The sequence below is a fragment of the Lactococcus sp. SK2-659 genome, from assembly GCF_020218185.2.
Taxonomy (GTDB): domain Bacteria; phylum Bacillota; class Bacilli; order Lactobacillales; family Streptococcaceae; genus Lactococcus; species Lactococcus lactis.
In genome coordinates this window covers 514,949-572,619 of the sequence record NZ_JAIWQZ020000002.1, presented here as the reverse complement: position 1 = coordinate 572,619, position 57,671 = coordinate 514,949, and the positions used below count along the sequence as shown (strand labels likewise).

The 57,671-nt window shown below is 36.0% G+C and carries 53 protein-coding genes and 2 tRNA genes (2 of these 55 running past the window's edge); 13 read left to right on the top strand and 42 right to left on the bottom strand.

Going from position 1 to position 57,671, the window contains the following annotated elements; all coding sequences use genetic code 11:
* Positions 1–1,316 carry the 3' portion of a transglycosylase domain-containing protein gene (locus LDP15_RS09955; protein WP_042230694.1) on the top strand. The gene continues 697 nt to the left of window position 1, outside the view, so 1,316 of the gene's 2,013 nt are visible here — the last part of the coding sequence; its start codon lies off the left edge, out of view; its stop codon occupies positions 1,314–1,316.
* A complete protein-coding gene (locus LDP15_RS09950) occupies positions 1,317–1,949 on the top strand; it encodes an MBL fold metallo-hydrolase (RefSeq protein WP_015425896.1) in 633 nt (210 codons plus the stop codon).
* Positions 1,950–1,988: 39 nt separating this feature from the next.
* On the opposite strand, the gene LDP15_RS09945 is transcribed toward LDP15_RS09950, so the two are convergent.
* Positions 1,989–3,074 carry a LysM peptidoglycan-binding domain-containing protein gene (locus LDP15_RS09945; protein WP_136122396.1) on the bottom strand — a complete coding sequence of 362 codons (1,086 nt, stop codon included), beginning with the start codon at positions 3,072–3,074 and terminating at the stop codon, positions 1,989–1,991.
* A gap of 217 nt (positions 3,075–3,291) precedes the next feature.
* On the opposite strand from LDP15_RS09945, the gene cysK reads away from it, so the two are divergent.
* Both cysK and LDP15_RS09935 read left to right on the top strand, forming a co-directional pair.
* The gene (cysK, locus tag LDP15_RS09940) at positions 3,292–4,224 is read left to right on the top strand and encodes a cysteine synthase A (RefSeq protein WP_015425894.1); all 933 of its coding nucleotides are present in this window, start codon (positions 3,292–3,294) and stop codon (positions 4,222–4,224) included.
* A gap of 211 nt (positions 4,225–4,435) precedes the next feature.
* Positions 4,436–6,085, top strand: coding sequence for a peptide ABC transporter substrate-binding protein (locus LDP15_RS09935; RefSeq protein WP_015425893.1), 1,650 nt, complete (start codon positions 4,436–4,438; stop codon positions 6,083–6,085).
* 55 nt (positions 6,086–6,140) lie between these two features.
* Here LDP15_RS09935 and LDP15_RS09930 read toward each other — a convergent pair whose 3' ends face one another.
* The 8 genes from LDP15_RS09930 to LDP15_RS09895 form a co-directional block, all read right to left on the bottom strand.
* Positions 6,141–7,019: a C40 family peptidase gene (locus tag LDP15_RS09930; RefSeq protein WP_012897271.1), complete on the bottom strand. Its 879-nt coding sequence runs from the start codon at positions 7,017–7,019 to the stop codon at positions 6,141–6,143.
* A gap of 106 nt (positions 7,020–7,125) precedes the next feature.
* Entirely contained in the window at positions 7,126–8,271 is a 1,146-nt protein-coding gene (locus LDP15_RS09925) for a cysteine desulfurase family protein (RefSeq protein ID WP_015425892.1), read from the bottom strand.
* Between the two features lie 113 nt (positions 8,272–8,384).
* Complete coding sequence (locus tag LDP15_RS09920; RefSeq protein ID WP_012897270.1) at positions 8,385–8,762, bottom strand: hypothetical protein; 378 nt, start codon at positions 8,760–8,762, stop codon at positions 8,385–8,387.
* Entirely contained in the window at positions 8,759–9,217 is a 459-nt protein-coding gene (locus LDP15_RS09915; protein WP_003131756.1) for a LytTR family DNA-binding domain-containing protein, read from the bottom strand. The genes LDP15_RS09920 and LDP15_RS09915 overlap by 4 nt, the downstream gene beginning before the upstream one ends.
* A 62-nt stretch (positions 9,218–9,279) precedes the next feature.
* On the bottom strand, positions 9,280–10,005 hold the full coding sequence (locus LDP15_RS09910) for an ABC transporter permease (protein ID WP_225513538.1): 726 nt from the start codon (positions 10,003–10,005) through the stop codon (positions 9,280–9,282).
* On the bottom strand, positions 10,002–10,811 hold the full coding sequence (locus tag LDP15_RS09905; RefSeq protein WP_015425889.1) for an ABC transporter ATP-binding protein: 810 nt from the start codon (positions 10,809–10,811) through the stop codon (positions 10,002–10,004). Before LDP15_RS09905 ends, LDP15_RS09910 begins: the two co-directional genes overlap by 4 nt.
* Positions 10,812–10,904: 93 nt before the next feature.
* Positions 10,905–11,465, bottom strand: coding sequence for a bifunctional transcriptional activator/DNA repair enzyme AdaA (locus tag LDP15_RS09900; RefSeq protein ID WP_015425888.1), 561 nt, complete (start codon positions 11,463–11,465; stop codon positions 10,905–10,907).
* Between the two features lie 13 nt (positions 11,466–11,478).
* Positions 11,479–11,988 (bottom strand): methylated-DNA--[protein]-cysteine S-methyltransferase, encoded by a 510-nt coding sequence (locus LDP15_RS09895; RefSeq protein WP_015425887.1) that lies wholly within the window; start codon positions 11,986–11,988, stop codon positions 11,479–11,481.
* A gap of 145 nt (positions 11,989–12,133) precedes the next feature.
* Here LDP15_RS09895 and LDP15_RS09890 point away from each other — a divergent pair, with 145 nt between their 5' ends.
* Positions 12,134–12,631: a GNAT family N-acetyltransferase gene (locus LDP15_RS09890; RefSeq protein WP_015425886.1), complete on the top strand. Its 498-nt coding sequence runs from the start codon at positions 12,134–12,136 to the stop codon at positions 12,629–12,631.
* A 91-nt stretch (positions 12,632–12,722) separates the two neighbouring features.
* On the opposite strand, the gene LDP15_RS09885 is transcribed toward LDP15_RS09890, so the two are convergent.
* The 5 genes from LDP15_RS09885 to LDP15_RS09865 all read right to left on the bottom strand — a co-directional run bounded on the left by LDP15_RS09885 (position 12,723) and on the right by LDP15_RS09865 (position 16,666).
* On the bottom strand, positions 12,723–12,998 hold the full coding sequence (locus LDP15_RS09885; RefSeq protein WP_010905402.1) for an HU family DNA-binding protein: 276 nt from the start codon (positions 12,996–12,998) through the stop codon (positions 12,723–12,725).
* A 104-nt stretch (positions 12,999–13,102) separates the two neighbouring features.
* Entirely contained in the window at positions 13,103–13,759 is a 657-nt protein-coding gene (locus LDP15_RS09880; RefSeq protein WP_015425885.1) for a YpmS family protein, read from the bottom strand.
* Positions 13,760–13,768: 9 nt separating this feature from the next.
* Positions 13,769–14,980 (bottom strand): glycoside hydrolase family 3 N-terminal domain-containing protein, encoded by a 1,212-nt coding sequence (locus LDP15_RS09875; RefSeq protein ID WP_015425884.1) that lies wholly within the window; start codon positions 14,978–14,980, stop codon positions 13,769–13,771.
* Complete coding sequence (locus tag LDP15_RS09870) at positions 14,977–15,837, bottom strand: SGNH/GDSL hydrolase family protein (protein ID WP_015425883.1); 861 nt, start codon at positions 15,835–15,837, stop codon at positions 14,977–14,979. Before LDP15_RS09870 ends, LDP15_RS09875 begins: the two co-directional genes overlap by 4 nt.
* Complete coding sequence (locus tag LDP15_RS09865) at positions 15,830–16,666, bottom strand: DegV family protein (protein WP_014570388.1); 837 nt, start codon at positions 16,664–16,666, stop codon at positions 15,830–15,832. Before LDP15_RS09865 ends, LDP15_RS09870 begins: the two co-directional genes overlap by 8 nt.
* A 201-nt stretch (positions 16,667–16,867) precedes the next feature.
* On the opposite strand from LDP15_RS09865, the gene LDP15_RS09860 reads away from it, so the two are divergent.
* Positions 16,868–17,521 (top strand): hemolysin III family protein, encoded by a 654-nt coding sequence (locus LDP15_RS09860; protein WP_015425882.1) that lies wholly within the window; start codon positions 16,868–16,870, stop codon positions 17,519–17,521.
* A gap of 29 nt (positions 17,522–17,550) precedes the next feature.
* On the opposite strand, the gene LDP15_RS09855 is transcribed toward LDP15_RS09860, so the two are convergent.
* Positions 17,551–20,733 (bottom strand): DNA polymerase III subunit alpha, encoded by a 3,183-nt coding sequence (locus LDP15_RS09855; RefSeq protein ID WP_136122398.1) that lies wholly within the window; start codon positions 20,731–20,733, stop codon positions 17,551–17,553.
* A gap of 478 nt (positions 20,734–21,211) precedes the next feature.
* On the opposite strand from LDP15_RS09855, the gene LDP15_RS09850 reads away from it, so the two are divergent.
* The 5 genes from LDP15_RS09850 to LDP15_RS09830 all read left to right on the top strand — a co-directional run bounded on the left by LDP15_RS09850 (position 21,212) and on the right by LDP15_RS09830 (position 24,397).
* Positions 21,212–21,865: a deoxynucleoside kinase gene (locus tag LDP15_RS09850; RefSeq protein ID WP_003131506.1), complete on the top strand. Its 654-nt coding sequence runs from the start codon at positions 21,212–21,214 to the stop codon at positions 21,863–21,865.
* The gene (locus LDP15_RS09845; RefSeq protein WP_003131507.1) at positions 21,865–22,419 is read left to right on the top strand and encodes a TIGR00730 family Rossman fold protein; all 555 of its coding nucleotides are present in this window, start codon (positions 21,865–21,867) and stop codon (positions 22,417–22,419) included. Before LDP15_RS09850 ends, LDP15_RS09845 begins: the two co-directional genes overlap by 1 nt.
* Complete coding sequence (locus tag LDP15_RS09840; RefSeq protein ID WP_015425880.1) at positions 22,403–22,882, top strand: nucleoside 2-deoxyribosyltransferase; 480 nt, start codon at positions 22,403–22,405, stop codon at positions 22,880–22,882. Before LDP15_RS09845 ends, LDP15_RS09840 begins: the two co-directional genes overlap by 17 nt.
* Positions 22,883–22,979: 97 nt before the next feature.
* On the top strand, positions 22,980–23,180 hold the full coding sequence (locus LDP15_RS09835; RefSeq protein ID WP_012897261.1) for a YjzD family protein: 201 nt from the start codon (positions 22,980–22,982) through the stop codon (positions 23,178–23,180).
* Between the two features lie 347 nt (positions 23,181–23,527).
* The gene (locus LDP15_RS09830) at positions 23,528–24,397 is read left to right on the top strand and encodes a DUF1003 domain-containing protein (RefSeq protein ID WP_015425879.1); all 870 of its coding nucleotides are present in this window, start codon (positions 23,528–23,530) and stop codon (positions 24,395–24,397) included.
* A 31-nt stretch (positions 24,398–24,428) separates the two neighbouring features.
* Here LDP15_RS09830 and LDP15_RS09825 read toward each other — a convergent pair whose 3' ends face one another.
* The 12 genes from LDP15_RS09825 to LDP15_RS09770 all read right to left on the bottom strand — a co-directional run bounded on the left by LDP15_RS09825 (position 24,429) and on the right by LDP15_RS09770 (position 34,763).
* On the bottom strand, positions 24,429–25,343 hold the full coding sequence (locus tag LDP15_RS09825) for a lactate dehydrogenase (protein ID WP_015425878.1): 915 nt from the start codon (positions 25,341–25,343) through the stop codon (positions 24,429–24,431).
* A 140-nt stretch (positions 25,344–25,483) separates the two neighbouring features.
* Positions 25,484–27,091 (bottom strand): CTP synthase, encoded by a 1,608-nt coding sequence (locus LDP15_RS09820; protein ID WP_015425877.1) that lies wholly within the window; start codon positions 27,089–27,091, stop codon positions 25,484–25,486.
* A gap of 235 nt (positions 27,092–27,326) precedes the next feature.
* Positions 27,327–28,463: an alanine--glyoxylate aminotransferase family protein gene (locus LDP15_RS09815; protein WP_015425876.1), complete on the bottom strand. Its 1,137-nt coding sequence runs from the start codon at positions 28,461–28,463 to the stop codon at positions 27,327–27,329.
* On the bottom strand, positions 28,464–29,006 hold the full coding sequence (locus LDP15_RS09810) for a TIGR01440 family protein (protein WP_015425875.1): 543 nt from the start codon (positions 29,004–29,006) through the stop codon (positions 28,464–28,466).
* The gene (locus tag LDP15_RS09805) at positions 28,987–29,487 is read right to left on the bottom strand and encodes an ECF transporter S component (protein ID WP_015425874.1); all 501 of its coding nucleotides are present in this window, start codon (positions 29,485–29,487) and stop codon (positions 28,987–28,989) included. Before LDP15_RS09805 ends, LDP15_RS09810 begins: the two co-directional genes overlap by 20 nt.
* A gap of 39 nt (positions 29,488–29,526) precedes the next feature.
* Positions 29,527–30,315 carry a bifunctional hydroxymethylpyrimidine kinase/phosphomethylpyrimidine kinase gene (locus tag LDP15_RS09800; protein ID WP_015425873.1) on the bottom strand — a complete coding sequence of 263 codons (789 nt, stop codon included), beginning with the start codon at positions 30,313–30,315 and terminating at the stop codon, positions 29,527–29,529.
* Positions 30,316–30,347: 32 nt separating this feature from the next.
* Positions 30,348–31,109, bottom strand: a complete 762-nt coding sequence (truA, locus tag LDP15_RS09795; protein ID WP_015425872.1) for a tRNA pseudouridine(38-40) synthase TruA — start codon at positions 31,107–31,109, stop codon at positions 30,348–30,350.
* A gap of 147 nt (positions 31,110–31,256) precedes the next feature.
* Positions 31,257–31,330 (bottom strand) — tRNA-Arg (locus LDP15_RS09790).
* Positions 31,331–31,408: 78 nt separating this feature from the next.
* Positions 31,409–32,794: an LCP family protein gene (locus tag LDP15_RS09785; protein ID WP_015425871.1), complete on the bottom strand. Its 1,386-nt coding sequence runs from the start codon at positions 32,792–32,794 to the stop codon at positions 31,409–31,411.
* A 104-nt stretch (positions 32,795–32,898) separates the two neighbouring features.
* Complete coding sequence (locus LDP15_RS09780; protein WP_015425870.1) at positions 32,899–33,417, bottom strand: GNAT family N-acetyltransferase; 519 nt, start codon at positions 33,415–33,417, stop codon at positions 32,899–32,901.
* A complete protein-coding gene (tsaE, locus tag LDP15_RS09775; RefSeq protein ID WP_017864146.1) occupies positions 33,414–33,860 on the bottom strand; it encodes a tRNA (adenosine(37)-N6)-threonylcarbamoyltransferase complex ATPase subunit type 1 TsaE in 447 nt (148 codons plus the stop codon). Before tsaE ends, LDP15_RS09780 begins: the two co-directional genes overlap by 4 nt.
* A 207-nt stretch (positions 33,861–34,067) precedes the next feature.
* Complete coding sequence (locus tag LDP15_RS09770; RefSeq protein WP_015425868.1) at positions 34,068–34,763, bottom strand: hypothetical protein; 696 nt, start codon at positions 34,761–34,763, stop codon at positions 34,068–34,070.
* A gap of 111 nt (positions 34,764–34,874) precedes the next feature.
* Between LDP15_RS09770 and LDP15_RS09765 the strand changes: the two genes are divergently transcribed.
* Positions 34,875–35,642 (top strand): alpha/beta hydrolase, encoded by a 768-nt coding sequence (locus tag LDP15_RS09765; protein ID WP_003131528.1) that lies wholly within the window; start codon positions 34,875–34,877, stop codon positions 35,640–35,642.
* 57 nt (positions 35,643–35,699) lie between these two features.
* Here LDP15_RS09765 and pgmB read toward each other — a convergent pair whose 3' ends face one another.
* From pgmB to LDP15_RS09745, 4 genes are all read right to left on the bottom strand, one after another.
* The gene (gene pgmB, locus LDP15_RS09760) at positions 35,700–36,365 is read right to left on the bottom strand and encodes a beta-phosphoglucomutase (protein ID WP_012897250.1); all 666 of its coding nucleotides are present in this window, start codon (positions 36,363–36,365) and stop codon (positions 35,700–35,702) included.
* 145 nt (positions 36,366–36,510) lie between these two features.
* Positions 36,511–38,820 carry a glycoside hydrolase family 65 protein gene (locus LDP15_RS09755; protein ID WP_015425867.1) on the bottom strand — a complete coding sequence of 770 codons (2,310 nt, stop codon included), beginning with the start codon at positions 38,818–38,820 and terminating at the stop codon, positions 36,511–36,513.
* Positions 38,821–38,887: 67 nt separating this feature from the next.
* Entirely contained in the window at positions 38,888–40,453 is a 1,566-nt protein-coding gene (locus LDP15_RS09750) for a PTS transporter subunit EIIC (protein WP_017864142.1), read from the bottom strand.
* A 136-nt stretch (positions 40,454–40,589) separates the two neighbouring features.
* The gene (locus tag LDP15_RS09745; RefSeq protein ID WP_015425865.1) at positions 40,590–41,075 is read right to left on the bottom strand and encodes a PTS glucose transporter subunit IIA; all 486 of its coding nucleotides are present in this window, start codon (positions 41,073–41,075) and stop codon (positions 40,590–40,592) included.
* A 110-nt stretch (positions 41,076–41,185) separates the two neighbouring features.
* On the opposite strand from LDP15_RS09745, the gene treR reads away from it, so the two are divergent.
* Positions 41,186–41,902 (top strand): trehalose operon repressor, encoded by a 717-nt coding sequence (gene treR, locus LDP15_RS09740; RefSeq protein WP_015425864.1) that lies wholly within the window; start codon positions 41,186–41,188, stop codon positions 41,900–41,902.
* 74 nt (positions 41,903–41,976) lie between these two features.
* Here treR and glmM read toward each other — a convergent pair whose 3' ends face one another.
* From glmM to LDP15_RS09685, 11 genes are all read right to left on the bottom strand, one after another.
* Positions 41,977–43,335, bottom strand: a complete 1,359-nt coding sequence (gene glmM / locus LDP15_RS09735; RefSeq protein WP_003131539.1) for a phosphoglucosamine mutase — start codon at positions 43,333–43,335, stop codon at positions 41,977–41,979.
* Between the two features lie 45 nt (positions 43,336–43,380).
* On the bottom strand, positions 43,381–44,340 hold the full coding sequence (locus LDP15_RS09730; RefSeq protein ID WP_015425863.1) for a YbbR-like domain-containing protein: 960 nt from the start codon (positions 44,338–44,340) through the stop codon (positions 43,381–43,383).
* Entirely contained in the window at positions 44,330–45,208 is an 879-nt protein-coding gene (gene cdaA, locus LDP15_RS09725; protein WP_003131542.1) for a diadenylate cyclase CdaA, read from the bottom strand. The genes LDP15_RS09730 and cdaA overlap by 11 nt, the downstream gene beginning before the upstream one ends.
* 209 nt (positions 45,209–45,417) lie before the next feature.
* Entirely contained in the window at positions 45,418–49,089 is a 3,672-nt protein-coding gene (nifJ, locus tag LDP15_RS09720; protein WP_225513539.1) for a pyruvate:ferredoxin (flavodoxin) oxidoreductase, read from the bottom strand.
* A gap of 307 nt (positions 49,090–49,396) precedes the next feature.
* Positions 49,397–50,533, bottom strand: coding sequence for an ABC transporter ATP-binding protein (locus LDP15_RS09715; RefSeq protein ID WP_003131545.1), 1,137 nt, complete (start codon positions 50,531–50,533; stop codon positions 49,397–49,399).
* A 216-nt stretch (positions 50,534–50,749) separates the two neighbouring features.
* Positions 50,750–51,778 carry a diacylglycerol kinase family lipid kinase gene (locus LDP15_RS09710; RefSeq protein ID WP_012897243.1) on the bottom strand — a complete coding sequence of 343 codons (1,029 nt, stop codon included), beginning with the start codon at positions 51,776–51,778 and terminating at the stop codon, positions 50,750–50,752.
* A 153-nt stretch (positions 51,779–51,931) separates the two neighbouring features.
* Positions 51,932–53,896, bottom strand: coding sequence for an NAD-dependent DNA ligase LigA (ligA, locus tag LDP15_RS09705; RefSeq protein ID WP_015425861.1), 1,965 nt, complete (start codon positions 53,894–53,896; stop codon positions 51,932–51,934).
* A gap of 133 nt (positions 53,897–54,029) precedes the next feature.
* Positions 54,030–54,100, bottom strand: a tRNA-Cys gene (locus LDP15_RS09700).
* Positions 54,101–54,258: 158 nt separating this feature from the next.
* On the bottom strand, positions 54,259–54,540 hold the full coding sequence (locus LDP15_RS09695) for a hypothetical protein (protein WP_015425860.1): 282 nt from the start codon (positions 54,538–54,540) through the stop codon (positions 54,259–54,261).
* A 284-nt stretch (positions 54,541–54,824) separates the two neighbouring features.
* Positions 54,825–56,261: a 6-phospho-beta-glucosidase gene (locus tag LDP15_RS09690; protein WP_015425859.1), complete on the bottom strand. Its 1,437-nt coding sequence runs from the start codon at positions 56,259–56,261 to the stop codon at positions 54,825–54,827.
* Between the two features lie 81 nt (positions 56,262–56,342).
* A protein-coding gene (locus LDP15_RS09685; protein ID WP_225513393.1) for a PTS sugar transporter subunit IIC crosses the window boundary here: on the bottom strand, positions 56,343–57,671 show its 3' portion. 9 nt of this gene lie beyond the right edge of the window; the window shows 1,329 of its 1,338 coding nt (coding positions 10–1,338); the start codon falls outside the window, past its right edge — the gene reads right to left on this strand; its stop codon occupies positions 56,343–56,345.

Below are 57,671 nucleotides of genomic sequence, written 5' to 3'. Positions count from 1 at the left end.
GCTATGATAAAATTACAGCGGAAGAAGAAAAGAAAGCACTGGCTACCCCAATCGATGATGGACTTCAACCTTTAAAACAAAGTGTAACTATTCCAAGTTATGCTGATAATTTCCTCAAACAGGCAATTGCTCAAGCTAAAACTTTGGCTGGAGACGATATTTTGACTGAGGGAGCTAAAATTTATACTACTCTTGATACAACAGCTCAACAAAATCTATATAATATTGTTAACACTGGTAACTATATCACTTATCCAGATGATACAATGCAAGTTGCTTCAACTGTTACTGATGTCAAAACTGGTGCTGTAATTGCACAAATTGGTGGTCGTAATCAACCAAGCAATGTTACTTTTGGTTTTAACCAAGCCGTGCAAACAGACCGAGATTGGGGTTCTACCATGAAGCCAATTGTTGACTACGGTCCAGCTTTTGAAAATAATATTTATACTTCAACTAATAATTATGTTTCCGATTCCCCAACTACTTATCCAAATGGAACGCCTTTAAAAAACTGGGATAATACTTATTTTGGTTCAATGACTGTCAAAAGTGCTTTAGCACTTTCACGTAACATCCCTGCTGTAAAAACTTTAATCAATGTTGGACTAGATAATTCTAGTAAATTTGTTAACGGTTTAGGGATTAATTTGGATCCTATGCAATATTCTAATGCTATTTCTAGTAATACTAGCACGAAAAACGGTGGAGCAAGTTCCGAACAAATGGCTGCTGCTTATGCCGCCTTCTCAAATGGTGGGATTTACACTAAACCTTACTATGTTTCCAAAGTTGTCTTTCCCGATGGTCGTACAGTTGAATACAAACCAGTCCGCTCACGAGCAATGCAAGCTTCAACAGCCTACATCATGACCAATATTCTCCAAAGTGTTTTAACTTTACCACTTTCTCAATCTGTAGGTTCTTATGCAGCTGTTCCTGGCTTAGCGGCTGCTGGGAAAACTGGTACATCCAACTATACAGATAGTGAAATGACTCAAATTAATGAAAAATATGGTTCTGTTCCAGGTTTTGCTGGCTCAATGGTTTCTCCTGATGAAAACTTTGTTGGTTATACTCCTCAGTATTCAATGGCTGTTTGGACCGGTTATTCAAATCGAATGACTCCAATTTATGGTACAAGTACTCGGATTGCTACTAAAGTCTTCTCAGCTATGATGACCCAACTTACTCCTGATCCTTCATCTGTTGCGACATGGACAATGCCTGAGGGTGTTAGTCAAGAAGGAACTGCTCTTGTCAAAACAAATAGTTCTGGTCAAACAATAAGTCAATCCTCCGCTAATGGTAACTAAATGAAAATTGAAAAAATTGTTAATAAAATTGCTCAGGAGAATACATATCTCCTGAGCAATTCTACTTCACATCTCATTATTGATCCTGGAAGTGATTCATCAGTACTTCTTGAACATCTTAAAACTACTGACAAAACAATCTCCGCTATTTTACTGACACACGCTCATTTCGACCACATTATGGGACTGAATGAACTAAGGAAACATTTTCCTGATGTTCCTATCTACCTTCATTCAGATGAAAAAGAATGGATGAAAAATCCTAAATTAAATGCATCACTCTTTTTCCTAGGAACTGCTGTGACTGGCCCTGAAGCTGATTATTTTTATGAAATTAATCAATTTTACGATATTGATGCTTTCAAGTTTCAAGTGCTCGAAACGCCGGGACATTCTATTGGTGGAGTAAGTCTGCTTTTTACATTAGAAAATGAGTCTTTTGTATTTAGTGGAGATGCACTTTTCAAGAATGCAATAGGACGCTGGGATTTACCTACTGGAAATCAAGCGCAACTTTTAAAATCAATTCGTGCGCAGCTCTTCACACTTGATGAAAATACTCAAGTTTTTCCTGGTCATGGTCCCAAAACAAGTATTGGTACTGAAAAACAAAATAATCCTTTTTTCCAATAAAAAAAAGTTACTGATTCTTTTGTCAGTAACTTTTTTTATTTAGATTCTAATTGTTTGTCCTGGATGAATCATGTCATTAATTCCAAATCCATTGAGGGCTGCTAATTGGTCAGCTGTCATACCATTTGCTGTGGCAATTGAATAAATGCTGTCCCCATTTTGAATTGTATAACTGTTTGAAGTCGTTGTGTTTGAAGTTGTTGCACTAGTACTTACAGTTACTTGCAATACTTGTCCTACTTGAAGCATTGAATTAACATCATAAATTCCATTGGCTGACATCAGTGATGAAACAGTCATTCCATATTGTTCCGCAATCGAATATAAACTATCTCCCGATTTGACGGTATAAGTAGAACTTGACGATACATTGGAAGTTGTATTGGTACTTGTTGTAGTTGCGCTAGCACCAGCAACTTGCAAAACTTCTCCTACATGGATATCGTTCGCATTTTCTAAACTATTTGCTGACACAAGTGCATCAACAGTTGTACCATATTGGGCAGCGATTGCTGATAATGAATCACCCTCTTGTACTTTGTATGTGCCAGCTGAATTTGTTGAGGCTGATGAACTAGTTGTAACAGCAGTTCCTCCTGATATTTCTCCTCCTTGGTCATAAACACTTAAACCAAGTTCAGAAATCACGCTATTCAATTTAGAAGCATAAGTTGGATCTGTGGCATAACGTCCTTCAAGCCAAGCTGTCGCATCTAGGTAAGAACTTGTATTTTCACGCCAAGCCCCAGAATAATATGATGAAGCACGTAACATTTTAGCTTGGGCAACACATGCGTCATAAACTGAGCTATAAGCTTGGAAGGGTTCAACAACATTTGTCATTGTTCCATTCAAATACTCTTGTGTTGGTAGATAAACAGGTGTACCAGAAGTGTATTTAACTCCAAAAATATTATTATAATTGCTTGCTAAGGCACTTTGTCCACCACTTGATTCTAAAATCCCTTGGGCAATCATTACTGATGGATAAAGTCCGTAGTCATTTGCCACTGGTACCGCAGCGTTAATAATTTCTTGAACAGATGCAGCTTGTGCTTTAATCCCACCAAGACTTGCCAAAGCAACAATTGACGCACCAAGCGCTAATTTATGTTTCTGTTTCATCGAGTCTCCTCTTTAATATTAGATAATTTTTTGACTAAAATATGCCAATTGTATTTTTATTGTTACTTACTAGTATAAAAATTTTCTGGCGATTTGTAAAGTCTTTTCTTTATTATTTTTTAAATTTCACATCATAAATTTTTTTTAGAGCCATGATTATAATATTAGGAGGCAAATCTTTTTATTTGAGCTATAATAAAGTAAAAGGAGCGAAAAAATGACTAAAATTTATGATAACATTACTGAATTAATCGGACAAACTCCAATTGTTAAACTTCAACATGTTCCAGTAGAGAGTGCTGATGTTTATGTCAAACTTGAAGCTTTCAATCCTGGTGGTTCTGTGAAAGACCGGATTGCCCTTGCAATGATTCGGGCGGCTGAGGCCGACGGACGTTTAAAACCTGGTGGAACAATCGTTGAACCGACTTCTGGAAATACAGGAATTGGACTCGCCTTCGTTGGCTCTGCTTTGGGTTACAAAGTTGTCATTGTCATGCCAGAGTCATTCTCACTTGAACGTCGCAAATTGATTCAAGCTTACGGGGCTCAATTAGTTTTAACACCCGCTAGCGGTGGAATGAAAGCAGCAATTGCTAAGGCAAAAGAACTCTCAGAAACAGAAGGTTATTTTCTTGCCATGCAATTTGAAAATCCCGCAAATCCTGAAATTCATGAAAAAACAACAGGAGCTGAGATTATTGATGCTTTTGGGCCAACTGGACTTGATGCCTTTGTGGCAGGTGCAGGGACTGGTGGAACGATAACAGGAGTTTCGCATGCCCTCAAAAAAGCAAATCCAACTATCAAAACTTATGTTGTCGAAGCTGATGAATCTGCTATTCTCTCGGGTGAGGCTGCTGGCCCACATAAAATCCAAGGTATTTCTGCTGGTTTTATTCCTGGGAATCTTGACACTAAATCTTATGATGAAATCATTCGGGTCAAAGGAGATGATGCCATTTTAACGGCTCGTCATCTTGGAGGAAAAGAAGGATTTTTAGTTGGAATTTCTTCGGGCGCAGCCATTTATGCTGCCCTTGAAGTAGCTAAAAAATTAGGTAAGGGTAAAAAAGTGTTAGCGATTGCTCCTGATAATGGAGAACGCTACTTATCAACGGCTCTTTATGATTTTGAGTCTGAAAAATAAATAATTTTTACTGACAGAAAGTAAAAAAGTTACTGACAGAAATTTGGAGAAGATAAATCAGCTAAAAAGGTTGACAAAATTTTCTGATTTTCCTGTCAGTATTTTTTATCTAAAATCCAAACAACATATTTTTATATTTCACTATTTTAGGGTAAAGTTATTTTGGGAGCGCTTTGCTCTTGGAAAATTTTAATAAGGAAAAAACAATTTCATGAATAAATCAAAAATTTTTGCTTTCTCTGCAATTTCACTTTCTGCTGCCCTTTTACTGACAGCCTGTGGAAATTCTGTCAGTAAATCTGAAGATTCTGCTCAAGAAGCCAAATACAGCTTTGCAAGCAACATTTTAACCCTTGACACTAGCATGGCTGCTGACGTCAATTCCATTGATGTTCTTCTCAATGTTGATGCTGGACTTGTCCGTTGGAATCCCAAAGCACAAGTTGTCAACGATTTGGCAAAATCAATTGACATTTCAAAAGATGGCAAAACTTATAATGTAACTTTGCGTGACGGTTTAAAGTGGTCAAACGGTGCTAAATTGAGAGCTGCTGATTTTGTTTATGGTTGGCAAAGAACCGTTGACCCAAAAACTGGTTCACAATACGCATATGCCTTAACACCTGTTGCTAATGCCAGCGAAATAATGACTGGCAAAAAACCAGTTGATACTCTTGGAATTAAAGCTGAATCTGATACGAAATTAGTCATCACTTTAGCAACACCTACTCCTTACTTCAATAAATTGCTGACACTCCCAGCTTATTATCCTGTAAATGAAGCTTTCGTTAAAAAAATGGGAAATAAATATGGAACAAGTTCAGACACTAGTCTTTATAATGGTGCTTTCAAATTTGTCAAAGGAAAAAATAATTGGACTGGTTCAAATGAAACTTTTTCAATTGTAAAAAATGATCAATTCTATGACGCCAAAAATGTAAAACTTTCTGGAGCAACTTATCAAATTGTAAATAATCCTAACACCGCTGTTAATCTTTTCAAATCTGGAAAACTTGATGTCGCTAATTTGGCCACTCCAGAATTAGTTTCTGCAAATAAGAAAAATAAAGATTACAAAGCACTAACTTCACCAAGAATTGATGTTTTAGAATACAATCAATCTGGTAAAGTTCCCGAACTTTCAAACTTAAAAATTCGTCAAGCTTTAAACTTAGCGACAAATAGAAAAAACTTGTTAGAAATTGCGGCGCCAAGTTTTTCAATTACGAATACAGTGACTCCTAAAAAATTAGATCAAGCACCAAATGGAGAAGATTTCGCAACTTACGCTGCCCAACCTTATAAATATGATGCCACAAAAGCCGCTGAACTTTTCAAAGAAGGTCTAAAGGAATTAGGAAAAACATCAATTACTCTTGAACTTGAAGGAGCAAATGACAATTCCTTTGCCAAGGCAGCGGTTGACTATCTTAAAGGCAATCTCGAAAAAGATTTACCAGGTTTAACCATTAATGAGAAACTCGTTTCTTCAGCTCAACGTCAAAAAGATGCTCAAAATAATAATTTCCAAATTCTGCTGACAAGTTGGGGTGCAGATTACAATGAACCCTCTGATTTCTTGATGAATTTTGTATCAGGAAGTACAATGAATCATGGATTAGTCAAAAACCCTAACTTTGATAAAGCCTATCAAGCTGCGACTACAGCTCCTGACGTTCTGTCAGCTGATAAACGTTATGCTCATTATAAAGATGCTGAGAATGCACTGTATGAGGCCGCTAATGTCAATCCCTTAGCCACTGAATCTGTTTCTTTATTATTAAATCCAAAACTTAAAGGAATTTCAACTTATAACTCAGCCATGATTTTTGATTTACGTCATGCTGAAATCACTAAATAATAAAAAATTTACTGACAGATTTTTGTCAGTAAATTTTTTATTCTGTCAGTAAATTTTAAACTTCACGACGAACATGTCCTGGCTCAAAAAGTTGTCCCCAAGTCATTGTTCCTAAAACTTTCTTATTGATGACCTGATTTAAACGACTAATGCTCACTCCATCAGTACTTGTTGAGTCATGTAGAATAAATCCTCCGCCAAGATAGATAGCCGCATGTTGCTCATCCTCACTTGCATCGTCAGCCGTAATTAATAAATCACCACGCGCCTTATCTGACCAATCTTCAGCCTCGCCAGTTTGAGCTAGCAAAGAGGTTGAAGCCGCAAATTGATAAACCAAAGATTGACCGCCTAACCGGAACATTTGAGCAATAAAACTCGAACAATCAAATTCATTGGCAGCTACCGAATCATCGGTGCGCCCTCCACCATAAACATATGGACTTTTCCCAACCAGTTTCATTCCTGATGAAATTGTTTTTTCAATCACTGAATTATCAGATTTCAATTGGCTGGCCACCGCTTCATAAGCTTTAACCACATCATCTTTACCCGTCTTTTTTGTGAAATAGTAATAATAACCATTAATTTTTTGTAATCCATAAACCATTTTCCCCGTTTGTGGACTGAAATAAACCGTTCCACCATCCAAAGTCATCAAACCTGTCTTCATCACACCTGTTGTTGAATCAAAATAATAATTATTCCCATTAATTTTTTGAAGACCAGTTAATTTTTTTGACCCAGAGTAAGCATAAGTCTCATTTGATTTATTAACCAATTTAATCGTTGAAGCCTGAACATCTTTACTATGATATATTTTAAAGCCAACAAAGAAAATTAGAAATGCTAATAAAGCTAGAATAAGTACTTTCCCTTGTTTACTCATTTTTTTAGAGCCATTTTTTTTATAATCTCTTGTTCTTTTTTCCATATCTAGTTATACCACTTCAAGTTTAATGATAACTTAATAAGAACAATTTAAGATTTGGATAAGAAAAGTGATTTGAAATTATCTTCAAATCACTTTTCTAAAATATTTAACCACTTACTTTTTCTAATTCTTGATAAATTTGTCGAAAAACAGTCAAAAATTGTTCAACTTCAGCCATATTATTTGTTGAATCAAGAGAAATTCTGACCGCACTTGTTGCTAATTTTGAAGGGACATTCATCGCAACTAAAGTTCCAGCCGCCGCATTTTTCTTTGAAGAACAAGCTGAGGTTGTTGAAATATAGATTTCATGTTGTTCAAAAGCGTGAACAACGACCTCACCTCGAACCCCACGAATCCCAAAGGTCAAAATGTTAGGAGCAAAATTCTCCACTTTACTAAAAACATGTACTTTTCGGTGCTTTTCTAACTCTTCTAAAATCACCTGCTTCATTGCTTGTACTTTTTGCCGTTTAAAGTCATCATCATCTAAAGCTAAACGAAGAGCTTTAGAAGTCGCAGCAATTCCAGCTAAATTTTCTGTAGTCGAACGCCAATTATGCTCTTGACCTCCCCCATGTAAAAGCGGAGTCAATCTTTTCCCTTTTTTTGCAACAACAATTCCCACACCACGTGGCCCATGAAATTTATGAGCAGATAAAACCGCAAAATCTACCCGTTCTGTCAACCAAGCCTCTAATGGAATTTTACCAATGGCCTGCACTGCATCTACATGAAAAGAAATTGTTGGCTTATCAGCAAGTAGGTCAGAAATTTCACCAATCGGTTGAATGGTTCCGACCTCATTATTGACTGCCATGATTGAAACTAAAATCGTTTCATCTCTAATCAATTTTTCAAGCTCAGAAACAATAACAAAACCATCACCATCAACAGGTACAAAATCAACTTCAAAACCTTGCGTTTTTAACCATTCTGCTGTATTTTTTACAGCTGGATGCTCTACATTAGAAACAATGATGTGATTACCATAAGGACGCTTTTCAAAAGCAACCCCCTTTAAAATCCAATTATCTCCTTCAGTCCCTCCACTTGTAAAAAATATTTCTTGTGAATCGACTCCCAACAGTTCAGCAATTTGTCGTCTAGAAGCCTCTAATAATCTCGTCGCTGTTGTCCCCAAACCATGTAGACTTGACGGATTTCCCATAATTTTTGTTGCAACATCTGTATAAGTTCGTAAAACCATTGGATTAACTGCTGTCGTAGCAGAATTATCAAAATATATCATTTTTTATCCTTAATATTTAAAAATCAATCTTATTTTAACACAAAAAATACCGAAAAGTTTGACTAAAATATAAGAATGATGATTAAATTACCATAAAAAACTTTTGGCATTCGCTATTTCTGTCTATTAAATCTTTTGACAATTTTCCGATTTCTGACGATTGAATAAAGATATACCAAAATAAAAATGAGCAACCAAGTAATAGTAAAACTCCAAATATGATGTTGCCACGAGCTATCAAAAAGCCAAGTATTAACTAATAAGTAACCCCAAGCCAGCAAATAACTTGCTAAAGCTTGACTAACAAATTCAAGCAAGGCAATTGTGACATATTCATCTATCAATTTAGACATGGCCCCCTGAACAAAACCATAAACAAGAATTAGAGTCATTGATTCAAAATCAATTTCTCCACCAAAATACAAAGTAAGCAAGACTCCACATACTATAGCAATGAAGGCACCTTTGAGTCCCGAAATTACATATTTCATTTTTTAGCTCCTTCTTCTAACTTCTTGTTGATATTTGCCAAGTATCTACGACTGACAGGCAACTTTTCATCTCCGAGATAAAGCAATACTCCGTAAACAAAGTCTGTTTCCAAGCGCCTTATTTGTTCAAAATTAACCAGAGTATTTCTTGATATTTTAATAAAATTCAAAGCTAATTTTTTCTCATAAAAATAGAGAGGAGATCTTACTCTTATCACTCCATCCGTCATATGGAAATCTAGATAATTTTTTTCTGATTTTAAATATAAAATTTCTCTGATATTAACAATCTCAAAACCTTTATTTGTTGCCAAATAGAGTTTTTCGTTATCTATAGAAGACAAATCTTCTAAATGATATTCTTTTACAATAGCCGAAAATTCTTCTTGCCTTCGAGCAACAATGACAATTTCCGCTTCTTCTATATTAGGGTCAATTTGTTTTTTTAATTTCACTTTTTCATTATATAAATAAATACTCCCTTAAACAATTATTTAACTGACAAAAGCTAAAGTATTTAGGCCTTTCTTCGATAAACTAATAGGGCTAAGAGACAAATCAATCCGACACTTAAAGATATTCTAGACCAATTTGGAACGACTGTATAGTTGTAAGTTAATGTATGGTTTAAATCAGAAAGTAACTGAGTGAGGAAAAAATTGTCAGCAATCTTACGAATTCCTCCTGAAAGTTGTGCTAACGGAATCATCATTCCTGAAAAGAAGAAGGAAAGAAACATCAGAGGCATAGTAATCGCACTTGCTGTTGCCGTGTTTTTAGCAAGAAGTCCAATAATCATTGCTAATAAACAAAATGGAATTGAATATAAATAAAGTTTTAGATAAAAAAGAATTAATAAACTCAACTTAGGAAACTCATAATCATAAGCATAATGAGCAACTACTAGAATAACAAGCGTTGAGCAAAAGATAATAATCATAAAACTAACAATTTGTGCAATAATATAAAATAATTTTTTTATTCCTCTTTGGACAAATAATTGATAAATTTTTCCAGACTGATAGTCAGCAATTTGTACTGACAGTGAAGTCAAACTAGCTGATAGAACACTGTATAATAATATTGATGCAATATTATTTTCAATATAATGTGGTATGCTTTTTCCAAAACTTGATGAAAAAGCAAACATTAAAAATAAGGGAAAGATAAATACAAAGAAAATTTGTGAAGGATTCCGATAGCGTAAACGTAGTTCAAATGTAAAATATTTTAGAAATTTCATGATAATAGTTCCTCCAAGTTGATACGGTAAGTCTTTTGATATAAAACAAGTTCTTTATTGAATTTAATGATGGCTTGTTCAGCCAATTCCTTTGGTAATTTGTACTGTTTTTCTTTTAGTTTATAGGCTTCAAATTCTGGAACTTCTACTAAAAATTCAACAAAAGAAAATTCTTCTTGAATTAAATCTGATTTTTGTAAATCTGCAATAATTTTTCCATCTTTAAGAATGATAAATCGGTCGCATAATTGCAAGGCTTCTTCTAAATAATGGGTTACCAAAAGTAAAGTTGAATTTTTCACTTTCAAATTTGAAGATAAAAATTTAAAAAGCTCTCCTCTGCTCTCACTGTCAAGACCCGTTGTAATTTCATCCAAAAAGAAATATTCAGGACTATTTTGTAGTGCAGATACTAAAAAGAGTTTTTGTTTTTGACCACCAGATAAATTTGAAAATCTTTGCCTTAAATAGGATTCCATTTTAAATTCTTTGACCAGTTTTAAGCCATATTCTTTAGATTGTTCATCATTTGAAAACAAAGCTAAAACTTCACTGACTAAAGCATCAGGAGGTAAGGTCATATTTTGCATGATATAACCAGTATTATTGGAAGTCGGTTTCATTTTGCCATATTCAATTTTTCCTGAAGAAGCCTTGATATTTCCGTTAATAATATTCATCAATGTTGATTTTCCCGCACCGTTATTACCTAATAAAGCAACCTTATCGCCAGCTTTTAATTCAAAACTGATATCATTTAGCACTTGATTGTTACCATAGGATTTTTTTATATTTTTTATTTTCATATTGCTATTTTAACTCAATCTATCAAAAGTACTGACCAAAAGTCTGGGATAAATTAAGCAATTTTAGGGATAAAAAAATAAGAGTTTTTTCTCCTATTTTTTGGAATTTATATTATAAGCTTTACGGTATTGATTGGGAGCAAGTCCATAGCGCTTTTTAAAAGATTTTATAAAATAAGGAGTATTCATCATTCCAACGGCACGCGCAATTTCAGAGATTGCTTCATTTCCTTTAAGCAATCGTATTCTTGCTTGCTCAAGTCTTATTCTTGTTAGTTCTTGCTGTGGAGTTAGCCCTTTTATTTTTTTATAAATATGGCGAAGATAAGACGAAGAACCATGAAGTCTTTGTCCAAGCTCCTCAAGACTCAAATCCTCATCATAATGATTTTTTAAAAGTAAATCAATCTCTTCTACCCAAACCTGATTTGGTACAATTTTATCCATTGGTCGACATCTTTTGCAAGGACGATAACCTTCTTCTAAGGCTTGATCGGCTGCTTGAAAAATACTTACATTCTCTCTTTTTGGTAGTCTAGAGACGCAGGAAGGTCGACAAAATATTTTTGTCGTTGCTACGCCATACCATAATTTATTATCAAATTTTTTATCATTATTTTTAATGATTTCCCAAGTTTCGTCAGTAATTTCCAAATGAAAACTCCAATTATTTTTTTAAATGTGCTTGCTCAAGTGTCAAAAGAGCTTTTTTATTCTCTAGTCCACCAGCGTATCCTGTCATGGAACCATCGGTCCCCACAACTCGGTGACAAGGGATAATGATTGAAAGTGGATTATGTCCAACTGCTCCACCAACCGCCTGTGACATATTTCTTTTTTTCTCTTCATTAACCTGAAGGAGATTTGATATTTCTTTATAAGTAATTAGACTACCATAGGGGACATCACTTAATATTTTGAGTACTTTTTTTCTAAATTCCGTTACTTCTGGTTTCAATTTTATTTTTTTAAAATCAGGGGTTTCTCCTTTAAAATAAGCGTCCAACCATTCTATAGCATTAATAATTGGGAGACTCTTCTCCTCTTTTGCCTGATTTAAATCATAATTGGCCGCAAAGTATTTTTGCTCTTTAAACCACACTCCTAATAAATAAGTTTCATCACTTAAAAGCGTTATTTCTCCTAAAGGTGACTGATAGTTTTTTTTAGTTAACATTTTTCCCTCCTCTCGTTCCGACTTTTTTATATTCAATAGTATAACAAAAAAACAAGGCAGAAAACATCACTATTTGGCTTTTTCATTTTTTTGAATATCATTCTTGATAAATGATATAATATAAAAAAAGATTAAGGGTCTGACAATGAAAGTAATACTAAGAAAAGCACTCCCAGATGATTATGAGCAAATTGCTTTTGTTCACTATAAAGCCTGGTTAGAAACATACACTGGACTTCTCCCAGAAAGTTTCTTAAAAAACATAACGCTTGAATCAAGCATTAATATTTTTAAAAATAATCTTTGTTCAAATACAGTGGTTGCCATTGTTGAAGGCAAAATTATTGGTTTTTGCGGTTGGGGCCCTCTTCGGAATAATTCTTTTGAAGAAAACTTTGGTGAAATTCATGGAATATACTTACTCGACTCCTATAAAAAACATAAAATAGGTCGAAAAATGCTTGAATTCGCCTTAGAAAAACTTTCAACAAAGAATTATCCAAAAGTTGGTCTGTGGGTACTAAGTAGCAATGAAAATGCCATTCACTTTTACAAGAAACTTGGTTTTTCTGACACAGGAATTGTTAAGGAAGAAAATTTAGGGGAAATTATCACTGAATCTTTTTTTACAAAGGAAATCTAAAAAAGCATATCCCGGGATATGTTTTTTATTTTAATGACAGACAAGAAAAAAACACCGTAAAATTACGGTGTTTAATGCTTAATAGCTATAATTATTTAACTGCGTCTTTCAATGCTTTACCAGCTTTGAATGCAGGAACAACTGTAGCAGCGATTTTGATTGCTTCACCAGTTTGTGGGTTACGTCCTTCACGAGCTGCGCGTTCGCGAGTTTCGAAAGTACCAAAACCGATCAATTGAACTTTTTCACCTTTTGCAAGGAACTCAGTTACAACTTCACCAAAAGCATTAACTGCTTTTTCTGAATCTTTTTTAGTCAATCCTGTTTTTGCTGCAACTTCAGCGATAAGATCTTGTTTGTTAGCCATTTTAGAAATGTCCTCCATTTGTTTTTTACCTTAAACATAGGCAATTTTCATTTTAGCAAATCTTAGCCTAGTTTGCAAGTCAAAATGCCATTTTAATGCGTTTTTCAGGCTTTTTTCATGAAATCAAAGACAAAATTCCCTTTGGCTAAATCAATTTGATTCGCTTTAATATAAAGATTACCTGAGACATTTATTTTGGATAAATTAATGACCACTTGATTTTTCTTACTTTCAACTTGAACAAAGTCTGGCAAGTCGTATGCCTTAACGATTTGCAGAACTTCCGAAGTTGGTAAACTCAAACTTCCAGCAGAAATATTTTGGACAGATAGACTAATTGAACCATCTGAGAGTGCCAGAGGTTCAAAATAAATATAAAGTGGAATTTTGGTTCCAAAAAGTTTATAAGATGCTTCAAGAACTGCTTGTTGATTAGAAATATAAAACTTGTAAGTCATTTCTTTAGTTTGATAGGTTTCTAAATAACTATTTATCAATTCATTGAGCTGCGAAGTCGTGCTCGTAATTTGAGCAACCTTTTGGTCTGAACTATTAGTTGATTTTTGATTGAGAACCGTTTGGTCTCTTGGGCTAGTCACGCGAATGGCAATAAACACAACTCCAGCTATATTCAGAGCCAAAAGAATAATAAAGAGCCATTTCCAAATAGGACGTTTTTTAAGAGCTTCTTCTTTTTCAGTTTTTGGCTTAGTGGAATTTTTTGTTTTTGATTTTCTTGTTTGATTTTCGTTATTTTCCATTTTGCTTCTCTATTCTACAAGTTTCATTTCTTCTTTTACTTTAATCACTCTTGTGGCTGATTGACTGATTTTTTTAGCAAAGTCTGGGTCTGCTTTTGCCTTTTGCAAAACTTCTGAGATCATTTCTGGAATTTGTGTAGGCTCATTTGCTAAAACAAGGTCATTTCCTGCTGACAATGCTAAAACTGCCCTTTGACCAGGCGTCCATGACTGTACTTGGACAGCATTTGATAAATCGTCTGTAATAACCAAACCATCAAAACCTAATTGTTTCCGTAGTAAACCATCAACCATTTTGGATGAAAAAGCACCGGGAAGATTAGGGTCAATTTTATCATAAATAGCGGTTGCGGTCATAATCGAAGGTGTCCCAGAAGAGATTAAATCTTTGAAAATTTGAACAGATTCGCTATTGGAATTCGTTTGGTCATCTCTAACACCTGCACTGATATCTGTATTGCCTGTCACCGCTCCAAGCCCTGGAAAATGTTTAGCAGTTGTCAAAACCTTGGCTGCTTTCATGCCTTCCGTAAATGCTTGAGCATGGCTTATGATACTTGCTTTATCATAAGCATATTGGCGACTCCAATAGCCAATTGGAGCATTTTGTGGAGCAAAGTCGGCAGATAAAACTTGGTCAGCAACTGGTGCTAAGTCAAAATTCACTCCAGCTGCGTAAAGTTCACTTCCCCAAGTTTGTGATTCCTTTTGTAATTTATCAGCTGTCCAACTTCCTTGAGTTAATCCATCAGGAATCTGTGAAAAACCCTGACCTTGGAGAACTTGAACATTTCCTCCCTCTTGGTCACAGGATATCAAGAGTTTGCGATTAGCCGGTGCTAAGCCTTGTAGTTTGTCAGTAATATCTTTCATTTCTGGGACACTGAGATTAGAGCGACCAGTCAAAATAATACTACCTACTTGATACTTTTCAATCGCATCAAAAGTTGCCTGATTATAGTTATTTGCTGGCATTCCTGTCATAAATAACTGACCAACTTTTTGTTCCAAAGTCATCTGCTCAATATTATTATCCATATTTTTTGGGGAAGTTGAACTCCTTTTAGTTTCTGACAATTGACTTTTCTTTTTTGTTTTAGACGATTCTTGTTCGTTTAAATGCCCCGCCAAACCAAGAACTCCTGATAAAATTAATGCACAACCAAGAACAAGAGCTAGAAAAACAACTGGTTTTGCTTTTTTCTTTAAGCGCTTAGTCATTTTTGGTTGACCTCCTTATAACTTGCAAATACTGCATCAGCCATAAGTTGATAACCTACGTTATTTGGGTGGAAATGGTCTTCTGTATAAAGTAAGTTATTGGAAACTGCATCGGATGTACTGCCAGATTCAACCGCTTGTTTATCTCCTGAACCCTTATAAAGTAAGTCATTGATTGGAATAAAATAAGTGTTCTTTTCTTGACTTACAACGCCAGCAGTCGCTGTATTCCAGCTATCAATCACATTCTGCATGACTGTAAGATCAGGAAAATTAAGATAAAAAGGATTGTAAATTCCGAGAACATAAATCTGCGCTTTGGGATTGTCTTCACGAATTTTATCTAATAATTTTTTCACTCGTGCTTGATAAAGTTCCTCTGGCTTAGTAAAATCTTTTTCTGTCATTGATGAGAGTTTGCTGACATTATCACGAATGACTTTTAAGACGTCATTTCCTCCAATGGTAATCGTAATGATATCAGCCTTTTTTAAGCCGTCAGTAATTTTTTTACTTTTCATCATACGATTATAGATTTGAGTACTTGTATCTCCAGCTTTCCCAAAATTTTGACTACTGACAGAGCTATCTGTCTTATTCTCAATATCTTTGGCAAATAAAGGGACAAAACCACCTTGTCCTGTGGCATCTCCAACTCCTTCTGTCAGTGAATCTCCTAAAGCTGCATAAGTCAGATTTTTTGCTGACAGATTTGAAACTTTTTTGTCAGCTGAAAATCGGTCCCCTGCCTTTGGAAAAACAAGCAAAAAGAATCCTAAAATTAGCAAAATTGCCAGCAACAAGCCGGCAAATGTACGTATAAAATTTTTCATCATATTTTTAGATTTATCATTCATAATCAATCATAATTGCCCAAGCACCAGGACCTGTGTGTGTGGCAATTGTCGTGTTGGTATCTAAAATTGAAATAGGTTTTTCAACAAATTTTTGCAAAACTTCTTTCGCTTTTTGTGAAAACTCTAAACCTTGAGCATGAGAAATTCCAATTTCACGGATTTTACGTCCAGAACTACTAATAGAATCTGAAAGTTCTTCAAGCCATTTATAGAAAGTTTTACTTCCACGTCCACGTAAAAGAGTATTCAATTCGCGGTCTTTCAAAGTTCCAATGACGCGAACTTGTAAAAGACTTCCAAATAGTCCTGTCATTCGACTGACACGACCACCTTTAACCAAATTTTCTAATGTTGAAAATCCGATAAAAAGCTCTGTATTTTCTCGAATATATTTAATTTTTTCTAAAATTTCTTCTTTAGATGCTCCTGCTTTTGCTAGGCGCGCTGCTTCAACCACTTGGAATTTTTGTGCTTGGTCAGTAAAGTCACTATCAATGACCGTTACGTTACGACCTGAAAGCATTCCCCCTTGGCGTGCTGCTTCTACTGTTCCTGACAATGCTTCTGTTAAATGAATGGAGATAATCTCATCATCCTCAGCAGCAATTTTTTCATAAACCTCGGCAAAAACACCAACTGGTGGCTGACTTGTTTTAGGCAAGTTTTTTGATGCAGCCATCTTGACCATGAAATCTTCAAACTTCAAGTCGTCGTCTGAATACATTGTTCCATCGATCGTTACTGACAACGGAACAATAGTAATGTCAAGTTCACGAGCAATTCCTGGCTCAATCGTAATGGATGAATCTGTCACAATTTTTATTGGCATATTTACTATCTGAACTCCCATTTTTCTCATAAGAGAAAGTCGGCAGTCCAATTCCTTTTCTATACAATTTGTGCTATCATATATTATAACAAATTTTCAGTTGGAAAGAGCAAAAAAGGTTGATAATATTATTTTTTTGATTCCAAAAACAAATTAAAAATTGCTCAAAAGCTGAATAAATCAATAAATTGGAGAGACCAAATGGAAGAAACACAAGGTTCAAAAACCTATCAGATTCTCAATGAGATTTTCAATGCAGTTACTCATGGAGCAGGAACTGGTCTAGCAATTGCAGCATTAGTTCTTCTTGTCATTAAAGGTGCCGCATCTGGTTCTGCACTTGAAGTGGTTGCTTTTACAATCTATGGAGCTTCGTTAGTCATTCTTTTTCTATGTTCAACTTTAGCACACAGTTTACATTTTACTAAAGCAGTAAAAGTCTTTCGAGTTTTTGACCACAACGGAATTTTCTTTTTGATTGCTGGAACTTATACCCCTTACTGTTTAGTTGCTTTAAACAATTGGTTAGGTTGGATGGTCCTAGCAGTTATTTGGATATGTTCTATTTTAGGGATTGTTTTAACATCAATCTACTTACCGAAATGGGGTAAAACACCAAAATTATCAACCGTTTTATACGTCGTTCTCGGTTGGATGATTTTAATCGTCATTTATCCTTTATGGAACACATTAAACCCTATAGGTTTTTGGCTTTTAGTCGCTGGTGGCGTTGTTTATTCTGTTGGAGCACTCATCTATCACTTTAAATTTCCTTTTGCCCATGTGGTGTGGCACCTCTTTGTTTTACTGGCTGCAATGCTCATGTTCTTCTCTGTTTACCTTTATGTGGGATAAGATAAAAAACCGTTCGGATGAACGGTTTTTTATTTATAAATACCAGCTATAACATACCCCTCAAGCCTTTTTTGTAAAATCTCCGATTCTTCCACATAAATTTTTGTTTGGATTGTTTTTTTTAAATTTGAATAGTGAAGAATCACTTGATGAGAGCCCGGAAATTCACGCAAAATTTGTGAAATTTTTTGATTATACTTCTCATCTCTTAAATTTAGCCAAAGTTTTCTATCCGTTTCTAAAGCTGGACTTATTCGGTCAGCAACCAGCTGTAATTCATCATTACGTTCTGTTACTTTTCCACTGATGAGGCAAAATTTTTCTTGTTCAAGCTCACTTGAAAATTGACGATAAATCTCTGGAAAAAGTGTCACATCAAAATTTTCACGACTATCAGATACTGTTAAAAAGGCCATTGTTTGCCCCGTCTTAGTCCGATGCGTTCTAATGTAGTTGATTTCAACCAAGATAGTCATTCGTCTATTTTTCACAAGTTGAGCAAGAGGTGTAAAATTACCTTCAAATCTGCGAGCTAGATTTTGCAAAGGATGTGGTGTTACCCCAATTCCTAATAAATTTTTTTCAAAATCGTATTTTTCGGTTTCTGAATAATCTTCTGCCTCATGATAGGCAAAGCCCCCACCAGAACTTGCCATAAAAATATCATCACTATAATAGTTTAATAAATTAGCATGGTCAGCCAAATTATAAGCTAATTTCCCTCGATTTGAATCTGCATAATCAAAGGCTCCAATCTGAATCAATGGGAGAATGTTTTCTTTTTTATGAAAATTATTAGGTAATTTTTCGATAAAGTCTGCTAAATCTTTATAGGGTTGATTTTCAACAATCCATTTTGCTAAATCACGAGAAATTCCTTGAACGTGAGCCAATCCTAAACGAATCTTTTTATTTTTTACAAAATCGCCAATTTTCATCAGATTAATGCTTGGTTTTTCTATTTCAAACCCATTTTCTAACGCATCTAAAATCATTACTTCACGTTTGCGATCACGTAATTGAATTTCATAAAATTCATCAGGAAAGTGTGCCTTAAAATAAGCAATTTGAAAAGCAAGTGCCCCATAAGCAAAACCGTGTGAACGGTTAAAACCATAATTAGCAAAACGTTCAATTAAGTCATAGATTTCTTCTGCTTTTTCTTTAGAATGGCCATTATGGCTTGCTGAATCTAAGAAATCTTCACGCAACTTTTCTAACTCAGACCCTTTTTTCTTAGAAATTGCTCGTCTAAGAAGGTCAGCTTTCCCAAGAGAAAAGCCAGCAAAAGCTTGAGCAACCTGCATAATTTGCTCCTGGTAAATCATAATTCCGTATGTCGGCTTTAAGATTTCACTAATAGAATCATCCACGGTAGGCACAATTTCTTTCCCATGTCGTCGAGCAACAAATTGTGGAATAAACTGTGATGGACCAGGACGGAAAATTGAAGTTGCATCAACAATATCATCAAATTTACTTGGAGCAAGATTTCTTAAAAAACGTCGCATTTGTGGATTTTCAAACTGAAAAATTCCCATGGTATTTCCAGCCCGAAAAAGGGCCAATGTGTCTTCATCTTCCAAATTTATTTTTAGTGGATCAACATCAATTTTTTGACGTCTTTTCACCAAATCACGTAATCTAGAAATTATTGTTAAATTACGTAATCCCAAAAAGTCAATTTTCAAAAGTCCAATTGCTTCAACATCTGGCGCCTCATATTGCGTCAAAGCCAAATCTTCTGACGGTTTTAATGATACATAATTCACCAAAGATTCTTCAGAAAGAACGACACCTGAAGCGTGTGTTGAAGTCTGACGGGGCATTCCCTCAATTCGTCTTGCGACTTCATAAATTCTTTTCAATTTTCCATTTTTTAACACTTCAGCTTTAAAACGTTGATTATTTTCATACTCATCAGCCAAAGTTCCAAAACGACGCACAAGCATCCGAGTCAAATTGGATAATTCAGCTTCAGTCATTCCAAAAGCTTTACCAACATCTCTAAGCGCCTGTCTTTTACCCAAGGTTGAAAAAGTAACAATTTGTGCGACATGGTCTGAACCATATCTGTTTTTCATATAGGCCAATAATTCAGCACGACGGTCATCTGGCATGTCAATATCAATATCGGGCATGGCGACACGTTCTGGATTCAAAAAACGTTCGAAGAAAAGATTATGTTGAACAGGGTCAACTTGGGTAATTCCTAAAACATAGGCAACTAAAGAACCGGCCGCTGAACCACGCCCCATTCCACAATAAATTTCTTGTTCACGGGCATAACGCAACAAATCCGCGACAATCAAGAAATAGTCATCAAATCCCATTTGATGAATGACTGACAACTCTTTTTCTAAACGTTCTTGATAAACTGACAAATCTTGCAAATTTACTGACGAGACTTCTGTCAGTAAATTTTTTTCTTCAAGTCGAGCTGACAAACCTAAAGTCGCTTCTTCTCGTAAATGTTCAACTGCCTGTCTCTTCTTATCGAATCTAGGAAGCTCCAATTTTTCATCGAACTGATAAGCAATCTTTGCTGTTAATGCTGATAGATTTTTCAAAGCCTGTGGAAAATATTTCTGGAAGTAAGTCTCATAAGCTTCTGGTCTTTGAAGAAGTTCATTAGAACTGATTGTTAAACTTTCATCAAAAGAAACTCCATCACGCACCGCATGCAAAATTGCTAAAATTTCATTATCAGCAAAATTCAAATAGCGAATAGCAGGAAAAGGAAGTGTTGGTAAATTAAATTTAGCCCCTTTATCTGTCAGTTGATCAATCCCAATAAAAGCTTCATCAGCTACTGACGAAAGTTCTGTCAGCTCGCTCAAACTTCCGTAAGTTTCAGGAATAATCAAGGCGATTCCTGATAAATGATTTTGAATATCAGAAAATTGACGGCGTCCATAGTTATGAAGCGTCGAAATCCGAAGTATGTTTTTATAACCTTCAGTATCTTTAGCAATAAAAGAAAAAGCAATTGGTAAACCCCGCCATTCAAAATTTAGCTCAATACTAATAATGGGTTGCAAATTAAATTTTTGAGCTTTTCTGACAAAACGAAAAGCAGCATGAAGATTCCCAACATCGCAAATTCCAACCGTTTGATAACCTAAACGGTGCGCCGTTTCCAAATAGTCATCAACTTTAACGACACTATCTAAAAAACTATATTCAGTTTTTGTATTCAAGGGTGCAAACATATTTTCCTCCTTTCTTGCTAAAACGACTGGTATTCTTAATTAAAAGATATTAATTTTATTATACTATATTTTAGCTTGAACTTGGGATAAGTTTAGACAAACTAAGAACAAAAAAAGCGTCAAATTTTAGTTATTAAACACAAACAAAAGTAATTCATTTTAACCGAAATGATATCAAAAAACAACCTAGCAGCTGAAAACGTCCAACATTTTTGACATTTCTTGATTTTAAAAACTGCTTTCATTCTTATTTTTAATTCGTTTTTATTACAAAAAGCTAAGATGTTTCATCTTTTTATTAATCGTAATAAAAAAATTATAAAAACTAAAAGAATCCTTTAACAACAGCATTTACAGCTTATATATTAGCAATTTGACGAGAACTTTTTTTTGCACTATAATGAGCAAGCCTTGTTTATTTATTACTAATTTTTAATTAAACAATCACTAAAACTAAAAATAGAATGGGAAAGGTGTAATGACAGTGCTGGTATTAGCTGGAACAATTGGAGCAGGAAAAAGCTCTTTAACTGAGATGTTGGCGGAGGAATTGAAAACACAAGCTTTTTATGAGAGTGTTGACGATAATAAAGTTTTGCCATTATTCTATGAGAACCCTCAAAAATATGCCTTCTTATTACAAATATACTTTTTAAATAAGCGATTTGATTCAATCAAAAGAGCCTTGTCTGATAATAATAATGTATTAGACCGCTCGATTTATGAAGATAGTCTGCTTTTTCATTTGAACGCCGATTTAGGACGAGCAGATGAAACGGAAGTCGAGGTTTATGATGACTTACTTAACAATATGTTGGAAGAAATTGATAGTTTATCTTTCAAAAAAAGGCCTGATTTACTCATTCATGTTAAAGTTTCTTTTGATAAAATGCTAGAAAGAATCAAAAAAAGAGGACGTCAATTTGAACAATTGGAATACGATCCAAGTTTATATGACTACTATAAAGAATTAAATAGCAGATATGATACTTGGTTTGAAGACTTTGATATTTGTCCCAAAATCCAAATTGATGGCGATAAATATGATTTTGTGGAGGACGAACAATCAAAAATTCATGTTTTGCAACAAATCAAAGAAAAATTAAAAGAAATTGAAGGAGAAAATAATTAATGAATGTCACCGTCTTTCTTTCTTCAAGAGATGGAAAAAATCCAATCTATAAAGATACAAGCGAAAAATTAGGAATATTACTTGCTAAATCAGGCCATACCCTCGTCTATGGTGGTTCCGAAGAAGGGTGTATGGGAATGGTCTCAGATGCAGTCATTCGTCATCAAGGTAAAGTTATTGCCGTTTATCCTGATGGAATTCTCCCTTTAGAACCACCTCGTCAAAATGCCAGTCAACTTTATTTAACAAGTGGAATGGATGAGCGCAAACGTAAACTCATTGATTTAGGAGAAGCTTTTGTCATTTTAGCTGGTGGATTTGGGACAATGGAAGAAAGTTTTCAACTTTTAACTGAGATGTCTATCAACCAAACCGCTGTCCGCCCAGTCATTTTTGTTGGTCGAAAATTTTATCAACCTCTTTTTGACCTACTGCGCTTGCAACTTAAGGAAGGAATGATTTCTAAAGAAGTCATAGATGCCATTTCTCTTGTTGATACCGCCGAAGAAACCATAGAATTATTAGGAGATTTGAAACTTGAACAAGTTGTTTAATCAAGCAGTTAACGTTTACCTTGCCGCACCATTTTTTAGTGAAAGTCAAATAAAAAAAGTTGAACTTTTAGAAAATGCACTTTCAAAAAATAAAACAGTAGCAAACTTTTTTAGCCCAATGAGATGTCAACATCCTGAATCTTTACCACAAGAAGTTGAAGCTTTTACCCCTGAATGGGCCAAAGCGACAATGGAAAATGATGTAAATGAGATAAATAAAGCAGATATCATCGTTGCAATTGTTGATTTCGATCATCAAGATACTGATTCTGGAACAGCTTGGGAGCTTGGCTACGCCATTGCTTTAGAAAAACCAACCTATCTTATTCGTTTTGAAGATACTATTCCAGCAAATATAATGCTCACTGAGCGAAATAGAGCTTTCTTCACCCAGATTGAACAAGTTGAAGAATATGATTTTTTAGAGTCTAAACTAATCCCCTATAGTGGAAAATACCAATAGTAAAGAGATAAGTACCTGCTTATTTTTATCTGCTCCTTTATATATAAAATTTGAAATTTGTCATAATTTGTACTATACTATAGGCGGATAGAAAATAATGGAAAGAAGCGTAAATATGAAACTTATTGTCACACTTTTTTGGTCGCTTGCTCTTGGACAAGTTGTAGGTTATGTTGCAACTGCTCTTGCTGGCGTTCCAGACCCTGAACTTTGGACAACGATTATCTCGCTTATCTTTGGTCTTTTTGTATATCTTTTCCAAGCTGTAGCTGTGGAAAAAGAGGCTAAAGCAAACTAAATTACTGATATTTTATCAGGTTCTTTCGCTAAAAAGCGTTTGAAAATAAAAACTCTTGCTCTGCAGGAGTTTTTATTTTGGTCCTGAGGCTTGCAAATTTCTTAAAATACCTTATAATTTAATATGGACATATTTAAACTGTCCTTTAAAAACCTAAATGAAAGGAGAGCGCTCAAGCTTTGAAAGGTCGACCCAAACCCGCAATTATTATGATTACTTATTCTGTCAAATTGACCAAGAGTAGATTGGCGCTCTTCTTGTGCCAACTTTTTGATTTTAATTCAAAAAACTTGACCCATTTCACAAAATAAGAAATTAGATTTTACAAGCTTGAACCATGCTATAAAATGGCTCCAACTCCAATTAATAAAAATAAAGTCGTCTGTCTTGTTAACGGTCGTGTTCATCGCCGGTCAGGAGGAGATTTCCTTGAGAATCTCGACCCTAGCCTTCAAACCGTTATCATGCGCGATTACCCAGAAGCAACCAGTCATGATTTCATCTGTAATGAACATCAGGTTAAATTCCGTTTGGAGGTCTTAGATACCCTTTTTCATCTTGACCTGCAAAAAAACTTTACCGTCAATGATTTACTAAATGAAGAATTAACTAAGGCAAATTTTGAGATTCATGACGTGGAAGAACAACTTCAAACCCAAGAAACTATCGGTGAACGTGTGGCTGATAAAGTTACTGAATTTGTCGGTTCGTGGGCTTTCATTCTAACTTATCTTGGAATTTTAGTCGTTTGGATGTTTGTTAATGTCTCTGGTATTTTCGGAGTCGAGTGGGATAAATATCCATTCATTCTCCTCAACCTTTTTCTATCGATTACGGCCGCAATGCAAGCCCCTTTGATTATGATGAGTCAAAATCGTGCTGCACACCATGACCGCTTGTCTGCTAAAAATGACTTCCAAGTCAATGTTAAATCAGAAAAAGGGGTAGCTGCCCTCCATGAAAAACTTGACCATTTGATGATGGATGATCAAGCTTCAAATATGCAAATTCAAAAAATCCAAACCGAAATGCTTGGAGATATTCAAATTCTTCTTAATGAAGTTTATCAACAAAACCAAGATATTCGTGAGCGTTTGGATGATGTCGAAGATCAACTTGATGATTTTGAAGAAACCTTTGATAGTTTTGAAGAAACTCTTGACAGTATTGAAGAAAATACTGACGATGAGGAAGAAGGCATGGCTAATGCTGATTAAAAAAGTCTGTTCAAATGAACAGGCTCTTTTTTTAGCTAAAATAATCTATTTTTTCCTGAATTTCACAGACTGATTGTTTGAGCTTTACTTCTTCTTCAAAAGTTAAGGGAAGTTTTACAAGGGCCTCTACTCCCTCTTTACCAATCAAAGCAGGGGTAGAAATATAGGATTTAAACTTTTCATCATAATGCGAACAGATAGCAATACTCTTAGCATCAGCAAGCACCATATTCATCAGAGATACTGTTGCTGCAGCTATGGCAACATTAGTATAACCTTTCGTATTAAAGACAGCAAAGCCTCCTTGACGCGCTTTTTCTTCTAGGTCTTCTAAATCTAGATTTTTTTCTTTAGCAATCTCTAAAAAAGATTGTCCCCCAACCCTGACCGTTGACCAAGCGGTAAATTGTGAATTCCCATGTTCTCCGAGTACATATCCTTCAATAGCCCGCCCATCAATCTTTAATGCTTTACTTACTTGTGCTTTCATTCTTGCAGTATCTAAATATGTTCCCGTTCCAATAATATGACTTTGAGGGAGGTTCAGTAATTGAGAATAGAGATTGACAATCACATCATTTGGATTAGTTGTTGCAATCAGAATTCCTTTGAAATTAATCCTATTTAATTGCTCAGAAACTTCTTTAATTTCTGGAATATTTGCTTTTAATTCTGTAAAACGGTCTCCGCCAGGTTTGATTAGTTCAATATGGCCTAAGGTCGATAAAATGATATCGGCATTTACTAAATCAGCATATTCTCCAACATAAATTTTGACATAGAACGGTAAAAGAGAAAGGGCATCTAGCAGGTCTAGAACCTCTGCTTCAGCTTTTTCTCTTTTTTTGTCTATAATGACCAATTCATCTACAAGACCTCCTTGAACAATATTAAGAGCCACCGTTGCTCCAACATGACCACAACCAATTAGACCTACTTTACGCATCTTTTCACCCCTTTTTTCTTCAGATTTAAATTGAATCTATTATAATACAAAAAGTATAGGAAAACAAGATATATTTTAAATATTCTGATTATTTAAAGCAAATAAAAAACCTCCTAATCTCGGAGGTTTTTTAGCATATATTATTTACTATTTTCAACTGCCACACGAATGAATTCTGTGTAGAGTTCTTCTGGACGGTTTGGACGTGATTGCAATTCTGGGTGATATTGACATGCCACAAAGAATTTTTTATCAGAAAGTTCAACGATTTCAACCAAACGGTTATCTGGTGAAACGCCTGAGAATACGAAACCAGCTTTTTCAAAGTCTTCGCGGAATTTGTTATTGAATTCATAACGGTGACGGTGGCGACGTTGAACCACTTCAGCATCATTGTAGGCTGCTTTAGCGCGTGAGCCATTTTTCAATTTAGCTGGGTAAAGTCCAAGACGTAGTGTTCCACCCATGTCTTCAACATCAACTTGGTCACGCATAATGTCAATGACTGGATATTTTGTTTCAGGGTCTAATTCAAATGAATGAGCACCTTCAAGTCCAAGAACATTACGAGCGAATTCAACTGCTGTCAATTGCATTCCAAGACAGATTCCAAGCATTGGAACGTCATTTTCACGCGCATATTTAATGGCTGCAATCTTACCTTCTGTGCCACGATGACCAAATCCTCCAGGAACAATAATCCCTGCAGCATCACCAACAAGATCAGCAACATTTTCATCAGTTACATCATTAGCATTAACCCAGTTAATATCAACTTCGGCATCAGATGAATAACCTGCATGTTTAAGCGCTTCAGTCACTGAAATATAAGCATCTGGTAATTCTACGTATTTACCAACCAAAGCAATTTTTACTTTTTTCTTGAGGTTCATGACATGGTCAACCATTGCTGACCATTCTGTCATATCTGCTTTTGGTGCATCAAGTTTTAAATGGTCACAAACGATTTGGTCCATATTTTGTGCTTGAAGGTTCAATGGAATTTGGTATAAGTGTTCAACATCAAGCGATTGAATGACTGCTTCTGGTGCTACGTCACAGAACATCGCAATTTTATCACGCATTTCTGTCGTGATTGGAACTTCACTACGTAATACGAGCATGTTAGCTTGGATACCATATTCACGAAGTGTCTTAGTCGCATTTTGGGCGATTTTAGTTTTCAATTCTCCAGCAGCACGCAAGTGAAGAATTGGAACAGTGTGAATGTACATAACGTTATCAGCACCAACTTCGGCTTTCATTTGGCGTAAAGCTTCAATAAATGGCAAGCTTTCCATATCGCCAACTGTTCCACCAACTTCTGTGATAATGATATCTGCATCAGTTGTTGTTGCTGCACGTTTAATTTTTTCTTTCAACATGTTAGTCACATGCGGTACCATTTGGACAGTTGCTCCGAGATATTCTCCCTTACGTTCTTTACGAAGAATCTCACTGTAAACTTTACCGGAAGTAACATTTGAATATTTATTTAAATTGATGTCAATGAAACGTTCATAGTGACCAAGGTCAAGGTCAGTTTCAGCACCATCATCAGTAACAAAGACTTCACCATGTTGATAAGGGCTCATTGTCCCTGGGTCGATGTTAAGGTATGGGTCAAATTTTTGGACAGTGACTTTAAGCCCACGATTTTTAAGCAAACGACCGAGCGATGCCGCTACGATCCCTTTACCCATTGACGAAGTACCACCACCAGTGACGAAAATATACTTAGTTGACATCTAAATCTCCTCTAATCTTTTTACAAAACAGAAATAACTGGGAAAAACAAAAACAGCTCCCCAGAGGGGAGCCTACCGTTACTGATTTTTTATAATAAAAAACCAGTGCCCGAAAATAATTATATCTGATTTTTCCTTTTTTGTCAAAAGTCTGTTTTTTAATTTTTCATGAACCATTGTAATATCAGATTTTTTCTTTTTATTTGTATTAGAATCTAAAAGCTTCACTTCTTTTTCAATTAAGAGCTTCTAAAAAATCTTCTTGTAAATTATTTTTAAATGCAATACCAAAATCTTCTAATACTTTTTGAAGCGCATATAGACTGTAAGCCACTTTATTTGGTCTCGCATTCTCTCCCATGTGCCCGATTCTTAAAACTTTACCTGCCAAATGATCAAATGATCCTGTGATCATCACTCGATAGTTCTCTCGCATTTTCCTTAAGATTTCTTGATCATTCAGACCTTCTGGCACTTTAATAACAGAAACGGTGTTTGAATAGCCATTTCGCAAATAAAGTTCCAAAGGAGAATTTTCAATGGCTTGTCTTGTCGCATGACCAATCATCGCATGACGTTTCAAAATTTCTTGGTCGGCAAGAAGATTATCTATCGCTTGGTCTAATCCATAGATATCAGAAATTGGCATGGTATATGGAAACCACTTTTTTTCATAATAATCTTTAAAAGTAAGGAGATTACAATAAAAACTTGCGATAGGACTTTTTCTCTCTGTCATCGCTTGATAAGCTTCTGTTGAAATCGATGCAATTGTTAAGCCTGGTGGAGCTGAAATCACTTTTTGAGAGCCACCAAGAGCGATATCAATTTGCCACTCATCGACTTGCAACTCTTCACCACCCATCGCCGCAACCGAATCAACAACGGTTAGAATGCCATATTTTTTTAATAGCGGACAAATCCTTGAGAGGTCATTTAAGACGCCTGAGGGTGTATCACAATGAACAACTGTTGCATATTTAAAGTCATGGTCTTTTTCTAAAAATTTTTCTAGAATTCCTAGGGAAAATGCTTCCTTTTCTGCACTTTCCAGTAGAATTGCTTCACCTCCGTAAAGCTTAATGAAATCACTAAAGCCATGACCAAAAATACCATTATCAAGCACAAGTACGCGGTCACCTTTTTCGGTTAACGAAGCACAAGCCGCTTCTAATCCTAAAATTCCCTCACCAGCTAAGACTCTGACATCGTTTTTAGTTTTTAAAAATTGGGCAAGTTTACTACAAGTTTTTTTGTAAAAGTCATAAAAGTCTAAATCAATATCTGGATTCGTTGTTGCCTTTGCTCTTGCTAATCGAACATTTTCAGCCACCTCAGTCGGACCTGGGGTCATGATTAACATCTCTTTCATTTATTTGTACCTCGCACGTTCTCCACCAATGAGTTTAGGACGTGATTTAAGAGCTGTTACATGAGCGCCACCAAGTTCTCTTAAAATTGGACGGACGGGAATTTGGACGTGTTTTACGTGCATTCCAATACTTGTATCACCAATATCTAAACCGGCTTGGGCAACAATATGTTCTACCTCAACTGGAGATTTAAAGAGTTGGTAGGCGGCAACTTGACCACTTCCACCAGCGTGGAGTTGCGGAATCACAGAAACAATTTCCCAGTCTTTTTTTTCGGCTAATTCCTCTTCAATGAGTAAGGCACGATTAAGATGTTCACATGCTTGGACCGCCAGATAAATTCCTTTGTCTGACAAGGTCTTGTGTATGACAGAAACAATGACCTGACCGATTTCACTAGAACTGGCATGGCCAATTAAACCACCATTTACTTCTGATGAAGATAAACCAAGAACAAAGACTTGACCAGCTTTAATTTCTGTTTGTTTGATGACATCATCGATAATGACTTGTGTGTCTTTTTTAAGCTTTTCTAAATCCATTTAAAATACCTGTCCTTTCAATGAGCGGGCTTAAGACTTTTGCTAAAGCAAAGCCAACCACAACTTGAATAATATTTACCCAAAGTCCCGCAATGGCTGAACCCCAGCCATACATTAATCCACCAACAATAAAATATCCTCCAACCATAAAGACAAGACTGACCAAAAAGTTAAGCCATTTGTATCTTGTTAATCCTGCGAGATAGCCTTGCCCACCATGAATAATTAAGCTGAAAAACATGTAGTTACTGTAGCCTGCAGTCAAATCAAGTAGAAAGGCTGCAAAGCCCCCAATTATTGCCGCCTCTCGTTTACCAAACAGAAAGACTGCTGTATAAATTCCGACATCCAAAAGGGTTAATATATTACCGGCTGAACCTGGAATAGGGAAAGTAAATAGGCGACCTAGAACAAAAGTGACTGCTGTCCAAATCGCAAGTAAAGTTAATTTTTTGATATTTCTGTTGTCCATGAGTTTCATCTCCTACTTTTCCTAGAAGTTTGGTTTACTTTTGGAAATTTATTTTTTATTTTGAAAAACACCATATTCATTTGCATTTTGAATGGCTTGATAAACGAAGTCTTTTGCATTCTTGACTGAATCTTTAAAGGGGTGATTATAAGCCATATTGGCCGCAATTGATGAGGCAAAGGTACAACCTGCTCCGTTGTTATTATTTTCTATAATCGGGCTTGATAATTCATAAAAAGCTTTTCCATCATAAGCAAGGTCAATGGCTTGTTTTTGGTCAAAGCGATTTCCTCCTTTGATGACGACATTTTTTGCTCCAAAATCATGCAAAAGTTTGGCTGCTTCTTTCATCTCTGATTTACTTTTTACTGACAGCCCTGTCAGTATTTCTGCTTCTTTGAGATTCGGGGTGATTACAGTCGCCAAAGGAAAGAGTTGGCTGATGAAAAGGTCACGCATTTCATTGACCGAATAGTCAGCATTTTCTTTAAAAACAATGACTGGGTCTAATATAATTGGAGTATCAGATTTCACTGACAGAGCTGTCAGCCAGTTTTTGGTCAGTTCAAGTATTTCTTTATTGGGTAATAGACCTATTTTTATGGCTGAAAAGTCCACATCGCTTAAACTTTCCAACTCTTCTTGAAAGAGTTCTTTTTCTACTGGATGAACAAAAAATTTATCTTCTTTGACAGTTACAATGCTTGTTAAGGCACAAAAGCCATAAAGTCCATTGGCTGCAAAAGTCGCTAAATCAGCTTGCATCCCGCCTCCGGATAGGATATCTGAACCTGCAATTGTTAGAATTTTTTTGCTTTCATTTAAATTCTTTGGCATCTTCTCTCCATTAATTTTACTGACAGTAGCTTTTAGATGTCAGTATTTTCCGCATATTTGACTTCTTTCAAATATAAACCTTCAGGTGCTGCTGTTGGTCCTGCAAAATCTCTATTTTTAGAGGTCAATATTTTATCTATTTGGCTGACAGGCATTCGGTCATTACCAATTTTAATGACTGTTCCAACCATGTTTCGCACTTGTTTATACAAAAAGCCATTGCCACGAAAAATAAATTTGAAATTTTCTTCGTCAAGACGGATAATTTCTGCCTGATAAATCGTTCTTACTTTGTCATCAACTGATGAACCCGATGCTGTAAAACCTGTAAAATCATGTTCTCCAACCAACTTTGACATTGCTTCTTGCATCCGCTCAAAATTAAGTGGATAGCGAAAATAGGCTTTAGAATGTCTTTGAAATGGACTCCGTGTAATTGAATTTTCTAGATAATACTCATAGGTTTTTTCATGCTTTTGATATCTTGCATGCCAATCATCTGGGACAAGTTCCACTTTTTTTACTGCAATATCTGCTGGGGTTTGAGTGTCTAAACCAAATCGCAGACGTTCCAAATCACGAACTTTACCCTTTAAATCAAAATGAATGACTTGACCAAAAGCATGAACTCCAGAATCTGTTCGGCCTGATCCTTGTAAAATAACTGGCTCAAAAGAATTTAACTTCGTCAGTACTTTTTCAATTTCTTCTTGAACGGTTCTTTGATTTGTTTGGCTTTGAAAACCTGCAAAATCTGTGCCATCATAGGCTATTGTGGCTTTGTATCTTGTCATTTTTCTATTATAGCACAATTTTTATTAGGACTTTATTTTCTTTTTTTATAATGGTTTATCCTTTTTAATATGTATCTTTTAAATTGCTTTTCGTAAAAAAATATAAAAAAATGCCCCACTACGAAGGTGGGGCGAGGTTTGGCACCATGATCCGAGGGGGATTCGAACCCTCGACCGTTCGCTTAGAAGGCGAATGCTCTATCCAGCTGAGCTATCGGACCAAATTGTTTCTGTCAGTAAATTTTTAAGCTAAAATTACTGACAGAAACAAGTTTATCATATTCTCTTATTTTTTTCAATTATTGACTTGTACCGTAGCCATAGTTCCCTGTGTTTGTATCATCTGTTCCATAGCTAGATGTTGTACTGTCATTACTATTATTATAGCCATCATTGTAAGTATTATCTTGTTGATAAGTAGAATCAGAACTCGATGTTGCCGTGGAATCACTTGCTGAGCTAGAGGAGCCCGAACTTGAATCTGATTGAACTGAGCCACCACTTGTCGAAACATAATTCCCTGAATTTTTAGAATTCAAAGAAACAAGATTTCCTTGCGTATCAACACCATAAGTCACCGTTGATTTCCCTTTTTCAGTTACAGTAGCTGACGGAAGATAATAAAAAGGTGCTGTTCCTGAACCAAAAACTGATTCATAAGTAATCAAACTGCTTGGCAAAGTGGTCACTGTTGATTCATCAAGCGATTTCTTCATGATATTTTGCATCGCGAGATAAATATCTGTTGGCATAAATTGATAAGAAGCACCATCAACCATTTGACCAACGCCTTCATATTGAATAGAAACTACTTTGTTAAAGCAATCTTTATAACCTAGTAATGAAGTAATTGTTGAGGCATTAATTGGGATATTAGTTCTAAAATCTTTTGAGGCTTCATTCAAAAATTGTTCATAGCGTGTGATATTATCTAAGGCTAAAATTTTCTTCATGAGTGCTGCAATGACTTCACGTTGGTGAGCTGCCCGACCATAGTCACCATTTGGTAAATGATGTCGGTCACGGGTATAAACTAAGGCTTGGTCACCATTAATATGTTGTTTTCCAGGTGGAACTTTCGCAGTATATTGCGGCTCTGTATCTGAAATATAGAGAGTTTGGCCTGTGGTATTGTTAATATCAATCCCACCAACATTATCAACCATATTAACTAGTCCATCAAAATTGACTGTTGCAAAACTGTCAATATTAATACCAGTCTGAGCACTAATAGTTTTCATGGCATAACTTACGGCATTTTTTAAACCGTCAGAAGATGACCCTGAGTTATAACCTAAGGGATATGCTGCATTCATTTTTTGCTTAGAAACAATGTTTCCGTCAGCATCTAAAATGTTAGTCATCGTATCACGTTCAATTGAAACCATTGTTGTCGTGTGCGTTTTAGGATTAAGCGTCATCAGAATTTGTGAGTCAGAATTCCCATTCCATGAATCGGAAGTTCCACGCCCTTCGCCTCCTGTGTCAACCCCCATAAGTAGGATTGTTAGAGGTTTAGTTGCCTGAATGACTTGTTCTGTCTTTTTATTCCCAGCATTAGTGTAAGTCATTTTAAAGGCTTTTGTTGTACTGTTCAGAACGGTTAATGTATATCCGCCTGCAGCAATTGCCGTTACTAAAATAATACTTCCAAGCATGAGAAGTGTTTTTATCCAAAGCTTCATATTAGCATTATATCAAAATTCTGATTTTTCACAACAAAAAAAGAAAAATTAGATTTTAATTTTTCTTTAATTATATTTAATTTTACTGACAAAAGGGTCAACTATTAGTCAAAAAATAAAACATATTCGCAAACATCAATTAATTGACCATTTTCATCTCGAGCGCCCCATTTTTTGACATTTTCTAATTCAAAATCAAACTTTTCATAAAGATGACGTGCCTTTTTATTACGTGCTTGGACAGTTAATTCCAAACGTTTGATTGTTCCAACTTCTTCTACCCACTCAAGTGCATCTTCTAGTAGAATCGTCCCAATGCCATAGCCTTGATAATCTTCTGACACAGCGATAAAAAGTTCCGCAATATGACGTACTCGATAATGATAATCCGCCGTCAAATGCAAAATACCAGCAATTTCTTCACCAACGAATGCAAGAAAATAAGCATTATTATCTTTTTCAGCTTGTTGATTTAAAAAGTCCGTCATTTCTGCTTCAGAGATTAAAATTCCTACTTCATCAATGGTCAAAAAATTACTTTCTGTTCCAACCTTATTGAGAAATTCAATGACTCTAGAACTGTCGGCGCCATTTGCTTCTCTAACAATTAGCTCTGTAGTCATAAGTTATTAACGAGCTCCTCATATCTTTTTCCATGTGGTTTCAAAATAATTTCACGCTCTTGATCGTTGACCAAATCTTTAGAATACTTATCAAAAATGACTTCCAGATAATTTTCTGGCAAATCATCACCTAACATTTCGCCCCATTCAATGACCGAAACCCCATCTCCGAATAAATAATCATCTAAATCAAAACTATCCGGGTCATCACCAATGCGATAAACATCCATATGATGGAGCGGCAAACGTCCTTCCAGACTTCTGACAATTGTATAAGTTGGACTTTTAACCATTTGATGAATATCTAAGCCCAAAGCCAAGCCTTTGGTAAAAGTTGTTTTTCCAGCCCCAAGCTCGCCAGTTAAAACAATAACATCTTGAGCCTCTAATTTTCTTCCCAATTTTTGTGCAAATTGTAACATTTCTTCTTCGTTAAATTTCATGATTTTATTATAACACATCCCCTAAGACACTATCTAACGTTTGCAACTGATGAATCTAAAAATAGTCAAACCTTAGAAAATTCCAGTATTGCCACTTGAAAAAGTTTATCTCCTTCATTATCACAGTCTTTAAAATAAAAGCTGTCAGTAAATTTTACTGACAGTTTTTCAAAAATTCGGGCAAAATAAAAAACCTTAAATGGCTTTTTATCTTCTTCTGCGACGATATTCTTTTTGTTGTTTTTTATGATTTTTGAGCAATTCATCCGCCTGCATATTAATTTGCTGAGTTTCTGTCAGTACTTTTTCTTCATTTGGTGCTTTTTTAGAACTTACTGATGGCTCAGCTGTCATTGAATTTGAAGGAGTTTTCCCATTTTTAGAAACTTGTGCCTTACTGACAGGATTTTTCTTCTTGCCACGACCACGCAGATGACGCACAAAGGCAATAATTCCCCCAATGATTGTGACTGATGCTGACAAACTGGTCAATGTCATCAAAAGAATATTGTTCCCTTTTGCATTATTGTTGACGGTTTCATTAATAATTGTGGTTGAATTTTTAGTTTCTTTTTGACTGCCAGAATTTTTATCTGTTGAACTATCTCGATTTTCTACTACCGGAGGCGTTTGATTTTGCCCAACATTATCTGTCTGATTTTGAGCAGTTGTACTTGTTTGTGTTTGATTTTGACTTGTCGAATTCGTTCCTTCAGAGGAACTTGTATTTTGCGAACTACTGCTAGCTGAACTTGCTGAATTTGAGGTACTTGAAGTCCCTGTTGAGCTTTGAGCTGTTGCATCTCCTGAACTTGCTGAAGTCCCGGTTGCCGTTTCTCCATAAGCAATCGTTCCAAAATTAAGCAAGGATATCAGACCTATACTATAAATAATTTTCTTCATAATCAAATTCTATGATAGTTTTCTTAAACGAACTTAAAATTTATTAATGTAATAAATAAACAACGAGGTACTTTGATATTTCTTTCAAATATTTTTTGGTACAATAAGCTTATGAATAAATCAACGTTTTCTTTAAATGATACTGCATGGGTTGATTTTTATCAGCTCCAAAATCCTCGTCAAAACGAAAATTATACTTTTCCTGCTATTATTATCTGCCCTGGTGGTGGTTATCAACATATTTCACAAAGAGAATCTGACCCTCTTGCCTTAGCTTTTCTCGCCCAAGGTTATCAAGTGCTTCTCCTTAATTACACCGTGATGAACAAAGGAACAAACTATAACTTTTTATCACAAAATCTTGAAGAAGTTCAAGCTGTTTTTTCTCTGATTCATCAAAATCATAAAGAATGGCAAATCAATCCTGAGCAAGTTTTCTTACTTGGTTGCTCTGCCGGAGGTCATCTGGCCGCTTGGTATGGTAATTCTGAACAAATCCATCGACCAAAAGGAGTTATTCTCTGCTATCCAGTGACTTCCTTCACTTTTGGTTGGCCTAGTGATTTGTCACATTTTAATTTTGAAATTGAAAATATCTCAGAATATAATATTTCGGAAAAAGTCACTTCCTCAACTCCTCCAACCTTTATCTGGCATACGGCTGATGATGAAGGTGTTCCTATCTATAACAGCCTTAAATATTGTGATCGACTCTCAAAACATCAAGTTCCTTTTGAAGCTCACTTTTTTGAATCTGGACCTCATGGTGTCTCTTTGGCTAATCGGACAACCGCTCCTTCTGATGCCTATTGTCTTCCGTCAGTACATCGCTGGGTTTCTTGGGCTTCTGATTGGTTGGAAAGACAAATCAAAAATTAAAAATACCACTCAAAAGTGGTATTTTTTATTCGTTTTATGTGATTTATTAATTACGAATCATTTTTGCTTTTGAAGCCAAACTTCTTTCAAAAATTCTAAAGTATAATGTGAAGTATCAGGCACAATGACGATATCATCTCCCAAATCTTCTGGGCGCCCTACACCAATTGGTAAAGCCCCTGAATCTTTGATGGCTTGAATTCCAGCTTGAGAATCCTCTAACCCAATTGATTCAGAGGGTGCAACACCCACTGCATGTGCTGCTGCAATAAAAATATCTGGTGCTGGTTTTGATGCCGCAACCTCAGCCGGATCAGCAATTGCATCAAAATATCCAGTTAAATTCATTCTCTCTAATAAAAATGGACCATTCTTAGAAGCCGACGCTAAAGCAATTTTTATTTTATTTGAACGTAAATCTTTGAGTAATTGTAAAATTCCAGGATAGACATCGGCTGGCGACACATCCTGAATCATTTTCACATAGTTATCATTTTTTCTCTTAGCAAGTTCTTTAAATTCCTCAGCTGATACTTTTTTATCAGCTAAATCTAGAATTTTCTGAAGCGAGTCTTCTCGTGAGACCCCTTTTAATTGCTCATTAAATTGGCGGTCAACACCATTAATGCCAATTTCTTCAGCCAAAGCTTTCCAAGCTCTAAAATGATACTCTGCGGTATCTGTAATTACACCATCTAAATCAAACAATACTGCTTTAAACATCTTTTTACCTTCTTTCTTGTCATTTTAAAAATATATTTTTAAGCAATGACTTTCCAAAATTACTGACAGAAATTCTGTCAGTAATTTTTTTATTAAAAAATAATTGTAAATCCTTGTATCAAAACTTTATTAAGAGTAAAACCATTTATTTTAAATCAAATTTAGTCTGCACTCCGGCTTTTAATTGAACCTCATCATCATAAACTTTGGTCAGTAAATCCGCCGACGCTGTCAGTAATAATTGTCCATTTTCAATCAAAATTTCAACTTTAGTTCCTCTAAAAATTTGATTAAATTTCAATTTTGTCCAGCTTTTTGGTAAATGAGGAGCAATTGCAAATTGGCCATCTCGCAGACTCAGACCAGCAAATTCATTTTGAATCACCTCAAGCGTTTCGCCCATGACCCCAATATGAACCCCTTCAGCCGTTGTTCCCCCTTGAATATCATAATAATCACTGCCAATTGCTGTAATCAAGAAATCCAACGCTTCATCAAAATCCCCTAATTTCACATCAATCCCAGCAAAAACCGGACGTGAAGTCGTTGAACCGTGAACAGTCCTAGCAAGATAATAATCACGGTTGACTTTCAACCAATTTTCGGGCAACTCATAAGCCAATTGTTTGACCAACTTAGTCACATGCTCCTGACCCAAATTGTAGATTAACATCAGCGTATCAGCCTGTTTAGCCACTTGATATTCGTCAGGCGAAATGCCTTCGGCCTTCATCAAACGGTCAATGCGATGAATATCCCCATATTTTGCTTCATAAGCTGCAAAGTCCACTTCCTTAAGCTCAAAATATTTAGCATATTGCGCAATCACACCATTTTCATCAATATCTAGATACAGTTTTTTCCGAACTTTTTGAGCTTTTTCAAGTAGTTCCTTAGGAATTTCAAATCCTTTTTCTGATAATTCTGTCAGCCAATTTAATTGCCAAGTGAGCATTAAATTAGTATAGGCATTATCACAGATTCCCCCTTCTTGCCCAGGATAGGCCTCATGATATTCATCAGGTCCCATGACCCCATCAATATGATAACGGCCGTCATCTCCTAATTCGGCTTTATTTAACCAAAACTTTGTCGTTTCAATGATTAAATCTAAACCACCGTCAGACAAAATACTTTCATCTTCTGTCAGTTGTGAGTAAATCCATAAATTATATACAATGGCTAAACTAACATGTCTTTGACGCCGGCTATTATCTGGTTCCCATTCATTATTTACTGTATTCAAATGAACAAATTGCGATTGTTCATCACCAATTAAGCCGGACTGCCACGGAAACATAGCTCCTTTTTCTCCATCAACCTTCGCATTTTCCTGCGCTGCGGTCAATCGATTGATTCGGTACAAGAGCAAATCACGCGCCGTTTCTGGCTCATTAGCCGCATAGTAAGGAAGAACAAAAATTTCATCCCAAAAGATATGGCCCCGATAGCCTTCACCAGTCAAGCCACGTGAACCTACTGATGCATCTAAAAACTGATTAGCACCATGCTGTGCCGCTTGACGAATATGGAAAATGTTCATCCTGACCATTCTTTGTAAATCTTCATGATCTGATTCGATAACAATATCGGCATCTGACCAAACTTTTTCCCAATAATTCGCATTATTTTCTTGAATTTTACTGACAGAAGTTGCTGACAGCTCTGTCAGTACAAACTCAACAGGATTTTTACTTTCATAAGAACTTGCAATGACAATCGTTTTATCAAACTGAACTTCTTGATTTTTTTGCAAATCAATTTCAATTGCTTCTGCTAAAATCTCATCATTCTCAGAATCTATTTTTTGGAAAGCCAATCCATTCAAAAATGATTTAGAAGCAATTGCAAGTTCAATTTCACTTGTTCTTGTTTTAGCAACCAAAAGTCCTTTGGAAATTTTTGTTACTTCAAATTCTTTACTATCAAAAGCCCGATAACGTTCAACATTTTGATTTAAAACTGAGCCATCAGTAAAAGTTTCAATTCTTAATTTACAAGAGAAGTCAGCAATAATTTCACCAACAAAACCAAAATCATGAAAATTAATCGGATCTACAAACTTTGTTGTTACTAAAGTCAAATTTCCTTTGGCCAATTTCACCTGATAACGTTCAATTTGCAAAGCATTTTTAAAATCAATTGTAGCTTGCTTTTCAACTGACGCTTCAAAATCAACCAATTCACCATCAATATATACTTTTATTAATTGAGGATTTGGCCAATTTACCATATCTTCATTAATGACATCATGTCCTGCGACTTCTGTACTCGTCCGGTTGAAGACACCAGCTACGTACAAGCCAGGATAATGATTGTCAGAACAAGTTGACCATAAAGGCGCACCTCGAAGCCCTAAATAACCATTTCCCAATGACATTAAAGATTCTTGACCATAAGAACGTTTCCCTACTTCTTTTTTATCATATTGGATTATCCAATCTTTTTCAGTCATTTTTCCCCCTCATATAAAACTAAAGGAAGCAGAATTTATCAGCACTGCCTCCAACTGAGTTTATTAATTATTTAACTGCATCTTTAAATGCATTTTTTTGTTCAACGCCTTCTCCCATTACATCTGTATCTTTATAACCAAAGAACCAAACCAATAGGAAAGTTGCAACCGCACATACCGCAGTCGCGATCCAGAAAAGCATCAAGTTACCCGCAGGAGCGTGATGTGTCAAAGGATTAGAAATAAAGTTAGGGAAACCAATCAAAGAACCTGAGAACCCAAACATTTGTAATCCGCCAAATCCAGCAACACCTGCACCAATCGCGGCACCAATTGAAGACATGATAAAGACACGCACATATTTCAAATTAATCCCATACATTGCCGGTTCAGTTACCCCACAAAAGGCTGAAATTGCTGCTGGAGCAGAAAGTCCTTTAAGGTCTGCTTTTTTAGATTTAAAGAAGACAGTCAAGGCACCAACCCCTTGAGCGAGCATTGTGAAAGAAACAATCATATTGAGTGAACTTGCTCCAGTAGCCGCCAATTCTTGTGAAATAAGTGGAACAACCAACCAGTGCAATCCAAAGATAACCAAACATTGATACAAACCACCAACGATAATACTTGCAATTCCTAAATTCAATGACAAGATATGATCAATCACAAATGACAATCCAGAAGAAATTGTAGAAATAACTGGACCTACCAAAAGTAAAACAATTGATGCGGTAATAAAGAAAGTAATCATTGGTTGGAAAATTGGACGCAAGGCAAGTGGTAAAACTTTTTTCAACCAAGCATTCAGTGGTTTAGCAATTGCCACGGCTACAATGATTGGGAAAATTGTATAAGCATAGCTTGGCAAAGCAACTGGAATTCCAAAATAACTTGTATTAAAAGTTACTCCAAGGAAATTTGCAACAGGAGCAGCTGCTTCAACAACAACATTTTTACCTGCCGCATTCGTTCCAACATGCGCATTTACCAAGTTAGTAATCCCTGGATTAATCATAAATCCGCCGACTGCAGCACCAATAAATTGTAAAACAGTATCTTTAGGTGCCAATTGTTTTGCCGCTGAAAAGCCAACCAAAACAGGTAAGAAGTAAAAGGGCGTCATTGCCAGTGTTGAAATAATGACATAAGTTGAACTTGCAGGATCAATCACTTCGATTAAGCGATTTCCCTTAACAAAGATACTAAGTAAACCATTAATCATCCCACCAGCTGCAAGTAAACCAATAATAGGAATCATTGACCCAGTAATTGTTCCAATGACCACTTGGAAAGCATGAACAATCGGATTTTGTTTTTTACCATTAGCTGGTGCTGTTGCAGCGACTGCTTGTGCCGTTGCGTCATCATCAACTACCGAATCACCAAGTTGTTCAACAACTTCATCATAAACATCCTCAACGGCTTGTCCAATAACCACTTGATATTGATTCAAGTTTGAATTATAAACGGCGCCTGCCACACCAGGTAAGGCTTCAATTGCCGCTGTATCGGCTTTATCCTTGTCCTTTAAAGTGAAACGAAGACGAGTAATACAATGAATAACTTTTGTGACATTTTCAGCGCCACCTACATTTGCGATAATATCAGTCGCAAGTTGTGAATAATTTGCCATAAGTTCTCCTTTAGCTTCATTATCTATGAAGCATTTCATAATATAAAATAATAATTGACGAGTTTAATAGTCACAAAATCTATATCCAAAGTTCCCGTCATCTTTGCGCTATAAATTTATTGGTTGATATTTTTACTTACTTAACACTTGCCTGACCTAATTCATCACGTGCATTGGCTGAACCATATTTAACTTCAAAGCCAGATAGGACATCTTTAGTATTTGTAAAAATAACCATTGTTGTCTTATCCAAACCAGCAGCTTCAATTTGCCCCCAATCAACAGTTCCCAGCTCATCACCACCATTAACAATATCATCCACTTTAACTTTAATTTTAAATGGTGCCCCTTTAAGAGCTACTGTATCAATACCTAGATGTAAAAGAATATCTAAGCCATCAGCACGTTTAAAGCCAATTGCATGTCCCTGAACCAAAGTTACTTTTGCAGAAACTGGAGCAAAAATTTTATTTTCTTTGGGCTCAACTGCAAAACCATCCCCCATTATTTTCTTTGAAAATACCGGATCGTTTACTTTTGAAAGTTCAATAACTTCTCCAGAAACTGGATTATATAGCCCTTTATCGTCTTTTAATTCTTTCTTTTTTCCTATTCCAAACATAAGAATCTCCTATCTTTTGAAGTTGTACGTACAAGTTAACAAAATCATTGTATCATATAAAAACGTTTTCAGCAAGCGGTAACAATTATTTTTGTGATAAAATATAAAGTATGAAGAAATATGAAGTGATTTTGCAAGATTTAGAAAAAAAGATTTTTAACGATATCTATAAAACGAACGATATTCTTCCGAGTGAAAATGAGCTCTCTGTTAGTTACGAGAGCAGTCGTTCAACAGTCAGACAGGCTTTAAAAATTTTAGAAGAGAAAGGGCTTATTCAAAGACGACATGGCTATGGTAGCATTGTCCTCGCTCATGATAGGCTCCTTTTCCCTATCTCTGGCTTAACTTCATACAAAGAACTACAAACCTCTATGGGTTTCCATAGTGAAACTGAGGTCATTCGTTTTGAAAGACTTGAAATTAACCCTAAACTGTCAGAAACAACTGGTTTTGCCGTTGGGGAACACGCCATAAGTATTCTCAGAAGGCGCAAAGTAGATGGCAAATTTTCAATTTTAGATTGGGATTTATTTTTAGAAAAATATTCCGAAGGTTTAACTCCAGAACATGCTAAAATTTCAACCTATGACTACTTAGAAGATATTCTAGGGCTTGACATTGCCTATGCTCAAAAGGAAGTCACGATTGATTTTGCCTGCGAAGATGACTTTAAATATCTTGACTTAAATCCCAAAGACCATCATGTCGTGTCTGTCAAATCCCATGTTTATCTTGCTGATAATACTCTTTTTCAGTATACTGAATCTCGACATCAAGTCGACCGCTTTCGTTTCACAGAATTCGCTAGACGACAAAAAAGATAAAAAACTCTCCCAATAAGGAGAGTTTTTACTTGATAATAAAAAGCAAGAACAAAATCAGTTCTTGCCTTTTTTCTTTATTTTACACCAATTTCTGCTTCAACAACTTCAACAATGGTATCTACAACATGATTGACCTCTTCATGAGTTGGCGCTTCAGCCATGACACGCAAGAGTGGTTCAGTTCCTGAAGGGCGAACTAAAATACGACCTTTCCCATTCATTGAAGTTTCCATTTCTGAAATTACTTTTTGAATCGCTGGCACATCCATTGCTGATTTTTTAGCTGCATTATCTTTTACCCGAACATTAACTAATTTTTGTGGATAAATCGTAACTTCACTTGCTAATTCAGATAAAGATTTGCCAGTTTCACGCATTACTTTCAACAATTGAATGGCTGAAAGTTGACCATCTCCTGTTGTGTTGTAATCAAGGAAAATCATATGACCCGATTGTTCACCACCGAAGTTGTAATTATTTTTCTTCATTTCTTCAACAACATAACGGTCACCAACCGCTGTAATCACTGAATTAATTCCTGCTTCTTCAAGCGCTAAATGGAATCCAAGATTAGACATCACAGTTGTTACTAGCGTATCTTGAGCCAATTTTCCTTGTCCAAGAAGATATTTCCCAACGATAAACATAATTTTATCGCCATCAACAATTTCTCCATTTTCATCAACGGCAATCAGGCGGTCAGCATCACCGTCAAAGGCAAGTCCGAGATCACTTCCTGTTTCGACAACTTTTTTAGCCATCGCTTCAGGATGAGTTGAGCCTACTTTCACATTGATATTGAGTCCATCAGGATTTTCACCAATAACTGTCAAATTCGCTTCTAAATCAGCAAAAACGGCACGAGCAGAAGTATAAGCTGCACCATTAGCTGTATCAAGAACAACCTTATAGCCTTCAAAATTACCTTCTGCTGTTGTTTTTAAGAAAGCTTGATATTTACGAACACCTTCGATATAGTCATGCAGCATTCCTAAGCCTTGAGCAGATGGACGTGGCAATGTGTCTTCTTCAGCGTCAATCAATGCTTCAATTTCAAGTTCTTTTTCATCCTCTAATTTATAACCATCACCACCAAAGAATTTAATTCCATTATCAAGTGCTGGATTATGGCTGGCTGAAATCATGACCCCAGCAGAGGCACCATCTTTTTTAACTAAATATGCTACACCTGGTGTTGCAATGACTCCTAAATCATAAACTTCAATCCCAACAGACAAAAGTCCTGAAATCAAACTGCTCGCAAGCATTTGTCCAGAAATTCGTGTATCGCGACCAACATAAACTTTTGGTGTACCTAATTCATGTTGACTAAGGACATAGCCACCAAAACGTCCAAGTTTAAAAGCCATCTCCGGCGTTAATTCAACATTTGCTTCTCCGCGAACACCGTCTGTTCCGAAATATTTACCCATTTTTTCTTGTCTCCATTTTTATTATTTTTATTTGACTCTGAAAATTTATCCACTTATTTTTACAGGTGTTAATGTTACTTCAACTTCTTGTGGATCAGCACTTACTCCTGTTGCACGTATAGGAACAGTTACTTTTGTTTCTTTTACAACTCCAGAGATATCCACTGATGCTTCAACCTCGTTGATTGCTTCTAAAGCACTTTTTTCTCCTGAAAGAGTAACTGTTTTATCAGATACTTTTGTCTTAATAGATGATAAAGTCTTATCAAGCGTTCCTTTTTGTGTCACTTTAACCGGCACATCTTTAGTTAATTTATTTACTACAACTTTTAAATGAGTCGTTGAAGGTTCAATTTGTGCTGGAAGAATTTTACCTGTGCTGTCTACGGCATGAAGAGTGACTGTGCCTGAATAATTTTCATTTAAATTAACATCATTTGGTAAAGCAGCTTCAATTGCTTGAATTTTTTTGATGCTCTCTTCCCCGGCAGTCACTTTTACCTTTTCATCACTCACTGAAAGTGAATCAATTGTAAAACCTTCTGGCAATTGAGTTGAATCAGCTTTTGGTGTTACTTCAAACTCTTTCTTCACTTTGTCTTCTAAAGTGATATTCATTGTTTTAGGTTCAATCGTTGCCGTTACTCCGCCAGGCAGTTGTTCAATCCGAATTGGTACATCAAATTTTCCTGTTTTTAATTTGGTCAAATCAACACTTAAAAAGAAATTTCTTGTGTCCGAATTTTCTTCATTAGTGATAGACAAGCGATTATATCCAGAAAGATGAACCGTCGCAGTGCTGTTATAACCACTAACGAAATATTTATTAGAATTATATTTTAATTCTACTGGAACGTTATTAATTGTGGCTGTGTAAACTTCTCCAGACTGATTAGTTCCCTGATTACGGATGGATGTTGCATTAGCATTAAAGAAAAGGACAACCGCAAAGAAAACAGAGGCAAGGATATAAAATGTTTTGGAATTAAAAAATTTATTTGCCATTTTTCTTTCCTCCTGCTTTATTTTTTCTATTCTTTCCTGTTCCTTTTTCATTTTTTTCAACTTTAGGAACTAAAATGGCCACTAGAATATCATGGAATTTTTCTTTGGAAATATCCGCGAAAAATTCTCCATTGTGAGCAATTGAAATTCCACCAGTTTCTTCGGAAACCACTAAAATTAAAGCATCTGAGACTTCAGAAAGTCCAATTGCGGCACGATGTCTAGTCCCAAATTGTTTTGAAATCCCCGATTTTTCGGTCAAAGGAAGATAGGCAGAAGTTACAGCGATTTTGTTGCCCTGAACAATGACCGCGCCATCGTGCAAAGGTGTATTTGGAATGAAAATATTAATAAGTAATTCACTAGTAATATCCGCATCTAAACGAATCCCTGTACTTACAAATTCATTTAAATTTTGCCCTTGCTCAATCGCAATCAAAGCGCCAATTTTTCGCTCAGACATGTAAGCAAAAGATTTCTCGTAAGCTGAAATATGCCCATCAGGGCTACTTTTTCTCGTTGGTGTAAATAATGTGGTTGTTCTTCCTAAGCTTTCAAGCGCTCGCCTAATTTCAGGCTGAAAAATGATAACTCCGGCGATAACCCCATAGGTAATAACTTGGTTGAGTAACCACTCAACTGTTGTAAGTCCAATAAGTCCGGCAATAATTCTGATAAAAATGAAAATAATCACACCACGAACAAGCGTCATTAATTTTGTTCCTTGTACAAACCTAATCGCTTGATAAAGGAAAAAACTGATAATTGCAATGTCTAATATTGCAATAGCAATTCGCAGAGGTGATTCATTCAATTCAAAAATCTTTTGCCAAAACTCAAGGTTAAAAAATTGATTGAAGTCGGTCAAAAGTCCCCCTCCTTTTATATTGTTAGTCTAATTATACCAAAATTTTAAGTGAACTGCTTTATTCCTAAATAAAAATTTATCATCTTGTTCTTATTCCCTTAATCTATCTGTAATTTTTACATTAGCAAAACTGTAATTTTTAGCTGACGAGAATAAAAAAAGTTACTGACAAAAATTCTGTCAGTAACTTTTCATTAGTAATGAATATATTATTTTTTAGCCTCACGTTCTGCTTTACGAGCAGCTCGTCTTGCTTCACGCTCAGGATCAACTGGACGTTTCTTACGTTCTTTTGGCAAAGTAGCTACAATAGCCCCCTCTGATTCAGGATTCTTTTTCGCCAGTGCTTTTACTTCACGTTCTAAATACTTATCTAAATCTCCTGATGTTCTAGCATAACGCATAAATCGTTTACGAGAATCTTTGGCAGCTTTAGCATACAAACTTTCTGCATGCTCAGCATCCACTTTTAATAGGTTACCAAAACGAGATTGTGTCAATAAGAAATCTCTAACTTTACTAAAATCAGGTTTTTTGAAATCAAGAATCATCGGATTTTTACCCAAATCTTCAAGAAGAGGATTATAGCGATAAAGTTGCCAGTAACCAGAATTCACGGCTTCTTTTGCTTCATCAAGTGCTAAATGTATTCCTCCATATAAACCATGTGAAATACATGGAGTATAAGCAATAATGACTGATGGCCCTTTAAATTTTTCAGCTTCATCAAAGGCGCGGATTGTTTGCATCATGTTTGCTCCAGAAGCAATCTGAGCCACATAAACATCTCCGTAGGTCATTAGCATCGCTCCTAAATCTTTTTTCGTATTAGATTTACCACCAGCAGCAAATTGTGCAATTGCTGAAGCTGGAGTTGCTTTAGAAACTTGTCCCCCAGTATTGGCATAGACTTCATTGTCCATAACTAAGATATTAACATCAGCACCTGAAGCTACAATATGGTCTAAACCGCCAAAACCAATATCATAGGCCCAACCATCTCCACCAAATATCCATTGGGTTGGTTTTACAAATTGATCTTTTTGTTTATATATTTCATCCAACTTAGCTGAGTTGAAGTGTTCAGAAGCAAGCATTCCCTTCATTTTTTCGGCTCTTGCTCGTGTTCCTTCTGAATCTTCTAAGTGTTCTACCCAGTCTTTCGCCAATTTTTGCAAATCATCTGACATTTCTGGCAAGGCTTCAAGGACTTGGGCTGCTAATTTTTGACGTCTGGTTTGAGAAGCTAACCACATTCCATATCCGTATTCCGCATTATCCTCAAAGAGTGAGTTTGACCATGCAGGGCCTTGTTCAAACTCATTTGTTGTATATGGTGTTGCTTGTGTTCCACCATAAATGGCTGAACAGCCAGTTGCATTGGAAATCATCATTCGGTCACCAAACATTTGTGTCAATAATTTAATATATGGTGTTTCACCACAGCCTGAGCATGCTCCTGAAAATTCAAAAAGTGGTTTTTCAAATTGACTAGCGGCAATTGTACCTGGACGAGCTGGATTTTCTTTTGTTTTAAGGGTTTGCGCAAAAGCCCAATTGACAGATTCTTTTTCTTGTCCCTCATAAGGAATCATTTTTAAAGCTTCACCCTTTTTAGGACAGGCTTCAACACATAATCCACAACCTGTACAGTCTTCAACAGAGACCTGAATCCGATATTTTAAGCCATCAGCTCCTTTATAATCCATAACATGGAAACCTTCTGGCGCTTGATTCCATTCGTCTTCGTCGACTAAAAATGGTCTGATGGCAGCATGAGGACAAACAAATGAACATTCATTACATTGAATACAAGCTTGGGCATTCCATTCAGGAATTTCTAAGGCAATTCCCCTTTTTTCAGAAGCACTTGTTCCCAATGGTTCATCTCCAAAAGTCATTTTGTTATCGACTAAGGTTTGTACCGAAAGTTCATCACCTTCAAAGGCATTGGTTTTATTTACAATTTCAAAAACATATTTTTTACGAGAACTTTCTGTCGTAAGAACTTTCGTTTTTTCCTCTTGAGTTTCAGCCCAGCTTTCTGGAATCTTTACTTCATGCAAGCCGTTCAAAGCAAGTGCCATTGCATTCAAATTTTGTTCAACAATGGTTGGTAATTTCTTTGCATATTTTTGAGCATCTTTTTTCAGAATCTCATAGGCTTCATCAAAAGGCATAACATGAGCCAATTTGAAAAAGGCGACCTGCATAATCGTATTAATTCTGCGTTCCATTCCGGTTTCATGAGCAATTTTCATGGCATCAATCGTATAAAATCGAATTTGATTTTCGGCAATGAATTTCTTCATTTCATTCGGAAGATTTTTTGAAAGTTGTTCTAGATTCCAACTTGTGTTTAATAGAAATAGGCCTCCAGCTTTCAAGCCTTTGGTCAAGTTATATTTACGTACATAAGTCATATTGTGACAAGCAACAAAATCAAGTGTAGCTGTCATATATTCAGAAGTAATTGGCGAATCACCAAAACGTAAATGTGAAATGGTTAATCCACCTGATTTTTTTGAATCATATTCAAAAGCGGCTTGAACATATTTATCAGTATGGTCACCAATAATTTTGATTGCTGCTTTATTGGCGCCAACTGTTCCATCTGAACCAAAGCCCCAGAATTTCGCTTGAAATGTATCTGCTGGTGTTAAATCAAGGACTCTTGAATTTGTCAGAGACAAGTTTGTAACATCATCATTAATTCCGATTGTAAACATACGTTTTGGTTGTGCTTTGACTAATTCATCAAAAACACTGACGATGTGTTCTGGACGAGTATCTTTTCCACCAATTCCATAGCGGCCACCAATCACTTGTTTAACATTAGAATTGAAAAGCGCTGATTGAACGTCAAGGAAAAGAGGTTCTCCATTTGAACCAGATTCTTTTGTACGGTCTAAGACCGCTACTGATTTGACTGTCTTTGGTAATTTTTCAAGAAAGTTTTCCAATGGAAATGGACGATATAAGTGAACATTGATAAAACCAACTTTTCGGCCTTGTCCATTTAAATAATCAACTGTTTGCTCAATTGTCCCAGCAACAGAACCCATAGAAACAATGACTTCTGTCGCATCAGGTGCGCCATAATAATTGACTAAATCATAATCTGTCCCACGAAGTTTATTGATTTTTCCCATGTACTTTTGAACGATTTCAGGAAGAGCTTCATAGTAAGAATTGACTGTTTCCCTTTGTTGAAAATAGATATCTGCATTTTGATTTGTCCCTGAAACTGTAGGATGATCAGGGTTCATTGCACGGTCACGAAAATCAGCTAATTTTTCTTGATTAACCATTGGTAATAAATCTTGATAATCAATAACATCAATTTTTTGAATTTCATGAGAAGTTCTAAAACCGTCAAAGAAATTCAAGAAAGGAACTGAACCTTCAAGTGTTGCTAAGTGGGCAACTGCTGACAGGTCCATCACTTCTTGAACAGATGACTCTGCTAACATGGCAAACCCAGTTGTTCTGGCTGACATCACATCAGACTGGTCTCCAAAAATATTAAGCGCCCCAGCCGCTACGGCACGAGCTGCGACATGAATAACTGCTGGCAAAAGTTCGCCAGCCATTTTATACATATTTGGAAGCATTAAAAGGAGCCCTTGCGAAGCGGTATAAGTTGTCGCAAGCCCTCCTGCTTTAAGAACACCGTGCATGGCACCTGCTGCACCGGCTTCTGATTGTAGTTCTGTAATTTTTACTGTTGAGCCCCAGATATTTTTACGACCAGCAACTGACCACGCATCAGTATAATCTGCCATTGGTGAACTTGGGGTAATTGGATAAATTACGGCAATTTCTGAAAAGGCGTAAGCAATATGTGCTGCCGCCATGTTTCCGTCCATTGTTTTTTTCATTTTTTTCAAACCTTCTCAGGAGAGCATTTATTCGACATTTTTACGGCATAAAGAGCGGTGTCGGTGTTCTTTATGTGATTTAGTACTAAATCGAAAAAGACGAGAGCTTTCCTAATAATATTATTTTGACTAAGTTAATTTTAGCATTTTAAGCCTGAAAAGTTGAAGCTGCTTAGTGTCAATTATCTTTGACATTATCGTTGAAAAGCCTCTATTTACAAGACCTATCAGTAATTTTTTCACTTACAAACTAAAAAAGATTCTATCAATTAATGACAGAATCTTTAGAGATAAGAGGGCGTAAATTTTAATCAATGATGCGATGTTCAGTTTGAGCATCAAAGAAATGTGATTTGTTTAGGTTCAAAGCCACTGTAATTTTTTCTCCTGGATTGCGGAAATCACGCGCTTCAACACGAGAAACAAATTCAGTTGAACCAGCTCTAAGATAAAGCATAGTTTCTGCTCCAAGAAGTTCAGAAACGACAACTTCAGCTTCAATTGTTTGATTTGGATAGGCTTGTTGTGCCAAATTGCTTGCTTGAATGTCTTCTGGACGAATTCCAAGAATCACTTCTTTTCCTTCATACCCTTGTTCTTTAAGCAATTTTGCTTTTCCTTCTGGAAGGTCCATATTCAAACCTTCATTATTTGTTAATTTTCCAGAAGCAACTTTGACATTAAAGAAGTTCATCGCAGGACTACCGATAAAACCGGCAACAAATTTATTAGCAGGTTCATTATAAAGCTCTTGTGGTGTTCCGATTTGTTCAACACGACCAACTGTCCCTGTTTTATCAGAGTTTGGTGATGATGACATAATAACAATACGGTCAGCAAGAGTCATCGCTTCAGTTTGGTCATGGGTTACATAGATTGTTGTCGCTCCAATTCGACGGTGAATTTTTGCAATTTCTGTACGCATTGAAACACGAAGTTTAGCATCCAAGTTTGACAAAGGTTCATCCATGAGGAAAACCTTGGCGTCACGAACAATCGCACGTCCCATTGCTACCCGTTGACGTTGCCCACCTGATAAGTCAGCAGGTTTACGGTCAAGTAAATCAGAAAGACCAAGAATTGTTCCAGCTTCTTCAACACGACGTTTAATTTCATCTTTTTTGAACTTACGAAGTTTCAAACCAAAGGCCATGTTATCAAAAACGGTCATATGTGGATAAAGCGCATAGTTTTGGAAAACCATGGCAATATCACGATCTTTTGGTGCGACATCATTCATGATTTTACCGTCAATTTTAAATTCGCCTTCGGTAATATCTTCAAGACCAGCGACCATTCGCAATGTTGTTGATTTACCACAACCTGAAGGACCAACGAATACAATGAATTCTTTATCTTTGATATCAATGTTGAAATCTTCAACTGCGTATTGCGTCGCATTGGGATATTTTTTGTAGATTTTGTCTAAACTGAGTGTTGTCATTTTTTCTCCTCTAATAACATTTGTTCTTTAATATTATTCTACTGTAAACGTTTTCTATTTTCAATCAGTGATTTGCCTAAATTAATTGTACAAGTTGCACATTTTACTGACAGAATTATTAATGTAGCTGACAATTCTCTTAGCCTCAACTAAAATGCTCCGAGCCGTCGTATTTTACTGACAGAAAAAGTTACTGACAGATCTGTCAGTAACTTTTTAATCTTCTTCATCTTCGTCTTTAATTTTATTGGCTTCTTCGGCAAATTTTTGCGCAACTGCTTCTAATGCCAAGGTTTCTTCGTCTCCAAGGTAATGGTCATCGTTGATTTCATCAAGGTTTACATACATATCCAAATGACCTTTGAGATTATCAAATTGAACTGGAGCATCTCCACCATATTCTCCATCTAAATTAAGAAGAATTTTTTGACCGCCTAAGGCTTCAATTTCTATTTTACTTGTTTTAATGTATTCCAAATTAACATCATCCAAATGTTTTCCATTAGCTACAATCGCAAGTAAAGCAATGAGTTCAAATAGATTATCTGTTTTCACCAAAATCAGTGTGAAGAGTCCATCATCTAATTTAGCATCAGGTGCAATCTTTTCAAAGCCACCAACTGAATTAGTAAGAGCGGCAAAGAACATTGAAATATCACCCTCAAATACGCCTTCATCATGAACAACACGAACCGGTGCTTTACGCACACGAGGTAAAAGTTCTGCACCCTTTGCTAAATAGGCCAAATAACCAAAAGCCGTTTTTAAATGACTGGGAACACTGTAAGTGAGTTCTGTCAAACCGCCCCCAGCAGCGATATTAATAAAATACTGTTCATCTTGTGTTTCTCTGATTACAGCATGACCGACATCAATATTTAGAATCTGATTTTTACCAATAATTTCAATCGCTTCAAGTGGTTTTCCTCTTGGAATTTTTAAAGCCCTAGCGAAGTCGTTTGTCGTTCCCGTTGGAACAATAGCTAATTGAGGACGTTTCTCAAAAGGAGAAATTCCAGCTACAACTTCATTAATAGTACCATCACCACCCGCCGCAATGATTAAATCAAAGCCAGCTTCTGTTGCTCTTGCCGCCTCTTTTTTTGCGGAATCTTGTTCTGCTGTGGTTTGATAAGCACTGGCCTCATAACCATATTGCTCTAATTTATCCAAAATATCTGCAATATGTTTTTTTATAATTTCTTGACCCGATGTCGGATTGTAAATCAATCTCGCCTTCATCATTTTCTCCGAAACCTTCTCTCATCCATTCTTAAAAAATAATTTACTGACAAACTCCCAAAAGAGTGACCCCACCAATTGAACCAAGGTTCAAATTTCTGTCAGTAAGTTTACGCTCTCACTAAAGTCTGTCAGTAATATTCAATACAAATTAGTTTATAAATCAAGCAAATCTTGCTCTGACCAGATTTCAATTCCTAAGTCTTGAGCTTTTGTCAGTTTGCTACCTGCTTCTTCTCCGGCGACTACCAAATCCGTTTTCTTAGAAACAGAACCAGAAACATTTGCTCCCAACGCTTCCAATTTTTCTTTTGCTTCTGAGCGCTTCAAAGTCGTCAATTTACCTGTTAAGACAACTGTCTTACCCGATAATATTCCTTCAACATTAACAGCACCTAAATAATCAAAATTTAAACCAGCATTTTCAAGTTCATCCAGTAAAATTTTTGCTCCGTCAGTTTCAAAATAAGAAACGACAGCCGTAGCAATGACCCCACCTAAAGACGGAATTTCAGAAATTTCTTCTTCTGTTGCTTTAGAAAGCGCTCGAAGATTAGCAAAACGTTCCAAAAGTAATTTAGCCGCTTTACCACCAACATGACGAATTCCTAAACCAAATAATAATTTTTCCGCCGAATTTTCACGACTCTGCGCAATTGCTGACACAATTTTTTGAGCCAAAGTTTCTTTGACCTTATCTAATGTCAGTAAATCTTCAATCGTCAATTGATATAAATCAGCAACATCAGCCACCAATTTTTTATCAAAAAGTTGTGAAATGACTGACGGACCTAAGCCCACAATATTCATAGCATCACGACTAGCAAAATGAATTAGTTTTTCCCGAATTTGCGCCGGACACAAGGGGTTAACACAGCGTAAAGCCACTTCATCTTCAAAATGAATTAACTCCGAACCACACTCTGGACATTTCGTTGGAATTTCTAAGACTTCAAGACCTTCTGGCCGTTTATCCAAAAGTACTTTCCCAACCTTCGGAATAATATCCCCCGCCTTATAAATCAAGACATGATCGCCAATACGGATATCCTTTTCTTCAATATAGTCCACATTGTGCAAAGTTGCTCGAGCAACCGTTGTCTGTGCTAAAAGAACCGGGGTCATATTTGCTGTTGGGGTGACAACTCCTGTCCGACCGACAGTCCAGTCAACAGACAAAATTTCTGTTTCTGCTTGTTCAGCTGGAAATTTGTAAGCAATCGCCCAGCGCGGTGCCTTAACCGTAAAACCTAATTCCTCCTGCTCAGCAAGATTATTAACTTTTACAACAACCCCGTCAATGTCATAGGGCAATTCGTCACGCAGACGGGTAGCCTCTTCAATAAATTCCCAAATTTCATCCATATTTCGAGCAAATTTACGTTCAGGATTGACTTGGAAACCAAGTTCTTCAAAATATTCTAAGACTTCTTCTTGAGTGTCATTGGTTGCTGGACTTGCTTCTTGATAAAGGAAAGTTGCAAGACCACGTTTGGCAACTATTTTTGTATCAAGTTGACGTAAAGTTCCAGCTGCCGCATTTCTTGGATTAGCAAAAGGAGCCGCTCCTTCAAGTTCACGCTCTTTGTTCAGTTTAGCAAAATTCTTACGTGGAAGATAAGCTTCACCACGTACCACAATATCAATTGCTTCTTTAAGCTTTAAAGGAACATCTTTGATTCGTTTCACATTTTCTGTGATATTTTCACCCGTTGTTCCATCGCCCCGAGTCGCTGCAGTCATAAGCAAACCATTTTCATAATAAAGAGACAATGAAAGACCATCAATTTTTAATTCACAAATATACTCTGGATTAGCAATTTCCTTGCGAACTCGTTCTTCCCAAACTGCTAATTCTTCACGCGAAAAAACATCCCCTAAACTATAGAGATTATAAGGGTGTCTAAATTTAACAAATCCGTCTAAAATAACCCCACCTGTTCGGTGCGTTGGAGAATCCGCTCTAGTAAGTTGTGGATTTTCAGCCTCCAATTTTACCAATTCTTGATAGAGTCGATCGTACTCACTGTCTTCTACCGAAGGCTCATCTAAAGTATAATATTCATAAGCATACTGATTTAATTTTTCCGTAAGCTCTTTAATTTTTGACTCGATATTCATAGCTCCTATTTTAACACAAAAGACCAGTCAGTATGATTACCGAAGCACATCAAAAAGGCAAATTTCTATTAAAAAAATGGTGTAATTTAAAACAAAAAAACTTGCTTTTCCAAGCAAGTATCTTTTTTTATTAAGGCGACGGTCGGATTTGAACCGACGATTAAGCTTTTGCAGAGCCATGTGTTACCACTTCACTACGCCGCCACAACATTAACTATTATAGCGGAAAAATAAATTTATGGCAAGCATGAGCTCACTCTACTTACGGTTAAATCATTTAAATCAAGACTGATAGGCTTTAATAATCATTTACTGATAACAAATCAATAAATGACAACTTGAGCCAAGCAATCTCATACCCTTTAATTTTCAATTTTATAATTTGCTTCAGTATCGATAAAGACCAAATCCCGCTGAACATTTTCTCTGCTGACAACATGAAATCTTCTTCCGTCTTTTTGAATCAAAAAATCGCCAACTAAAGCCAAATCTCCCGAAATTGACTCAAAATTTAAAACGTTTTTATTCCATTCATTCCAAGAAAGGCGTTCTTGTTCAAAAGCGTGCCTAACCCATGTTTCACGAATTGGTCGATGCGAAATTTTCCAGACTTCTACAAGCTGTCCCCGATATTTTGCTTGCATAACCCCCCTTCTGTTACACATGAACTACTCAGTAAAGATATTTTAGCAAAATGAACAAATTTGTCAAAAGTTAGTTAGAAATTTATACCTTGTTCTTTTCATATTGGAAACGTTTTTTACAATAAAATATCTTATAATCTGATATTTTTACTATATAAGGCTACTAAGCTCGTGAAAAAATTAATAAAATACATTACTGTACCCTTTATACTACTTTTTTCGCTTTTGAAGTGTTTTCTTTACATTCCAATAAAAATAAAAAGACACTTTCGTGTCTTTTATTTTTAAAGTTCTTCACCATTTGTTGCGATAACTTTTTGATACCAAGTAAAGGAGTCTTTTTTCGAACGTTCTAATGTCCCATTTCCTTCGTTATCCTTATCTACATATATGACGCCATAGCGTTTTTTCATCTCACCTGTCCCAGCAGAAACAAGGTCAATAAAGCCCCACGGAGTATAACCCATTAAGTCAACTCCATCATAGTCTACAGCATCTTTCATTGCTTCTATATGAGCTTTTAAATAATCTACTCGATAAGGGTCGTGAATACTTCCATCAGCTTCAACTTCATCTACAGCTCCAAAACCATTTTCAACAATGAAGAGTGGTTTTTCATAACGTTCATAGAACCAATTCATTGCATAACGTAATCCTAAAGGATCAATTTGCCAGCCCCATTCAGAAGCTTTCACATATTCATTTTTGACTAAATCCTTATCTTCATTGTAATCAAAAGTAGGAGCTTTACCATGGTCTTTAATTGCAAAACTCATGTAGTAAGAAAAACCAATATAATCTACTTTTCCTTCTTCCAATGCTTTCAAATCATCATCAAGAATATCAAGTTTAAATTCCTTACGGTCAAAATAAGCTTTTAAATAGCTTGGGTAATGTCCGCGAACATGAACATCTGCAAACCAATAGCGACGTTGCATAGCAACGGTTGAAGCCATCATATCTTCTGGTTTACAAGTTGCAGGATAAATCGGACACATGGCAATCATACATCCAATTTGGAAATCTGGATTGATTTTATGTCCCAGAGCGACAACTTTGGCAGAAGCAACCAACTCATAATGAGCCGCTTGATACATCATTTCTTCACGTTCTTTTTCGCTTGCTCCTTCTGGGAATTTTAAACCAGAGTTAGTAAATGGTGCAAAATCACGCAAATAGTTTGCTTGGTTGTTGATTTCATTGAAAGTCATCCAATATTTAACTTTATCTTTATAACGATTCATTACGACTTCTGAAAAATGGACAAAGAAATCAATGAGTTTACGATTACGAAAGCCTCCATATTCTGTCACTAAGTGATAAGGAAGTTCAAAGTGAGAAAGAGTAATTACAGGTTCAATCCCATGTTTTAAACACTCATCAAATAAATCATCATAGAATTGCAATCCTTCTTCATTAGGTTCTGCTTCATCTCCATTTGGAAAAATACGAGTCCATGCAATGGAAGTTCTAAAACAATTTAATCCCAATTCATCAAAGAGTGCAATATCTTCTTTGTAGCGATGATAAAAATCAATAGCTTCATGGTTCGGATAATTTTCTCCCTCAATTACCCCATCTGTGATTTTTCTCTCTACTCCATTGCTCCCTGCTGTCATGACATCAGCAACAGAAACTCCCTTTCCGCCGGCATTCCATCCTCCTTCAAGTTGATGTGCAGCAACTGCTCCTCCCCAGAGGAAGTCTTTTTTTAAAGTCATAATTTCTCCTTTTAAATTTTTAGAATTAACATTTTTAATAAGATAAGCTCAAGAATTCTTGAGCTCATCTAAAATTTGCTATTATTCAGCAGCATTAATTTCAGCTTCTGTTTCAGCTTCTTCTTTAAGAAGAATATTGTCATAAGCTTTGGCAAATGGCCAGTAGAGAAGTGATGTCAATGCAAGAATAATAACTTGCCAAACCATACCTTGCCAGCCACCTACAAGGTATCCTGAAAGGACTGCAGGTGTTGTCCATGGAACATAAGCTCCGTTAAATGGTGGAATGATTCCTAGATAAATCACTAAGTAAGTCAAGATTCCTGAAATCAATGGTGCTAAGATAAATGGAATTGCAAGAATAGGATTTAAGACAATAGGAAGACCAAAGAGAATTGGTTCATTAATATTGAACACTGCAGGTCCAATTTCCATACGTCCTAAAGTTTTACCTTGAACTGATTTTGCACTCACTAAGAGGAAGATAACCAAACCAATGGTCAAACCAGAACCAGTAACTGTCAAGTATTGGTCCATGAATGATTGTGTAACGATGTGGGCTCCGTTTGAAAGACTGAGATGTCCTGCTTTATAGAGGGCAGCATTGTCAGCAGAGTTGGCTTGAAGCAATGGTCCCATAATCCCACCGATGATTGTCGCTCCGTGAACACCGAACCACCAGATAAATACTGGCATAAAGGCAATAACGAAGACGCCGACAGGACCATCAGTTACCTGTTGTAATGGAGTTTGAATCCATTTATAAACTAATTCAATGAAAGTTGTGTTGAATCCGATTGTTGTAATTCCGTGAACAACACCAGCTAAGGCAATGATTGCTCCTGCAGGAACAAGTGAAGTGAATGATGCCGCAACGTTTTCTGGAACTTGTTCTGGCATTTTAATTGTGATGTTACGACGCATAAAGCCAGTGTAAATCCAACCGACTAAGAGTCCGACGATGATTGAAAGAACCATCCCTTTCCCACCTAACCAAGCTCGGTCAATTACTCCTCCTACTTGATAAGCAGTTGAAACTTTAGTTGGGTCAGTAACAGATGTTACTTGATGAATTGTGTCTGGTTGCAACAAGATGTGAACGATAATACCAGTTAAACCAGCAGGAACTCCTTCATAACCTGCATCGCGAACCCACGCGTAAGCAATACCGAATACGGCAAGCAAGGCCATAATACCAAATGAAGCATTATTAATTTGTAAAAAGAGTGGGCCCAATTTGATTTTGTTCATGAAGTCTTGGCCTGCTTGGAATGGCAATTGACCAAGAATCAAGAATACTGAACCAATAATGATAAATGGAATAGGATAAATCATACCATTTTTGATTGCCGTGACTGCACGGGTATTCAAAAATTTCATCATTGGAGGCATGATTTTGTTTTGAATAAA

What these genes read in the sequence shown, in the direction of transcription:
- LDP15_RS09755 (WP_015425867.1), bottom strand. Translation starts at nt 38,820, where the DNA reads ATGACTGAAAAAGATTGGATAATCCAATATGATAAAAAAGAAGTAGGG.
- LDP15_RS09835 (WP_012897261.1), top strand. Translation starts at nt 22,980, where the DNA reads ATGGAAAGAAGCGTAAATATGAAACTTATTGTCACACTTTTTTGGTCG.
- LDP15_RS09875 (WP_015425884.1), bottom strand. Translation starts at nt 14,980, where the DNA reads ATGACTAAGCGCTTAAAGAAAAAAGCAAAACCAGTTGTTTTTCTAGCT.
- LDP15_RS09950 (WP_015425896.1), top strand. Translation starts at nt 1,317, where the DNA reads ATGAAAATTGAAAAAATTGTTAATAAAATTGCTCAGGAGAATACATAT.
- LDP15_RS09800 (WP_015425873.1), bottom strand. Translation starts at nt 30,315, where the DNA reads ATGCCAAAGAATTTAAATGAAAGCAAAAAAATTCTAACAATTGCAGGT.
- pgmB (WP_012897250.1), bottom strand. Translation starts at nt 36,365, where the DNA reads ATGTTTAAAGCAGTATTGTTTGATTTAGATGGTGTAATTACAGATACC.
- LDP15_RS09890 (WP_015425886.1), top strand. Translation starts at nt 12,134, where the DNA reads ATGAAAGTAATACTAAGAAAAGCACTCCCAGATGATTATGAGCAAATT.
- ligA (WP_015425861.1), bottom strand. Translation starts at nt 53,896, where the DNA reads ATGAATATCGAGTCAAAAATTAAAGAGCTTACGGAAAAATTAAATCAG.
- glmM (WP_003131539.1), bottom strand. Translation starts at nt 43,335, where the DNA reads ATGGGTAAATATTTCGGAACAGACGGTGTTCGCGGAGAAGCAAATGTT.
- treR (WP_015425864.1), top strand. Translation starts at nt 41,186, where the DNA reads ATGAAGAAATATGAAGTGATTTTGCAAGATTTAGAAAAAAAGATTTTT.
- nifJ (WP_225513539.1), bottom strand. Translation starts at nt 49,089, where the DNA reads ATGAAAAAAACAATGGACGGAAACATGGCGGCAGCACATATTGCTTAC.
- LDP15_RS09905 (WP_015425889.1), bottom strand. Translation starts at nt 10,811, where the DNA reads ATGAAAATAAAAAATATAAAAAAATCCTATGGTAACAATCAAGTGCTA.
- LDP15_RS09935 (WP_015425893.1), top strand. Translation starts at nt 4,436, where the DNA reads ATGAATAAATCAAAAATTTTTGCTTTCTCTGCAATTTCACTTTCTGCT.
- LDP15_RS09920 (WP_012897270.1), bottom strand. Translation starts at nt 8,762, where the DNA reads ATGAAATATGTAATTTCGGGACTCAAAGGTGCCTTCATTGCTATAGTA.
- LDP15_RS09880 (WP_015425885.1), bottom strand. Translation starts at nt 13,759, where the DNA reads ATGGAAAATAACGAAAATCAAACAAGAAAATCAAAAACAAAAAATTCC.
- truA (WP_015425872.1), bottom strand. Translation starts at nt 31,109, where the DNA reads ATGACAAGATACAAAGCCACAATAGCCTATGATGGCACAGATTTTGCA.
- LDP15_RS09750 (WP_017864142.1), bottom strand. Translation starts at nt 40,453, where the DNA reads ATGGCAAATTATTCACAACTTGCGACTGATATTATCGCAAATGTAGGT.
- LDP15_RS09805 (WP_015425874.1), bottom strand. Translation starts at nt 29,487, where the DNA reads ATGAAACTCATGGACAACAGAAATATCAAAAAATTAACTTTACTTGCG.
- LDP15_RS09870 (WP_015425883.1), bottom strand. Translation starts at nt 15,837, where the DNA reads ATGAATGATAAATCTAAAAATATGATGAAAAATTTTATACGTACATTT.
- LDP15_RS09830 (WP_015425879.1), top strand. Translation starts at nt 23,528, where the DNA reads ATGGCTCCAACTCCAATTAATAAAAATAAAGTCGTCTGTCTTGTTAAC.
- LDP15_RS09715 (WP_003131545.1), bottom strand. Translation starts at nt 50,533, where the DNA reads ATGACAACACTCAGTTTAGACAAAATCTACAAAAAATATCCCAATGCG.
- LDP15_RS09860 (WP_015425882.1), top strand. Translation starts at nt 16,868, where the DNA reads ATGGAAGAAACACAAGGTTCAAAAACCTATCAGATTCTCAATGAGATT.
- LDP15_RS09925 (WP_015425892.1), bottom strand. Translation starts at nt 8,271, where the DNA reads ATGATATATTTTGATAATTCTGCTACGACAGCAGTTAATCCAATGGTT.
- LDP15_RS09815 (WP_015425876.1), bottom strand. Translation starts at nt 28,463, where the DNA reads ATGAAAGAGATGTTAATCATGACCCCAGGTCCGACTGAGGTGGCTGAA.
- LDP15_RS09885 (WP_010905402.1), bottom strand. Translation starts at nt 12,998, where the DNA reads ATGGCTAACAAACAAGATCTTATCGCTGAAGTTGCAGCAAAAACAGGA.
- LDP15_RS09730 (WP_015425863.1), bottom strand. Translation starts at nt 44,340, where the DNA reads ATGGCAAATAAATTTTTTAATTCCAAAACATTTTATATCCTTGCCTCT.
- LDP15_RS09695 (WP_015425860.1), bottom strand. Translation starts at nt 54,540, where the DNA reads ATGCAAGCAAAATATCGGGGACAGCTTGTAGAAGTCTGGAAAATTTCG.
- LDP15_RS09855 (WP_136122398.1), bottom strand. Translation starts at nt 20,733, where the DNA reads ATGTTTGCACCCTTGAATACAAAAACTGAATATAGTTTTTTAGATAGT.
- LDP15_RS09865 (WP_014570388.1), bottom strand. Translation starts at nt 16,666, where the DNA reads ATGCCAATAAAAATTGTGACAGATTCATCCATTACGATTGAGCCAGGA.
- LDP15_RS09945 (WP_136122396.1), bottom strand. Translation starts at nt 3,074, where the DNA reads ATGAAACAGAAACATAAATTAGCGCTTGGTGCGTCAATTGTTGCTTTG.
- cysK (WP_015425894.1), top strand. Translation starts at nt 3,292, where the DNA reads ATGACTAAAATTTATGATAACATTACTGAATTAATCGGACAAACTCCA.
- LDP15_RS09785 (WP_015425871.1), bottom strand. Translation starts at nt 32,794, where the DNA reads ATGAAGCTTTGGATAAAAACACTTCTCATGCTTGGAAGTATTATTTTA.
- tsaE (WP_017864146.1), bottom strand. Translation starts at nt 33,860, where the DNA reads ATGAAATTTAACGAAGAAGAAATGTTACAATTTGCACAAAAATTGGGA.
- LDP15_RS09690 (WP_015425859.1), bottom strand. Translation starts at nt 56,261, where the DNA reads ATGACTTTAAAAAAAGACTTCCTCTGGGGAGGAGCAGTTGCTGCACAT.
- LDP15_RS09810 (WP_015425875.1), bottom strand. Translation starts at nt 29,006, where the DNA reads ATGGATTTAGAAAAGCTTAAAAAAGACACACAAGTCATTATCGATGAT.
- LDP15_RS09845 (WP_003131507.1), top strand. Translation starts at nt 21,865, where the DNA reads ATGAATGTCACCGTCTTTCTTTCTTCAAGAGATGGAAAAAATCCAATC.
- LDP15_RS09765 (WP_003131528.1), top strand. Translation starts at nt 34,875, where the DNA reads ATGAATAAATCAACGTTTTCTTTAAATGATACTGCATGGGTTGATTTT.
- LDP15_RS09745 (WP_015425865.1), bottom strand. Translation starts at nt 41,075, where the DNA reads ATGTTTGGAATAGGAAAAAAGAAAGAATTAAAAGACGATAAAGGGCTA.
- LDP15_RS09930 (WP_012897271.1), bottom strand. Translation starts at nt 7,019, where the DNA reads ATGGAAAAAAGAACAAGAGATTATAAAAAAAATGGCTCTAAAAAAATG.
- LDP15_RS09770 (WP_015425868.1), bottom strand. Translation starts at nt 34,763, where the DNA reads ATGAAGAAAATTATTTATAGTATAGGTCTGATATCCTTGCTTAATTTT.
- LDP15_RS09820 (WP_015425877.1), bottom strand. Translation starts at nt 27,091, where the DNA reads ATGTCAACTAAGTATATTTTCGTCACTGGTGGTGGTACTTCGTCAATG.
- LDP15_RS09780 (WP_015425870.1), bottom strand. Translation starts at nt 33,417, where the DNA reads ATGACTACAGAGCTAATTGTTAGAGAAGCAAATGGCGCCGACAGTTCT.
- LDP15_RS09850 (WP_003131506.1), top strand. Translation starts at nt 21,212, where the DNA reads ATGACAGTGCTGGTATTAGCTGGAACAATTGGAGCAGGAAAAAGCTCT.
- LDP15_RS09710 (WP_012897243.1), bottom strand. Translation starts at nt 51,778, where the DNA reads ATGATGAAGGCGAGATTGATTTACAATCCGACATCGGGTCAAGAAATT.
- LDP15_RS09910 (WP_225513538.1), bottom strand. Translation starts at nt 10,005, where the DNA reads ATGAAATTTCTAAAATATTTTACATTTGAACTACGTTTACGCTATCGG.
- LDP15_RS09825 (WP_015425878.1), bottom strand. Translation starts at nt 25,343, where the DNA reads ATGCGTAAAGTAGGTCTAATTGGTTGTGGTCATGTTGGAGCAACGGTG.
- LDP15_RS09895 (WP_015425887.1), bottom strand. Translation starts at nt 11,988, where the DNA reads ATGTTAACTAAAAAAAACTATCAGTCACCTTTAGGAGAAATAACGCTT.